Annotated in this window: 43 protein-coding genes and 3 pseudogenes; 34 read left to right on the plus strand and 12 right to left on the minus strand. The window is 58.8% G+C overall.

Annotation, left to right across the window (positions count from 1 at the left end; all coding sequences use genetic code 11):
* The first annotated feature begins 807 nt into the window (after nucleotides 1-807).
* Entirely contained in the window at nucleotides 808-1,536 is a 729-nt protein-coding gene (locus tag ACVIGB_RS01325; protein ID WP_456717452.1) for a metallophosphoesterase family protein, read from the plus strand.
* A 2,035-nt stretch (nucleotides 1,537-3,571) separates the two neighbouring features.
* Entirely contained in the window at nucleotides 3,572-3,778 is a 207-nt protein-coding gene (locus ACVIGB_RS01330; protein WP_456717451.1) for a hypothetical protein, read from the plus strand.
* An 83-nt stretch (nucleotides 3,779-3,861) separates the two neighbouring features.
* Here ACVIGB_RS01330 and ACVIGB_RS01335 read toward each other — a convergent pair whose 3' ends face one another.
* The 6 genes and pseudogenes from ACVIGB_RS01335 to ACVIGB_RS01360 all read right to left on the minus strand — a co-directional run bounded on the left by ACVIGB_RS01335 (nucleotide 3,862) and on the right by ACVIGB_RS01360 (nucleotide 11,967).
* The gene (locus ACVIGB_RS01335) at nucleotides 3,862-6,582 is read right to left on the minus strand and encodes an EAL domain-containing protein (protein WP_456717450.1); all 2,721 of its coding nucleotides are present in this window, start codon (nucleotides 6,580-6,582) and stop codon (nucleotides 3,862-3,864) included.
* Between the two features lie 409 nt (nucleotides 6,583-6,991).
* Nucleotides 6,992-7,153, minus strand: coding sequence for a Flp family type IVb pilin (locus tag ACVIGB_RS01340; RefSeq protein WP_456717449.1), 162 nt, complete (start codon nucleotides 7,151-7,153; stop codon nucleotides 6,992-6,994).
* 192 nt (nucleotides 7,154-7,345) lie between these two features.
* Nucleotides 7,346-7,566 (minus strand): annotated as a pseudogene (locus ACVIGB_RS01345) (transposase); the annotation flags it as partial.
* Nucleotides 7,567-7,881: 315 nt separating this feature from the next.
* Nucleotides 7,882-8,190 (minus strand): annotated as a pseudogene (locus ACVIGB_RS01350) (transposase); the annotation flags it as partial.
* A 505-nt stretch (nucleotides 8,191-8,695) separates the two neighbouring features.
* Nucleotides 8,696-9,172 carry an Lrp/AsnC family transcriptional regulator gene (locus ACVIGB_RS01355; protein ID WP_456717448.1) on the minus strand — a complete coding sequence of 159 codons (477 nt, stop codon included), beginning with the start codon at nucleotides 9,170-9,172 and terminating at the stop codon, nucleotides 8,696-8,698.
* A 1,571-nt stretch (nucleotides 9,173-10,743) separates the two neighbouring features.
* On the minus strand, nucleotides 10,744-11,967 hold the full coding sequence (locus ACVIGB_RS01360; protein WP_456717447.1) for an acyl-CoA dehydrogenase family protein: 1,224 nt from the start codon (nucleotides 11,965-11,967) through the stop codon (nucleotides 10,744-10,746).
* 504 nt (nucleotides 11,968-12,471) lie between these two features.
* On the opposite strand from ACVIGB_RS01360, the gene ACVIGB_RS01365 reads away from it, so the two are divergent.
* The 8 genes and pseudogenes from ACVIGB_RS01365 to ACVIGB_RS01400 form a co-directional block, all read left to right on the plus strand.
* Nucleotides 12,472-13,893: an LLM class flavin-dependent oxidoreductase gene (locus tag ACVIGB_RS01365; RefSeq protein WP_456717446.1), complete on the plus strand. Its 1,422-nt coding sequence runs from the start codon at nucleotides 12,472-12,474 to the stop codon at nucleotides 13,891-13,893.
* 7 nt (nucleotides 13,894-13,900) lie between these two features.
* Nucleotides 13,901-14,671, plus strand: a complete 771-nt coding sequence (locus ACVIGB_RS01370; protein ID WP_456717445.1) for an ABC transporter ATP-binding protein — start codon at nucleotides 13,901-13,903, stop codon at nucleotides 14,669-14,671.
* A gap of 7 nt (nucleotides 14,672-14,678) precedes the next feature.
* Entirely contained in the window at nucleotides 14,679-15,560 is an 882-nt protein-coding gene (locus tag ACVIGB_RS01375; protein WP_456717444.1) for a branched-chain amino acid ABC transporter permease, read from the plus strand.
* Nucleotides 15,561-15,563: 3 nt separating this feature from the next.
* Nucleotides 15,564-16,631 (plus strand): branched-chain amino acid ABC transporter permease, encoded by a 1,068-nt coding sequence (locus ACVIGB_RS01380; RefSeq protein ID WP_456717443.1) that lies wholly within the window; start codon nucleotides 15,564-15,566, stop codon nucleotides 16,629-16,631.
* A gap of 108 nt (nucleotides 16,632-16,739) precedes the next feature.
* A complete protein-coding gene (locus tag ACVIGB_RS01385) occupies nucleotides 16,740-18,056 on the plus strand; it encodes an ABC transporter substrate-binding protein (protein ID WP_456717442.1) in 1,317 nt (438 codons plus the stop codon).
* A 21-nt stretch (nucleotides 18,057-18,077) separates the two neighbouring features.
* Nucleotides 18,078-18,866 carry an ABC transporter ATP-binding protein gene (locus tag ACVIGB_RS01390; protein ID WP_456717441.1) on the plus strand — a complete coding sequence of 263 codons (789 nt, stop codon included), beginning with the start codon at nucleotides 18,078-18,080 and terminating at the stop codon, nucleotides 18,864-18,866.
* A 16-nt stretch (nucleotides 18,867-18,882) separates the two neighbouring features.
* Nucleotides 18,883-19,968: a dimethylsulfone monooxygenase SfnG gene (gene sfnG, locus ACVIGB_RS01395; RefSeq protein WP_456717440.1), complete on the plus strand. Its 1,086-nt coding sequence runs from the start codon at nucleotides 18,883-18,885 to the stop codon at nucleotides 19,966-19,968.
* A gap of 544 nt (nucleotides 19,969-20,512) precedes the next feature.
* Nucleotides 20,513-21,047 (plus strand): annotated as a pseudogene (locus ACVIGB_RS01400) (ATPase, T2SS/T4P/T4SS family); the annotation flags it as partial.
* On the opposite strand, the gene ACVIGB_RS01405 reads toward ACVIGB_RS01400, so the two are convergent.
* A complete protein-coding gene (locus ACVIGB_RS01405) occupies nucleotides 20,997-21,362 on the minus strand; it encodes a LysR family transcriptional regulator (protein ID WP_456749073.1) in 366 nt (121 codons plus the stop codon). The pseudogene ACVIGB_RS01400 and the gene ACVIGB_RS01405 overlap by 51 nt on opposite strands.
* Before the next feature lie 458 nt (nucleotides 21,363-21,820).
* Here ACVIGB_RS01405 and ACVIGB_RS01410 point away from each other — a divergent pair, with 458 nt between their 5' ends.
* From ACVIGB_RS01410 to ACVIGB_RS01445, 8 genes are all read left to right on the plus strand, one after another.
* The gene (locus tag ACVIGB_RS01410; protein WP_456717439.1) at nucleotides 21,821-23,206 is read left to right on the plus strand and encodes an extracellular solute-binding protein; all 1,386 of its coding nucleotides are present in this window, start codon (nucleotides 21,821-21,823) and stop codon (nucleotides 23,204-23,206) included.
* A gap of 86 nt (nucleotides 23,207-23,292) precedes the next feature.
* Entirely contained in the window at nucleotides 23,293-24,228 is a 936-nt protein-coding gene (locus ACVIGB_RS01415) for a carbohydrate ABC transporter permease (RefSeq protein WP_456749074.1), read from the plus strand.
* A 12-nt stretch (nucleotides 24,229-24,240) separates the two neighbouring features.
* Complete coding sequence (locus ACVIGB_RS01420; protein WP_456717437.1) at nucleotides 24,241-25,101, plus strand: carbohydrate ABC transporter permease; 861 nt, start codon at nucleotides 24,241-24,243, stop codon at nucleotides 25,099-25,101.
* 14 nt (nucleotides 25,102-25,115) lie between these two features.
* Nucleotides 25,116-26,036 (plus strand): ribokinase, encoded by a 921-nt coding sequence (locus ACVIGB_RS01425; protein ID WP_456717436.1) that lies wholly within the window; start codon nucleotides 25,116-25,118, stop codon nucleotides 26,034-26,036.
* Nucleotides 26,036-26,806, plus strand: a complete 771-nt coding sequence (locus ACVIGB_RS01430) for an SDR family NAD(P)-dependent oxidoreductase (RefSeq protein ID WP_456717435.1) — start codon at nucleotides 26,036-26,038, stop codon at nucleotides 26,804-26,806. The genes ACVIGB_RS01425 and ACVIGB_RS01430 overlap by 1 nt, the downstream gene beginning before the upstream one ends.
* Nucleotides 26,799-27,626, plus strand: coding sequence for an HAD-IIA family hydrolase (locus ACVIGB_RS01435; RefSeq protein WP_456717434.1), 828 nt, complete (start codon nucleotides 26,799-26,801; stop codon nucleotides 27,624-27,626). The genes ACVIGB_RS01430 and ACVIGB_RS01435 overlap by 8 nt, the downstream gene beginning before the upstream one ends.
* Nucleotides 27,626-28,738 carry an ABC transporter ATP-binding protein gene (locus tag ACVIGB_RS01440; RefSeq protein ID WP_456717433.1) on the plus strand — a complete coding sequence of 371 codons (1,113 nt, stop codon included), beginning with the start codon at nucleotides 27,626-27,628 and terminating at the stop codon, nucleotides 28,736-28,738. Before ACVIGB_RS01435 ends, ACVIGB_RS01440 begins: the two co-directional genes overlap by 1 nt.
* A 58-nt stretch (nucleotides 28,739-28,796) precedes the next feature.
* Nucleotides 28,797-30,551, plus strand: a complete 1,755-nt coding sequence (locus tag ACVIGB_RS01445; protein WP_456717432.1) for a phosphoenolpyruvate hydrolase family protein — start codon at nucleotides 28,797-28,799, stop codon at nucleotides 30,549-30,551.
* Nucleotides 30,552-30,562: 11 nt separating this feature from the next.
* Here the strand turns inward: ACVIGB_RS01445 and ACVIGB_RS01450 are convergent, their stop codons facing one another.
* Nucleotides 30,563-31,117, minus strand: a complete 555-nt coding sequence (locus ACVIGB_RS01450) for a hypothetical protein (protein WP_456717431.1) — start codon at nucleotides 31,115-31,117, stop codon at nucleotides 30,563-30,565.
* A gap of 242 nt (nucleotides 31,118-31,359) precedes the next feature.
* On the opposite strand from ACVIGB_RS01450, the gene ACVIGB_RS01455 reads away from it, so the two are divergent.
* From ACVIGB_RS01455 to ACVIGB_RS01505, 11 genes are all read left to right on the plus strand, one after another.
* The gene (locus ACVIGB_RS01455; RefSeq protein WP_456749075.1) at nucleotides 31,360-32,544 is read left to right on the plus strand and encodes a Tm-1-like ATP-binding domain-containing protein; all 1,185 of its coding nucleotides are present in this window, start codon (nucleotides 31,360-31,362) and stop codon (nucleotides 32,542-32,544) included.
* Entirely contained in the window at nucleotides 32,537-33,361 is an 825-nt protein-coding gene (locus ACVIGB_RS01460) for a phosphoenolpyruvate hydrolase family protein (protein WP_456718241.1), read from the plus strand. Before ACVIGB_RS01455 ends, ACVIGB_RS01460 begins: the two co-directional genes overlap by 8 nt.
* A gap of 29 nt (nucleotides 33,362-33,390) precedes the next feature.
* Nucleotides 33,391-35,160: an FAD-dependent oxidoreductase gene (locus ACVIGB_RS01465; protein ID WP_456717430.1), complete on the plus strand. Its 1,770-nt coding sequence runs from the start codon at nucleotides 33,391-33,393 to the stop codon at nucleotides 35,158-35,160.
* 212 nt (nucleotides 35,161-35,372) lie between these two features.
* Nucleotides 35,373-37,004 carry an NADP-dependent glyceraldehyde-3-phosphate dehydrogenase gene (locus ACVIGB_RS01470; protein ID WP_456717429.1) on the plus strand — a complete coding sequence of 544 codons (1,632 nt, stop codon included), beginning with the start codon at nucleotides 35,373-35,375 and terminating at the stop codon, nucleotides 37,002-37,004.
* A gap of 14 nt (nucleotides 37,005-37,018) precedes the next feature.
* Nucleotides 37,019-38,431 (plus strand): pyruvate kinase, encoded by a 1,413-nt coding sequence (gene pyk, locus ACVIGB_RS01475; protein WP_456717428.1) that lies wholly within the window; start codon nucleotides 37,019-37,021, stop codon nucleotides 38,429-38,431.
* A 211-nt stretch (nucleotides 38,432-38,642) separates the two neighbouring features.
* A complete protein-coding gene (locus ACVIGB_RS01480; protein ID WP_456717427.1) occupies nucleotides 38,643-38,999 on the plus strand; it encodes a nuclear transport factor 2 family protein in 357 nt (118 codons plus the stop codon).
* 504 nt (nucleotides 39,000-39,503) lie between these two features.
* Entirely contained in the window at nucleotides 39,504-41,018 is a 1,515-nt protein-coding gene (locus ACVIGB_RS01485; RefSeq protein ID WP_456717426.1) for an amidase, read from the plus strand.
* A gap of 219 nt (nucleotides 41,019-41,237) precedes the next feature.
* A complete protein-coding gene (locus tag ACVIGB_RS01490; RefSeq protein ID WP_456717425.1) occupies nucleotides 41,238-42,413 on the plus strand; it encodes a sugar ABC transporter substrate-binding protein in 1,176 nt (391 codons plus the stop codon).
* Between the two features lie 67 nt (nucleotides 42,414-42,480).
* Nucleotides 42,481-43,443, plus strand: a complete 963-nt coding sequence (locus ACVIGB_RS01495) for an ABC transporter permease (protein WP_456717424.1) — start codon at nucleotides 42,481-42,483, stop codon at nucleotides 43,441-43,443.
* On the plus strand, nucleotides 43,440-44,981 hold the full coding sequence (locus tag ACVIGB_RS01500; protein ID WP_456717423.1) for a sugar ABC transporter ATP-binding protein: 1,542 nt from the start codon (nucleotides 43,440-43,442) through the stop codon (nucleotides 44,979-44,981). Before ACVIGB_RS01495 ends, ACVIGB_RS01500 begins: the two co-directional genes overlap by 4 nt.
* 40 nt (nucleotides 44,982-45,021) lie before the next feature.
* Entirely contained in the window at nucleotides 45,022-45,993 is a 972-nt protein-coding gene (locus ACVIGB_RS01505) for an ABC transporter permease (protein WP_456717422.1), read from the plus strand.
* Nucleotides 45,994-46,232: 239 nt separating this feature from the next.
* Here ACVIGB_RS01505 and ACVIGB_RS01510 read toward each other — a convergent pair whose 3' ends face one another.
* Together ACVIGB_RS01510 and ACVIGB_RS01515 are read right to left on the minus strand one after the other, a co-directional pair.
* Nucleotides 46,233-47,732 (minus strand): phosphomannomutase/phosphoglucomutase, encoded by a 1,500-nt coding sequence (locus ACVIGB_RS01510; protein WP_456717421.1) that lies wholly within the window; start codon nucleotides 47,730-47,732, stop codon nucleotides 46,233-46,235.
* A 102-nt stretch (nucleotides 47,733-47,834) separates the two neighbouring features.
* Nucleotides 47,835-48,500: a helix-turn-helix transcriptional regulator gene (locus ACVIGB_RS01515; RefSeq protein ID WP_456717420.1), complete on the minus strand. Its 666-nt coding sequence runs from the start codon at nucleotides 48,498-48,500 to the stop codon at nucleotides 47,835-47,837.
* A 1,370-nt stretch (nucleotides 48,501-49,870) separates the two neighbouring features.
* On the opposite strand from ACVIGB_RS01515, the gene ACVIGB_RS01520 reads away from it, so the two are divergent.
* A complete protein-coding gene (locus tag ACVIGB_RS01520; protein WP_456717419.1) occupies nucleotides 49,871-51,004 on the plus strand; it encodes a glycosyltransferase in 1,134 nt (377 codons plus the stop codon).
* Nucleotides 51,005-51,053: 49 nt separating this feature from the next.
* Here ACVIGB_RS01520 and ACVIGB_RS01525 read toward each other — a convergent pair whose 3' ends face one another.
* The gene (locus ACVIGB_RS01525) at nucleotides 51,054-51,869 is read right to left on the minus strand and encodes a glycosyltransferase family 2 protein (protein ID WP_456717418.1); all 816 of its coding nucleotides are present in this window, start codon (nucleotides 51,867-51,869) and stop codon (nucleotides 51,054-51,056) included.
* Nucleotides 51,870-51,937: 68 nt separating this feature from the next.
* A complete protein-coding gene (locus ACVIGB_RS01530; protein WP_456717417.1) occupies nucleotides 51,938-53,350 on the minus strand; it encodes a mannose-1-phosphate guanylyltransferase/mannose-6-phosphate isomerase in 1,413 nt (470 codons plus the stop codon).
* Nucleotides 53,351-53,822: 472 nt separating this feature from the next.
* Between ACVIGB_RS01530 and ACVIGB_RS01535 the strand changes: the two genes are divergently transcribed.
* The 4 genes from ACVIGB_RS01535 to ACVIGB_RS01550 are packed head-to-tail and all read left to right on the plus strand — an operon-like array spanning nucleotide 53,823 to nucleotide 57,619.
* On the plus strand, nucleotides 53,823-54,512 hold the full coding sequence (locus ACVIGB_RS01535) for a class I SAM-dependent methyltransferase (protein ID WP_456717416.1): 690 nt from the start codon (nucleotides 53,823-53,825) through the stop codon (nucleotides 54,510-54,512).
* Nucleotides 54,513-54,516: 4 nt separating this feature from the next.
* Complete coding sequence (locus tag ACVIGB_RS01540; protein ID WP_456717415.1) at nucleotides 54,517-55,296, plus strand: ABC transporter permease; 780 nt, start codon at nucleotides 54,517-54,519, stop codon at nucleotides 55,294-55,296.
* The gene (locus ACVIGB_RS01545) at nucleotides 55,293-56,174 is read left to right on the plus strand and encodes an FkbM family methyltransferase (RefSeq protein ID WP_456717414.1); all 882 of its coding nucleotides are present in this window, start codon (nucleotides 55,293-55,295) and stop codon (nucleotides 56,172-56,174) included. Before ACVIGB_RS01540 ends, ACVIGB_RS01545 begins: the two co-directional genes overlap by 4 nt.
* Nucleotides 56,171-57,619, plus strand: a complete 1,449-nt coding sequence (locus ACVIGB_RS01550) for an ABC transporter ATP-binding protein (protein ID WP_456717413.1) — start codon at nucleotides 56,171-56,173, stop codon at nucleotides 57,617-57,619. Before ACVIGB_RS01545 ends, ACVIGB_RS01550 begins: the two co-directional genes overlap by 4 nt.
* Nucleotides 57,620-57,671: the final 52 nt, after the last annotated feature.

Here is a 57,671-nt window from a genome sequence, read left to right on the forward strand (position 1 = left end):
CGAATACGCGTGTGCCACATTCCCCGTGCAGAAAGTTGTCGTCAGGGGTTTGATCAGCAGGTCTTCGATACAGCAACTACTTTTTCTCCACTCTACGCCGGCCTCCTACGACAACTGAATACTTGTTGAACTAACCTGCTTCGTGCCTTCTCTACTCATCCCCCGTCGCCGTCCTGCCTTACCGGATGATTTCCGCGACGCGCCAATGCTGCGAAAGCCAGAATCATAAGGCACGCCGCAGAGAGAGGTTGACAATTTCCGCCGGGAGCAAAGCGAAAGAATGCTCGCTCTGGAACTGACAACGGTACAACATATTCTTTGTTCATAACGAACAGATCTGGTGCCGGGAAGACACACCCTACTGAGCCGGAGCGCTTTTCGTAAAATTTGTGCTGTCTTTGCACGACCAATGCTGCCGAATCTGCGTAACCCTCTTGCAGTCAGAGAAAGCTGTCGGTCGCGGGTAAATCTGTGCGAAGCGAGTGCTGATTGGGACTTCAAAAATAAGCTGCCGCTTCATTTAGCATTTTGTCAGGGCGGCGAGGAGGTTTCCAGCATGCGGTGAAACGCATGTGGCGTTTCGAGGCCGATCAGCAAGAATCAAGGCCTGGTGGATCATAGGTGCGCTTCGCCGCCGAGCGTTTGGTGAGGCGTCAAAGAATATCGGACTGACTGCGAGGACGCAGGTCGCGTTCGCGTCTTGGGGAAAATACAGGTGGAGCAATACCGGTTCGGCTCGAACGTCAATTCGTTATGCCAACCGCCTCGCACTCTCCGCGGCAGCGGGGTCGGAAGTGCGAGAGAGCGATGGTAGGCGATGGTTCTGTTACATTAGCCGACGATGTCAGGGTTTATGTCGTGGGCGACATCCACGGTCGTTCGGATTTGCTCGATAGGATTGCCGATCTCATCAGACAGGATCTTGCCGAGCGCCCTGTCGCCGAAGCGCTCACGGTGACGTTAGGCGATTACGTGGACCGGGGTCCGGATTCGCGGGGCGTCCTCGAGCGGCTTGCGCGAAACGTGTTTCCCACCCCGTACATCCCGCTCAAAGGCAATCATGAGGAAATGCTGCAGCTGTTCCTGATGGACCCGGAGATCGGTGCCGACTGGAGACGCTGGGGTGGGCTGGAGACGATTCAGTCCTATGGCGTAGCAGTCGGCACGCTCATGGTCGGAAAGGGAATCGAGCGGGTGTCTTACGCCTTTCGTGCCGCATTCCCCGATGAGCATAGTGCGTTTCTCGCATCATTGAAGCTTTCGATCTCGGTCGGCAGATATTTTCTATGCCACGCTGGCGTGCGGCCGGGCATCCCACTCGAATGGCAGCGACCTACCGATTTGCTCTGGATCCGCGACGAGTTCCTCAACAGCAACGCGGACTTTGGTAAGATTGTCATTCACGGGCACAATCCTGTCACTCAGCCCGAGATACGTGCCAACCGAATTAACATAGATACGGGTGCTTTTGCGAGCGGTCGCTTGAGCTGCCTTGTGTTGGAGCGTGACGCTCGGAGGTGCCTGCAGGCGAGCTAGGTAGGAGCGATAGGGCCGGGCTCTCTAGGTAACAGGCGATGGTCGAGATAAACGGTCAGATTCAATGCCGTGACGTCTGACGCAAGGCGACCAAGTCGAGACCGCCCAGGGCTCGGCTTGGTGCCGGGTTAGGACTGGTGAGTCCTTGGACCGGCGTATGCTTGGCACTGTCGATCCGGCGGCCGAAATCGGCTCTGCGAAAGTCGGATCACCGAGCATGGTGTGACCCCCTTCTCGGCCACGCGAGGACCGTTTGGCATTTCGATTCTTAGTGAATTGATCCAGAGCCCAGATCCGAACGCGCCAAATAGAACTCATACGCTGCGCGATCCCAGCGCGCGCCGCACCATATGCCGCAAAAATGGACTTTACCCGGGGTGTGGTGGCTCCCTGTTCATGGCAGTCGATATGAACTCTTGCGCGCGAACGGTCAGAAATAATCGGCGCCCGCCGAGACCAGAGATCAAAAAGGTCTCGCAGCGAAGCCGCCTTCCGAACCTCGCTCAGAAATTCTTCTCTCCAGCAAGATCGATGATGTTCACATGCAAACCGAAGGCGTCGCTCGGCCACTTTCGGCGCATGAGAAGGTACTATTAGGGAACGTTGACAGGCGGCATAGGAGCGGTCGGGAGCACCCCGTGCGGCTGACGATGAACAGACGAGACGGCGGCGATTGCAATCGCCAACGCGATGACTCCGCGCATGATGATGCTCTGCTTGGAATGCACGCTCAATGGAGATCGCGAGGCGTTCGTATACAACGGATCACAAGCCCTTTCGGCGCGTTCATTGCCCGCCCCACGCCATGCGCCCTGCGCGAGGAGGTGAAGGACGGCCCTTCGGGGTCGGCAATCAGATGCTGGTCTAATCACCGGGGCGATGCTTCGGTTTCGTGGGGGGACACATTTTTCGACCCATCAATCAGTCGTGCTGTTTCGCGGCAACGCGCACAGGATCCGTATCGAGGAATTGCGTCGGCTGGTCAAAGGAGCGTCTAGATCCGAGAGCCTCTCTTTGGGTACGTTCAAGCGGTGACATTTCAGGGCGTTCAGACAGCATTGTGCGGGGTCCGTGTTGTCGGTGGTGCTCTGAATGCGCATGTGCTCCCAGTGCACATGACTACTTTCGCCTGTCCGGGGATTGCGCCGCTCGGGCGTAACCCAGACGCTGGTGCGCTTCGACGTCCAAGGCTTGATTCGCATGATGAGCGGCGTGTTGCAGATCGATCAACGCCAATCCCTCCAAGAAAATGGATACAGCTCCAACAAGCTGGTTTCAAGCGCTTATGCCTCGTTCAGTCGGCAATCTCGGTGGAAGAGGCAATGAACTGCCAAGCCGAGGTGACACGTTGAGGTAGGCAACAAGTTTGTCCGTCCGCTGCGTACTGTGTTCGTCGGAGCGCAACCCCCCGAATCAAGGTATCTCATTACGGATCATGGCAGACAGTAACAGCAGCCGCCCTGAGGTATCGGAGACAGCCGAACAGCGCGAATTGAGGCGCTGCAAGCAGGAAATTGTCCGCCTCAAAGCTCTGGTTGTACTGCTCTCCGAAATCGCCTTACGCAACACAATCGAACGGGTTAAGCGTGGGCGGAGTGCGCTGGGCAAGAGCGCCGAGCCGTAACGAGGGGAAAATGAAACCATCTCCTTGTCTCTGTGTTATGGCCAGACAAGACGGTAGCGCTCTCTATGGAGTGAGGGCCCTCGGGGCGGCGAATCCGTCTCTCGTATCTCTGGGCCCAATGGTCTCGCGCCAATCGCAACGCTGATTGGCACTTCTTCGCCGACGCCCGTATCTCTCATGCGGTCAACTGTGAAAAATTGGACGTCACCCGCGAACTATCAAAGGCAAGTCACAAACCTTAAAAAAGCCCCCAAGCTCCTTGTCTAGCCTGCGCGGCCTCGCGCGCCAATTTTGAAAGTCAGAGCAGCAATGTTACCCTGAGGCAAGATCGCGCTCTTTGTCGACGGCGCCAACCGCCACGCAACCGCCAAGGCGCTCAGCCCCGAGCACAGATGGACCGCGGTTTCCACCATGACGAACCAGCCGCCAATGGTCGCGGACGACCTTCGGCGGCAAGTGGACGAGTTTATCGGCCTGGCAAAGTTGAAGCTGAAGCTTGGTCGCGTCAATCGGAACGTCCTAGCCTCGCGTCAGGCCGCGATTCGGCCGGTGCAGATTACGAATGAAGATAAGTTGTTCATGCTGATCGCGAGTCTTCAATCACCGTCGTCGGGCTGACGATATGTCGGACGGTCGCGTGGTCCATGGAACGATAGCCGCGGTTGACGTACAGATGCAAACCAGTATTGCAAATGACCTTGTCAGCTGGCTATCGCCCGGCTCGAGTGACGTCTCGGGAGGCCGCTTCTCAGAGTGAGAATCGTTGATGCGATCTCGGTGGCTGGGACCGGGCGGCTGAATAGGAATCCCTGCACTTCGTCGCAGCCTTCCGCCTTCATCTGGTTCAACTGCTCCATCGTCTCAACCCCCTCTGCCGTCGTCGTCATACCGAGGCTTTTTGCCAGGCTTGTAATGGCTCTTACGATTATTTTCGATCCAGGTGTCGCCGCTGTGTCACGGACGAATGTCTGGTCAATCTTGAGCTTGTCAAAGGGAAAGCTGCGCAGATAGCTCAACGACGAATAGCCGGTCCCAAAATCGTCTAAAGCGATGCGCAACCCTTGCGCCTTCAGCTTGTGCAGTGTTGCAATCGTCTCGACGCTGTTCGAAAGCAGAACAGTTTCGGTGATCTCGAGTTCAAGTCGGCGGGGAGACAGCCGTGATGCAGCTAGTGCGCCTGCGATGCGCGTAGCAAAGTTCGGGTCACGAAATTGAACTCCGGACACATTGACAGCCACTTTGATCTCGTCCGGCCACATGACCGCCTGCTCGCAGACGCGATTCAAGACCCATGCACCGAGTTGCGTAATGAGACCAATGTCTTCTGCGATGGGAATGAATTGGTCGGGGGGCACCAGCCCCCGTTCCGGATGACGCCAGCGCAACAATGCTTCGAAGCCGCTGATCCGGTCCTTCCGCAAGTCATAAATCGGTTGATAGAACAGAGTGAACTCGTCCTTGTCCATGGCCTCGCGCAGATCGAGTTCGAGTGCCCGGCGGCTCTGCAGACTTGCGTCCATCGCCGGCTCAAAAAACCGCCATGTTCCCCTGCCGTCTGTCTTGGATCGGTACAACGCCATATCGGCGTTTTTCAGCAGCTTTTCGCTTGTTGTGCCGTCACTTGGCGCGAGCGAAATTCCGACGCTGCAGCCGACCATAAGACGATGCCCGTTTAGTTCATAAGGAGCTCCAATGCATTCGACGACGCGGCGTGCGAGACATTCCGCGTCTTCAGCGTTGCTGATATCAGATTGTATGATCGCAAACTCGTCGCCGCCCAAACGGGCAACGGTATCGACTTCGCGGACGCACGCGCTCAATCGCTCGGCGACCGCACAGAGCAGCCTATCACCGATCGGGTGGCCCAAGGTGTCGTTGATCTGTTTGAAATTATCCAAATCCAGGCAGAACACCGCAAAGCCAGAGCCCCGGCCGGCTTCCGCAACGGCCTGTTCAATGCGCTCGGTGAACAATGAGCGATTTGGCAGTCGGGTCAAAGCATCATGGCGCGCCATGAAGATAATTTGGGATTGCGCTCTCTGTTGTTCCGTCACGTCTTCGCAACTGCTGAGCCAGCCGCCATCCGACGTGGAACGATGCGCGATCGAGATGACGCGTCCGTCGCTGAGGCGCTGGAGATAGTTGCCGGTGTCGTGGCGAGCCAAAAATGTTACCCACTCCCCCAGCAGATCGGCCACCGTCTGGCCACCATGATTTCCAGCCGCAACGCTCAGACCGAGCACGTCCTCGAAAGTGATGCCCTGGAATACGAGCTCGAGCGAAAGACCATAGATCTCGCAGAAGCGCCGGTTCACGACTTGCAGCCGTGCATCACGGTCGTAGAGGCAGAGCCCCTGAGACATGTGCGTCAGCGCCGCGTCCAGTCTCAGGTTTGTCGCTTCCAACTCGGCTTCCTGCTGCTTCAAGCCGGTGATATCGCTATAGACGAGGATGACGCCCCCCTCCTGAGTCGGACTGCGGCTGACGCGCAACCAGCGTCCATCGGGGAGGCGGGTTTCGCTCGGCGCCGCTTCGGCGTCGTCAACGGCCTCTTGGCGAGTGATTGCCGCTGCGGTTGACCCGTGGCACGGCTCCCGCTCGATTTGCGCAACACTCGAATCAACGAGCCGCGAGGAGCAGCGGATGAATTCGCTCGCTCGGGAATTGGCCAATGCGATCTGTCCGTTCGCGTCCAACAGCACGACACCTTCTTGAGAGTTTTCGAGCGCGTCGGAAAGCCGCGCCTGCGCGGACCGTCGTTGCGCCACCTCTCGGTCAACCATCTCCCTGATGTTGTCCCGCATCTTCCTCATGGCCGCGAGCAGCGAACCCAACTCATCACTGCCGCCTGTGGGAATGTCCGTGTTCAAGTCGCCATCGGCAATGCTCCTCGCCGCCTTGGACGCAACGGCTACAGGCCCGATGATTCGGCGCGCCAATAGCCATGAAAAGAGCCCGGACAGAAGCAGCGCAATGGTCAGCCCTGCTATATTAAGTTGCAGATCCCGTTTGATCGTAGCAAGCGCTCGCTGACGGAATAGAAAGCCATCTTCCGCCGTATAGTTCACCAGCAGTTCAATCTGCTGATTTACGGCGTCGGAAAGTTTGTCGACATCGTCGATGTCCCGAGTGCCAGTTTCATCGTCCCGACCGTCATCAGCAGAGGCTTGAAGCGGGCGGCGATGAAGCGCGAGCCAGGCGTTTGCTGCCTCTTTGACCTTGGCGGCGGCCTGCGCAGCTTGCGCCGATTGCGACCGTTCAGCCGCTATGGTCACATCCTCCGCAAGTGTCTTCGCCAGCTTGCCGAGTTGATCATCATCGCGGACACGGGCCGCCGGGTCTCTTGTGACGCGTAGTCGTGAAGACGCTACGCGCATCGCAGCAAAATCGGCACCGGCTGCGCGCGCGTAGTTAATCGACATCAGAGACTGATCGAAGGTTCGGGTAACGAGGTCCCCTGCGTGCCGGATACCAAGGACTGAATACCCTCCAAGGCTCGCTGCAATCGCGGTCATTGCGAGACAAAATAACAAGATCGCGATTCGGATCGAGCCTCGAGGCGGGACAAGGCGCCCAAACCAAGTGGCCACGGACCGAATGGCCGCCGGGGCGACTTTCGATTGACGGGCAAACCTGCAGACGAAAAGAGTCATCCAAAGTCTTTCGCTAAGACATAAGAACTTCGGAGTAGCTGCATCGAGACGGTTCCGTTCACTCCTCGCCGCACTGCTTCTCAAGTGCCACGAAGTTCGGCCGGCCGCAGCTTGCCCCGACTGGGCTCGTTCTTGCATGTGGGGCGGGAAAGCGGAGAGCAGCAGAGGCGGTGTCTGGCTATTTCAAAGAGCCGCTGATCGTAGCAAATTTCGCGCTGAGCTTAACGCCGAGCCCATTCACGGCCGCGATGATCGCCACTGAAATACCTGCCGCTATCAGCCCATATTCTATGGCCGTCGCTCCAGACTCATCGCGTAGAAAGCGTACTAGCGTTTTCATCGTGCGTGCCCTTCCAAGGTTGGCGTTCAGGAGTTTGCGGGCAATTTGTTAAAATCGGCAGAATCTGATTCGAGATTGCGTCCGTTGTGAGCGCGAACATTTTGTACGAAACGCACCAATATACGCGCGCTCTGCAAGAATCACGGTGAACGTCTCAATGGACAGAGACGTCGCCGCAATGGTTTGGCCTCAGAAATGGTGCAGCTGGTCGTAGTTGCCCGTGGCAAGGCACTCCTCCATCGGCTGAACGCTCTTGCGATCGCCAGGACCGATCAATCCCGCAACATACAGAGGGCACATCCGCCGTCGGTTTTATGACCCAACCGATCCAGGAACGGCTTCAGCCAGCGTTCGAGTTCGTCTTCCCATTCCGCCATGGTCAGCCCTCCAAGAGCCGACCACCCATGAGTCATTGAAATATTGATTCGGGAATCCTATAAAGCACGGCAAAACCGACATTCTGCCAATGTAGTGGCTTCTGGAATGGGCCTTTGTTCGTCAAGTCCCTCTGAACAAATCTCATCGCCAGGATCATGCTACTGTCCGTGGTCAGCACAAAGACCGCCACATCATGCCATCAGATCCAGAGCCGGCAGGTCAATCTAGGACGCGTGATCTGCCGCAGCATTCACAGCACTACTCCCGACCTTGCCAAGCCCTCGTCCCGGCGACGGGACCTCTGTAGAAGCGATGCCGTTTTCGACCGCTCCCCAAACTTGCTCTACCTCCTATGCGGTCGCCGCGGGCTGACTCCAGCGGAACTCGGTCGCGTCCACCCACATGCGATGCAACACAACGCCCAACTTGCGAGCAAGGGCCACTTTGGCGCGCTTCATGCCCCGCCGTCGCGCAACCTTGAGTGCCCAGCGCTTCAGGCTCGAGAAGCGTGTCGCACGCGTCAGCATGATATGCGCCGCTTCAAAGAGCGCGGTCCGCACCATGGCGTCGCCGACCTTGCTGACGCCTCCGTCTCGGTCGGTCTCACCCGACCTGGCTAGGCTCGCGAAGGCCGGCCCATTACGGCATCTAGTAAAGCGGCGCCAGCACAGGGGAACGAGGAGTCCGCAGCACTCGCCCATCATTGAAGCGGGAGACGAGATACGGCCATTGTAGACGATGCATTTAAGAGATGCATTTAAGAAAGGAGTCCAATGGTGGACCGATTGTCGATCGCAGCGGCGGCCGTCTCCCTGTTCGGCGGATTTGGCGCTACGCGCTACCGCGCTTCCGACTTAGTCCCACTACGGCCCGTCGCGCGGCTGACGCTCGGGGGAATGCCGGCGTCTCCACATCAGATCGCAAGCCCGCGCGCCAGAGTCGGCGGCACGGTTGCGGCGCACATCAAGAGCGGCGCCCTCCCGTCGAAGTAAACGTGCCTGGATCTCACGCCGCGCAGCGGCTTGCGTGGTCGAAGCGCGCTTGAGGTTGTCGCCGAGTCCTGTCGACTTGGCGGTACTGGTTGTGTGAAGGCCGTGCGCTCCACCACTGGAGCCGTTTAAATTTGCTGGGCGATTCGCGGGGCTGAGACAGATCAGAGCCTCGTCAATCCCCAGCCGGGGCTTCAACCGGCACGGCAAAGCCCGCCTTTACACGATCCATTATGACCATTGTCTTGAAGGCCTTGATATTCCTGTTCTCACAGAAGAAGTGACGGGTGAACTCCTCATATTCTTCCATCGTACGAGCGGTGACGTATAGGACAAAATCAGCATCGCCGGTGACGTAGAATCCACTAACGACGTCGGCTGACGATTTAATGGCCTTCTTAAACCGATCAATTACATACGCATTTTCCTTTTCCAAGGTCACTAACGTGAGCACTTGAATAGGCCTTCCGACCGCCTTAGGCGAAACGATCGAGACATCGGCCTCGATGAGGCCTTGCGACCGGAGCCTCTTCAGTCGTCGTTGACAGGCAGTAGCGGAAAGTCCGGCCATTTCACCAATTTGCTCGGAAGTTAGCCGGTTGTTCTTTTGCACAATCTCGAGGATGCGGGCGTCTATTCGGTCGTATCGCATTGGTTCCCCACCCCTTGAGGTGACTTTCGCCGCAAAATGCTCGTGTGATGCAGAGACTACAAGTGTATGACCGCGATCAGCGCGCCTAGCGACCCTCGCGCCAGCCCCGCCTCGTGATCCGCTCGCCCATACCTTGGCGCGACCGGTTCATGCGCTCTTATTCTGCCCGCGATCAGATTACCTCTGCCATCTTGGTTGGAAGTAACAGTTGGCGCGAGCGTGGGGGCGGCGGATCCCGAGTAACTGATTGGTTGCTTTATGAATAGGCACCGCGGAGAATAAATGCACTTTCCCGAATATCGAGGGGCGCGCGAGACGAAAATGTTCGGCGCCGGCCCTACGAAGGCGATTGGCCGAGGATGCCAACCAGCTCAGTAGGGCGTCCGTGCCGGTGTAGTTACATCTTGCTGCCGTCTTCTAGTTTTGGAGATTTTCATTCTTATGCTGCCGTAATCGACACGTTAGATCTTTCATTCACGGCGGCCGACGGTCGCACTGCAATTGATTGCTGCTGCAATTAAGGGCGGGCGCTTAGCTATCATTCGTCCGGCAAAACGATTTGCCAAGTGATGGGCGGCGTTCATGTTCGCTCAGAGTGCAGCCCGACCCGGCGTCCTGGTGAGCAGCCCGGATGACCGCTTTAGGCTGTTGCGCGTTGGTGTGATCAGAGCGCGATCGTGCGAAAACACTCTCGCCAGACGAAGCAACAAGAGGGCGCCTCGATCGGTTGCTAACGCATTCGCTTGCTCGATTCGAATCAGCGCTCGCATCGGCTCGCCAATCCGAAGCGCTTTGGCAGCGCGGGGAGGCGGTCTGCCCTCGTCCGCGCAATCAAATGCAATGGAGGGACGCGATAGTTGGCCCTGTCTGCGGGCCGCCGATCCAGGTCGCCCGGGCGCAATGGTCAGTTTGACACTGTCGATCTGGCGCCGAACCTCGGTTGCAGCGCAACTGGCCCGTCGCAACAATTGAGCCGACAGGTCCCGCAATCGGGACAGGTCAGCGCTAGCGTGGAGGGGTTCTGAATCAGTTCAATCTGAATGGGCTGCATGCTCGTGCCGCTCCGTCAGTGCCGATCATTTAAGCCGGCCGACGTAGTCGATCTCGCCACCACGGGGATGCCATGAGCAGCGACAAACGTTTGCTTGTGTCCTGTCAAGCGGCCGATCGACCACCACTGTGAGCCAGACGGCGCTCTCAAATCCTGCATGTGACGATCGTCTTCCGGTGCATTTCAACGCCAGTTATCGAATACCGCCGCAGTCAAGCGACGAAAAGAAACAGGTGAGGCGAACCCGGCGTGCGGCAAATGCAAGGGTTGCGCGTGATCCCGGCGAGCAAATTGTCGCCACGTCCCTTCTCCGACATCGTGGTCTTGCCGAACGGCGCCGCGCCGGTACGCGCTGGCAGGCAGTGGCGGACGAGTCCTCATTCCAATCTTGCGCCAGATCGATAGCGCGGCTGCTGCGCAACGTCGGCCCGTGAGGGCCCGAGCGGAACCGGCACGCCATCGAGGCTCCTTGCCCGGGTGCATCTCGGGCGCTGCATGACGTTGCCGACAACACGGCGTGCTAGGGGCTATGTTGTCGTGCCGCACGGACGCCGGCACTCCATGCATATGGAAGTGCCTCGCCATTCAGCTCATGTGCGCCGATTGCGCGGAGCTTGAAGATCAGGGGATTGTGGGAAGCGATAGTCCGTGCGTTGCGCCAGTGCCGGTCGATCGCGAGTTTCTCCGAGCTGAGAGAGGCGCCGCCTACCTCGAAAAGCGCTGTCACGGCATCGAGAACTAGCTTGATGACGACCACCTGAGCCTGAGCCGCTGCAAGCTCGGAAGCATCGAGTTGCTGAGGGTCTTGGTGGCGACCGTCGAGGGTCCGCGCGAGCTCGTCGACCGCAGCGAGGACAGTCGCCCGCGCGCCGAATGCCGCGCTGAAAAGCTGCCCGATGACCTGCTGTACGAGGGGATCATTCCGCGGCAGGTCGGCGACAGCATGGGTAAAAGTGCGGGTTCGTGCCTTGATCCATTCGGTCGTATCGGTGGCGGCACGTTTCGCGATTCCGGCAAGGGTCGCGAGCAGGATCAATTGAACGTGGGCGGTTCCGAAGACGCGGCCTTCCGTTCCATATCCGGGGCCGAGAATGCGGTCCGGAGCGACCGCTACATCCTTGAATTTGGCCGTGCCGCTGGCTGTTAGTTTTTGGCCGAAGCCATCCCAGTCGTCCTGAACATCGACGCCAGGCTGGTTGCTGTCGACAAGAACCGTAACGCGTCGGCCGTCTTGATCGGCCGCGACAACCAAGTGATCGGCATAAAGGGTGCCAGTCGTGTAATATTTTGTACCATTGAGCCGAAGCTCGGTTCCCTGCGACGCCACGACGGTCTGGTAGCGATCGACAGCGCCCACGCCTGGTTCGGTCACTGCGACGCCGATCACCGCGCCGTTTGCGATGGCGCCGAGCCACCGCGCCTTGACCGCCTCATCGTTGTTCAATCGCAAGTCCTCGACAAAGTTGAGGTGGGCCCTCAGAGCCTGCGGCAGGTTGGAATCGGCGGCCGCAAGCTCGATAAGCAGGTCGAACGTCTGACGCAGTGTGGCGCCGAGCCCGCCGAATTCGACCGGTACACGCAAGGCGCCGAAGCCTGCCTCTTTCAATAGCCTGATCTCATCGAATGGCAGCGTGCGGTTTCGCTCGCGCGCCACCGCACCCGCGGCGATCTTCTCGAAGACCGGACCAAATCGCGCTTGCAGCTCGTCATCCCTTTTCGTGGGGTTCGCAACGTGAATGGTCATCGGTCCGCTCGTCTTGAGATCAATCGTGTTGCGTCGAAGAATAGTCTGCTTTCCGCTGAGAGCCAGACTGAATTTGCGTTGGATCGAAGACGAATGTTCGGAGCAGCGTATCGTACGAAGAAAAATCTGCCTGCCATATGTGTCTGAATGTGTGGCCTTGCCACGCACTCTTGGATGAAGGAAGTCGAGATGAAGGTAACGATGATCAATTCGAGAGGAAATATTCTCCGAAGCGACCCGCGATGCAGCGGACCGTATCGCGATGCGAATGCTTCGAGGCGGTTCGTTGTCGTGGCCCAGATCGAGAGCGCTATTGAACTCGGCACGATAAGGACGAACGGGAAGGCGTCGAGAGAGATTTTCTCATCTCGCAATTGGCTGCGGCAAAAAATGCGCATTGAAAAATGCCGATAAACGCAATGGACCATCGATCGTCTGTTGTGGCCAGATATCCTTCGAAGGAAACAAGGGTATCGCAGCGCGCGAGACAACGGAGAGGTGTGAATGGCCCGGCACATTCGGTTCAACGCGTTCGACATGAATTGTGTCGGCCATCAATCTCCCGGTGTCTGGGCGCACCCCCGGGATCGCTCCTACAAGTACAAGGACCTCGACTATTGGCAGGATCTTGGACGAACGCTGGAACGCGGAATTTTCGACGGCATCTTCATCGCCGATGTCATCGGCTATTATGACGTTTACAAGAACTCCCTGTTCCATGCGCTCGAGCAGGCGGCGCAAGTCCCGGTCAACGATCCCCTGCAGCTGGTGGCGCCGATTGCACTCGCAACCGAGCATCTCGGCATCGGCATCACCGCGTCGACGTCATTCGAGCATCCCTACACGTTCGCCCGCAGGCTCTCCACCGCGGATCACCACAGCAAGGGGCGCGTCGGCTGGAACATCGTGACATCGTATCTGGAGAGTGGAGCGAAGAATATCGGCCAGGGCGGATTACGCCGTCATGACAACCGGTATGAAGTGGCGACCGAGTATGTCGAGGTACTCTACAAGCTGCTCGAGGGAAGCTGGGAGGAGGGCGCCGTCTTGCGCGATGCCGGGAAGCGGATCTTCACTGATCCGTCGAAGGTTCACGAGATCGGCCACAAAGGAAAATACTTCGACGTGCCGGGCTATCATCTCTGCGAGCCGTCGCCGCAGCGGACGCCGGTACTCTACCAAGCGGGCGCGTCCGGGCCGGGCAAGGCGTTTGCAGCCCAGCATGCCGAATGCGTCTTCGTCGCCGCGCCGATCAAGCAGGTTCTGAAATCCTACGTAGCCGAGGTGCGGCGGCAGGCGGCCGAAGCCGGCCGCGATCCAAGCATGATCCTGACCTACAATCTGGTCACGGTGATTGTCGACGAAACCGACGCAAAGGCGGTGGCCAAGTTCAAGGAGTACCAGCAATACGCCTCCTATGACGGTGCGCTGGTGTTCATGTCCGGCTGGAGCGGCATCGATTTCGGACAATATGCGCCGACCGATCTAGTCAAGAAGGTCGAGACCAATGCGATCGTGTCCGTGGTCGATCATCTCGCGAGCGGCAGCAAGTCCTGGACCATTGAGGAGCTGGCGCGCTGGGGCGGCATTGGCGGCCTCGGGCCGGTGTTTGTCGGCTCGCCGTCGACAATTGCCGACATCCTGCAGGAATGGGTCGAGGAGACCGACGTCGACGGCTTCAACCTCGCCTATGCGGTGACGCCTGAGACCTTCGAGGACGTGGTCAATCTGCTGGTGCCGGAGCTACAGAAGCGCGGCGTCTATCCGACAGGCTATCGTCCGGGGACGCTGCGCGAGAAGCTGTTCGGCGAGGGGCCATATCTGCCGTCGAGCCATCCTGCCGCGGCCTATCGTGATATCGAGGCGGTCAAGCGGAGCGCCGCCCAGGCGGCCGGTGTGGCCGGGCGACAGCCGGTCGAGGCCTGAGGCGCGAATGTCGGGACCGATCCTGCAACTCCGCGACGTGTCCCTGTCGTTTCAGGGCATCAAGGCGCTCAACGCGCTGAGCTTCGAGGTCGCGCGTGGCGAGATCTGCGCGCTGATCGGTCCGAACGGGGCCGGCAAGAGCTCGCTGCTCAACATCATCAACGGGGTGTATCGGGCCGACAGCGGCAGCGTCACGTTCAATGGCGAGCAGTTCATCCGGATCCGCCCGGCGCATGCGGCGCATCTGGGCGTCGGCCGGACTTTCCAGCATAACGAGCTGTTCCGGCATCTCAGCGTTCTCGACAATGTGCTGGCCGGACTGATCAGGCATTCCCGAACGACGCTCCTCGAGCACGCCTTTGGCGTTGGCCGGGATCGGCGCGAGACCCGCGAGTTCAAGCGCCAGGCGGACGAGATCATCGCGTTCCTAGACCTGACCAGGCATCGCGACACAGTGGTGGCAACGTTTCCCTATGGCGTTCAGAAACGGGTCGATCTCGCGCGCGCTCTGGTCGGCCGCCCGAGCCTGCTGCTGCTCGACGAGCCGATGGCTGGGATGAACCAGGATGAGAAGCACGTGATGAGCCGCCTGATCCTGGAGACCAATGCAAGCCTCGGCACCACCATCGTGCTCATCGAGCACGACATGAGTGTCGTGATGGGGCTCTCGCATCACGTGGTCGTGCTCGACTACGGCCGGAAGGTTGGGGACGGCTCTCCGGAAGAGGTGCGCAAGAATCCGGACGTGATCTCGGCCTATCTGGGCACGGCGCATTGAGGTCGAGATGAGCTTCTTCATCGAAACGCTGGTCGGCGGCCTGCTCGCGGGCGTCATGTACTCGCTGGTCGCAATCGGCTTCGTGCTGGTCTTCAAGGCCTCCGGCGTTTTCAACTTCGCGCAGGGGTCGATGGTATTGTGCGCGGCACTCACTTTTGTGACGCTGCGCGACAAGGGAATTGACTTCTGGCTGGCGGCGCTGATCACGCTGGCGGTGATGGTTCTGATCGCGATCGCCGTCGAGCGCGTCGTGTTGCGGCCGCTGGTCAATCGCCCGCAGATCACCCTGTTCATGGCCACGCTCGGAGTGTCCTTCGTGATAGAGGGCCTCGCGCAGATCGCGATGGGTGCGAGCGTGCACGAGCTCGATCTCGGCATCGTTGATACACCGATCGAGATCGGCGGGGTTCAGGTCAGCCAGTTCGACCTCATCGCAGCAGGCACCGCCGGGATTCTCGTGGTCGCGCTCTCGATCTTCTTCAACAAGACCCGTGTCGGGATCGCGCTGCGAGCGATCGCCGATGATCCGCAGGCTGCACTCTCGATCGGGATCCGGTTGCAAACGCTGTGGCAGATCGTTTGGGGTGTTGCCGGCTTCGTGTCGCTGGTTGCGGGTCTGCTGTGGGGCGCACGCCAGGGCGTGCAGTTCGCGCTGACTCTCGTGGTGCTGAAGGCGCTGCCGGTGCTCATCATCGGTGGATTTACCTCGATCACGGGCGCGATCGTCGGCGGCCTGGTCGTGGGCGCCGGCGACAGCCTGGCGGAAATCTATCTCGGAAGCCTGTTGGGAGGCAGTGTCTCGACCTGGTTTTCCTATGTGTTGGCGGTCGCCTTTCTCCTGATCCGGCCGGCTGGTCTGTTCGGCGAAGCGCCGATCGAAAGGATTTGACGCATGTCGACGATTGGCACGGAAGCCATCGAAGGGTTCAACCCGTCGCACGAGACCGCGCAGAGCGCGCGCGACCGGCTGCGCGCAGGCTCGGTTGTGGTGTTGCTCGCCGCACTCGCGGGCATTCCGCTGGTGGCGAACGATTACTGGCTCAACGCCGTCCTGATCCCGTTCCTGATCATGTCGCTCACGGCGCTGGGGTTGAACCTGCTGATGGGCTATGCGGGACAGGCCTCGCTCGGCAGTGGCGGGTTCATGTCGGTCGGCGCGTATGCGACCTACAATCTGCTGCTGCGACTGCCGGAGCTGCCGCTGCCGGTCAGCCTGCTGCTCGGGGGTATCATTTCCGGGCTTGTGGGGGTCGTCGCGGGGCTTCCGAGCCTGCGGATCAAGGGCTTCTACCTCGTCGCATCGACGCTGGCGACCCAGTTCCTGCTCGAATGGCTGTTCAATCAATATGGCTGGTTCTCGAACTACTCGACCTCGAGCTCGATCTCGGCGCCGCGGCTCGCGTTCCTCGGCCATGATCTCTCGAGCCCGACCGGTCGCTATCTCCTGACACTCACCACCGTCGTGGTCGTGACGGCCGTTGCGGCGCGGCTGGCTCGCAGCCAGACCGGCCGGGCCTGGATGGCGATCCGCGACATGGACACCGCAGCCTCGGTGATTGGCGTGCCCGTATCCGCCGGGAAGCTGAAGGCGTTCTTCGTGAGCTCGCTGGTGATCGGGATTGCCGGAGCGCTCTGGGCCTTTGCCTATCTGGGCACGGTAGATGCGCGCAGCTTCAATCTGGATCGGTCGTTCCAGGTGATGTTTGCGATCATCATCGGTGGCATGGGCAGCATCCGTGGCAATTTTCTCGGTGCCGCCTTCATGATCTTCGTGCCGATCTTGCTCGATCATTTCGGTGGTGCGGTGTTCGGTGGCGCGGTCGATCCCGGACAGCTCGAAAACTTCCAGAAGGCGCTGTTCGGTGCGCTGATCGTCTGGTTTTTGATCAAGGAGCCGCGAGGCCTCGCAGCTTTGCTGCCGCGGGCGTGGGCGCAGCTGGCATCGAGGATCAACCGTTAGCAAGGAACGAGAATCGTCACCCGTGGGCGTGACCACGCGTATGGTCAAACATGAATTCTGCAATGAAATGGAGGTAAGCAGATGTCTTTGTGGAAACAGAAGCAAATCATGAGCAAGGCGATTGGGCTGGCCGCGCTCGCCCTGGCGGCGGCCGCCAGCGCCTCGGCGGAGGAAGCAAGAACGCAATACTTCCCGCTCGCGACCTTCCGGGTCGGGGCCTATGCGTCGAGCGGCATTCCGGTCTGGGCGGGCGAGATCGACTATTTTCGCTACATCAACGAGGTGGAAGGCGGCATCAACGGAATCAAGCTCGTCTGGGACGAGTGCGAGACCAATTGGGAGGTCGAGAAGGGCGTCGAATGCTATGAACGCGTCAAAGCGGGCAAGAATGGATCGCCGGTACCGATCTTTCTGCCGCACGGTGATCCAATCTCGAAGGCGTTGACCGAGAAATCGGTGGCCGACAAAATTCCGCTGGTCACGATTGCTTATGGCCGCACGGAGGCTATCGACGGGCGCGTCTTCCCCTACAGTTTTCCCGTCGTCTTCAGCTTCTGGAGCGAGGCCTCTTCAGCGGTCAACTTCATTGCGGAGAAGGTCGGCGGCAAGGACAAGCTGAAGGGCCTCAAGATCGCGACCGTTTATCACGATTCACCCTACGGCAAGGAAACTCAGGTCCCGCTCGCCCATCTTGCCAAGACCTACGGTTTCGAAGACATCCAGATTCCGGTGCCGCATCCCGGCAACGAACAGTCGGCGCAATGGGCCAAGATCCGCCAGCTCAAGCCCGACTGGGTGTTCCTGCGCGGCTGGGGTGTGATGACGCCGGTCGCAATCAAGACCGCCGCCAAAGTAGGCTTCCCTGTCGATCATATCATTGGCGGCATCTGGTCGGGCTCCGAGGAGGACGTCCGCCCGGCTGGCGCGGTTGGCAAGGGCTACCTGGCGATCACGCCGTTCCCTGCGGGTGCCAATTTCGAGATCCATCAGAAGCTCAAGAAGTACATCCTCGACAAGGGGCTGAGCGATCTCAAGGATCCCAAAAGCTTCGGCTCGGTCTACTACAATTCCGGCGTCGACGAGGCGATCATCGCGGTCGAGGCGATCCGGACGGCGCAGGCGCATTTTGGCGTGCGGCCAATCAATGGCGAGGAGGCGCAGTGGGGCCTCGAGCATCTCGACCTATCCGAGAAGCGTCTTTCGGAAATCGGCGCCACGGGCCTGCAGCAGCCGCTGAAGCTCTCGGCCAAGGACCACGAGGGTGGTGGTGCCGGCAAGGTACTGCAGTGGGACGGCGAGAAGTGGAACGTGGTGTCGAACGGCTGGGTGAAGTCCGACCGAGACCTGTTGCTGCCGCTGATCTATGAGCGCGCCGCCGCCTACGCCAGGGAAAAGGGCATCACGCCGCGCGACGCGACCAACTGATCTGCCACCCGAGGGATCGCCATGACCACCTCTCCATTCCTCGACGTCGATAACATCGAGGTCCTCTACGGTCAGGCGATCCTGGCCCTGCGCGGCGTGTCGCTCAGGGTCAAACAGGGCTCAATCGTTGCTCTTCTAGGCGCCAATGGCGCCGGGAAAACCACAACCCTCAAAGCAATCTCCAATCTGCTTGGATCCGAGCGCGGCCATTTGAGCCGTGGCGCGATCACGTGGCGCGGCGAGGTGACCAGCGAGCTTGATCCGGCCGATCTCGTCGCCAGGGGCGTAGTCCAGGTTCTCGAAGGCCGTCATGTCTTTCCCCAACTCACAGTCGAGGAGAACCTGCTCAGTGGAGGGTTTCTGCGTCGGCCTAGCCGTCGCGCGCTCGCCGACGATCTCGACCGCGTCTACACCTGGTTTCCACGGCTTAGGCAACGTCGCAGCGCGCGTTGTGGCCTGACCTCGGGCGGCGAGCAGCAGATGGTCGCAATCGGGCGCGCGCTGATGACGCATCCTACTCTCGTGCTGCTTGACGAACCCTCGATGGGGCTTGCCCCGATCATCGTGGAGGAGATCTTCCACATTATCGGCGATCTTAATAGGACCGAGGGGGTCAGCTTTCTGCTGGCCGAGCAGAACACTCATCTCGTCCTTCAGTTTGCCGATCACGGTTACGTTCTCGAAAACGGTAGGGTCGCCGCGTCGGGCACGGCGGCCGAACTCGCCGGACGGGACGACGTCGCGGAATTTTATCTCGGCGCCACGACGGCCGGAGCGGCGGCGGCGCCCCTTCAAACCCCGGTCGTCTGAGCAGGAGCACCACGCCATGGCCATTCGTTTCGGATATTGGATGCCACTCGGCAGCGGCGGCTTCGTCATCAGCAACGTTCCGCAGCGCACCGATTGGACGCTCGACTACAATGCCTCCCTCGCGCGCGAGGCCGAAGAGCTCGGTTTCGAATATGGCCTGGCGCCGGCACGCTTTATCGCCAGCCATGGCTGGGAGCTGCAGCAGGAGGCCATCACCTGCACAGCAGTGCTCTCGGCCCAGACCAAGCGGCTGAAGCTCATCAGCGCGATTCACACCGGCTTCTGGCATCCGGCGATGATCGCCAAGGTTGGTGCTACGATCGACGTCTATTCCAAGGGGCGGTTTGCCATCAATATCCTGACCGGTTGGTTCAAGGACGAGTTTCGCGCCTTTGGCGAGCCCTGGCTTGAACATGACGAACGTTACCGCCGCTCGGAAGAGTTCATCCAGGTGCTCAAGGGCCTCTGGACACAGGACCGTTTCACCTTCAAGGGCGATTTCTACAGCATCAACGATGCCTGGTTGAAACCGAGGCCGATCTCGCAGCCCTATCCGGAGATTTTCCAGGGCGGTAATTCCAAGGCAGCACGCCGGATGGCCGCCAAACATTCGGACTGGTATTTTCTCAATGGCACCACGGTGGAGGGCGCCAAGCAGCAGATCGACGAGGTCCGGGCGCTCGCCAAGGCAGAAGGGCGCACCGTCAAGTTCGGGCTCAACGGCTTCATCATCCAGCGGCCGACCGAGCGGGAAGCGCTCGAGCAGCTCGAGGCGATCGTCGCAGGCGCCGACCCCGAGATCGTTCAGGCCTTCGCCGAGCAGGTGCAGCAGGCCGGCGCATCGACTGCGGACAAGATCGGGATGTGGGCGGATTCGAGCCATGCCAATCTGGTCCAACCCAACGACGGCTTCAAGACTCGCTTGTTCGGTCCTCCGGAGCTGATTGCGGAGCGCATCAGTGCCTATGAGGCCATCGGCGTGGACATGATCCTTTGCGCCTTCCTGAATTTTACCGACGAGTTGCCGGCGTTCGGCCGTGAAGTCATTCCGCTCTTGAACACGACGAAAGCCCACTGGGCCCACGAGCCAGAACCTGCTTGAACAGGCGTCATCGAGTGGCGGAAAAGGAATGAGCTCCGGCAAAGCGCATTAGGCTAGCCATCAGCAGATGCGCATCGTTACTTCCGTGGCTTACTCGACACATGAGAAACGACGCCAGGTGAGCTCGACCGCTAACTAGCGGGTAGCCTTTATCGACTCACGCCAACAGGTTTATGGATGCACGGTCTAACTAAGCACGTTTCTCGTTCGCTGATTGGGTGAACTGAATCGCGCATTCAGCAAGTTGTCCAACCGAGGATCGCCGTTGGAGCGCTTCGCAGGCCAGCCGAGCAGCCGCTGGGGTCATCTGATGCGGCTAGGCGGGCAAGCTCGAGAGGTTCGATCAGCACGCGTTCGATACGGCAAGTATTTTTGCTCTGCTCTACGGCGGCCCCCTACGACAGCTGAATACTTGTTGAACTAACCCGCTTCCTGCCTTTTCTATCCATCCATGTCGCCGACCGCTTGCTGCGATCGGCGTTCGACGGGGACGATCGTGGCGGGCACTTTAATCCATTCGGAAAGATTCTCGCGTGGCGCACGCATGCTGCGCACCGCGCTCGGCCCGGCAATAGCGGCGTTCCCTGAAGACCCGTCCATCGTCGAAGTGATGCTCAATCCAGACGGACGGCCGGCTGTCCGGCGGCCTGGAGGATAGCGGACGTACCATGTCCGCGCCCGATGGCGAGCGGATCGTGCGGCTGGTCGCGCACCATGTCGGCGCCGAGGTCCATGCCGGCAGCCCTTGCGTCTCAGCCGAGCTTCCCGAGACGGGCGAGAGGTTCGAGGGACTGCTCCCGCCTGTCGTTGCGGCTCCTGCCTTTGCGATCCGCAAGCCTGCGGTAGCGGTGTTCACGCTCGATATTTACGTCGCCGCCGGGACGATGACCGCTGGTCAAGCGACGGCGCTTCGAGCTGCAGTTGCTTCGCGCAAGAACATCCTGGTCGCCGGCGGCACCTCGACCGGTAAGACCACTCTCACCAACGCCCTGCTCGCTGAAATCGCCGGCTCCGCCGATCGCGTAGTTCTAATCGAGGACACGCGCGAGCTGCAGTGTCGAGCGCCCAATCTGGTTGCCGGCTGAAAATGAGGCGTGGACGCCGATGCTCAATCGACCGCTCTCGCCGCGCCAGCGGCTCCGGAGGTGACCGGTCATTGCCTCAGTATCATCCACGATGCGCTGGTCGTCATTGAGAAATTCCTGACCTTCGATCGTCGGTCGCGTGCCGCCCTTGGTGCGCTCGAAGATAGCTCCGCCCAACTTTTGTTCGAGATTGCGCAGGCGGCGACTCAGCGTCGACTGCTTAACTCTGAGGGTCTCTGCCGCTTGGCGGAGGCTTCGGTGCTGGGATGCGACGATCGCCCAGCGTAGACCTCGAAATTCCACCGGCACGGTCGAAGCGCAACCTCCTCTAAATGCTGCGATTCTAAATCGTAGTTGGGACCAATCGCGAAGCCAGCTTGGTTAGTGGAATTGCTTCCCGAAATAATCGGAAGCAATGTTTCAATCGAAATGGGTAGAACCGCTGCGCGAGACGGCCTCTGGCCAGTCGACTGCCAAATGCTGTTCAGCGACAGCGCGCGAACAAGCGAAGGATGGTCTTGAATCATCGGGGCGGACGCCTTCCGTTCATCCAACTTCAAAATTTAAAGCTGGTGTGTGTCTCCCTTTGCCCAATCGGCAGCTCCTTTCTGGAGAGGCCGATCTTTCGAGGTTACTCAATCTTACCCAACTTTGAGAGTGAAAGGGAGGCTCGGACGAAACAATGATGGCTAGCCTTCCCCCTACTGCGGCCCTGGAAAAGGAGGGGCACGTGGATTTCCGGGCCAAAGAGCCCAGAGGAGGGACTGATGCCAAGGAAGCTCGCCGCTTTTCGCGGCTATTCGATTAATCTCGCCAGACGCGCTCTCATCTGCTCCACGCTCTTATCCGGGACGGCCTTTGCTTTCGAGCAAGCCAAAGCAGACGACATCAACTGGCGGCAGTTCGAAGGCACGTCGATCGTCTGGGCATACGACATCCATCCGTATGCTGACGCCGTTGCGGCCCAGCTGCCCGAATTCGAAAAGCTGACGGGCATCAAGGTGACATCGGAGCTTTATCCCGATGATGCGTACTGGAATAAGCTCACGATCCAACTGAGCACGAAGTCGTCGAGTTGGGATGTTGTGGGGACGGGGATCCAGCCCGCTTGGGATCTTGCCCCGGGGCAGTTGCTTGAGCCGCTCGATCGCTATCTGAATGATCCAAAACTCACGGCGTCGAGCTACGACTACAAGGATTTTTTCCCTGCACTGCGGAATGCACTCACCTGGAAAGTGAAGGAGGGGCAGATCGAGTCGGGAGCCGGGCAAGTGTGGGCTATCCCGCACGGCTTTGAGAACATTCAGCTGTTCTACCGGAAGGATATACTGGACAAATACGGCATCAGGGTCCCGACCACGCCGCCTGAGATGTCCGTCGCCTGCGAAACGCTCAAGGCTGCGGATCCGGCGATCACGCCACTCGGCGTGCGCGGCGTACGCTTCTGGAGCAGCATCCACACGGCCGCAATCTCGATCGCCAAGTCCTATGGGGTCCATGATTTCATCTTCAAGGACGGCAAGTTGGAAACAGGTCTGGACTCGCCCGAGTCAATCGCCTTCCACAAAGACTATGTGGACATGATCAAGAAGTGTGCCGCTCCATCCTTCGCCAACGACAACTGGTACCAGGTGGTCGATGGCATAAACTCCGGGCGCACGGCGATGGCGATCGATTCCAACATGTTTGGCTTCTGGAACGACGTGGCCGGTAAGCCCGCTTCGGGTAAGATCGCCTTCGCACCCCCGTTGCACGCTCCGAACAGCAAGAACTTCGAATCGAACATTTGGATTTGGTCTTTGGCGATGAATGCTGCCTCCCAGAAGAAGGGGGCTGCCTGGCTGTTCATCCAGTGGGCAACGTCAAAGCAGGTCGAGCTGAACGGTGCGGTCGCCGGCAAGCTTGTCAACTCTCCCCGCGCCTCCACCTGGAGCGACAAGGCTTGGCTGGAATATGCGGCAAAGCCAGAATTCAATAACTTCGTCGATACGTTCAACAGCGTGCAGGACAGAGCTGCGCTCGCTTTTACGCCCCGGGTCGGATTCGCCGAAGCAATGAACGCGTGGGCTGTGGCGATGCAGAAGATGGTCAACGGCGCGGACGTGAAAACGACGCTGACTGACCTCGCCTCGGGTATCCGTTCGTCCATGTGAAGCGGAAAATGGGCGGCAACCTCAGTTGCCGCTCCCTCGCATCGTAGAGTTACAATGAGATGGACTTTCGAGGATTCAACGGAATCGTGACGCTACAGTCGACGGTCACCCAGCTTGCTGCGCCCAAGGACGAGCCGGTGAAGAGCGCCGACGGGCGGCGCTTTGACTGGTGGAGCATTGCCGCGGTCGCGCCGGCTATCATCATCCTGCTCGGTTTTCTTTTCCTGTTCTTCTACGGAGTCTATCAGTCGTTGACAGACCTCAGGTTTGGACGACCGCTGGTTCACTTCATAGGTCTCAATAACTATGCCGCACTGATCAAGACCGGGGATCTCTGGACTAGCGTGCGCGCGACGCTCGCTTACGCGGGATTGGCGGTGTTGGCAGAAGCTCTATTCGGACTGGCGCTTGCCAAGCTATTCGCCACGGACGTCTTCCTTGCGCGTTTGATGCGGCCCGTCATTCTCCTGCCGCTGGTCCTTCCGCCGATGAGCGTCGCGCTCATGTGGACGACAATGATGGATCCACAAAACGGGATTCTGAATTATTTACTGTCACTTGTCGGGATCAGCCGGTTTGCGTGGATTTCAGATCCAACAACGGCGATGTTCTCCCTAGTTCTGATCGACGTGTGGACCTACACGCCTTTCTTCGCGCTGATCATTTTCGCCGGCCTCCAGGGCATCAATGATGAAGTGAGGGAGGCCGCGCGGGTCAACGGAGCGAAAGGCTGGGCCACCTTCTGGTACATCGAGCTACCGCTCGTCGCCCCATATATTCTAATTGCCGCGGTATTTCGATTGATCGAATCCCTGAATCAATTCGACATCATTTTCGGGACCACGCAAGGAGGGCCCGGCGACAGCACTGCCGTCCTTTCGGTCCGCGCCTACATTACGGCCTTCCAAAATCTTGCCTTTGGTCGTGGTGCCACGCTCATGGTGATCAATTGGTTGATCGTGCTGATTGGAACGCTCGCCATGGTCAAACTGTGGCGCTTCGTCCGCCAGCGTGTGAGCTGATCGAGGCCGCAAATGCGCTTAAGACGAGCAACCACGACCAACCTGACACTCAATCTCTTCGTCGCTATTTGCGCGCTGATCCTGACATTTCCCCTTGTCTGGATCCTGATGATGTCGCTCAAACAGCAGTCCGAGGTCATGACTTGGCCCCCGACGTTCATCTTCCAGCCAACGCTAGAGAACTTTCGCGTTCTGTTTGATGTCGCTCAGGCTGGCGCGACCAGTTACGGCACTATCAAGGTGGATTTCCTGACGCCGATTACGAACAGCGTGATCATTGCGCTCGGCTCCGTGATCATCTCTGTGCTCGTCGGAGTGCCCGCCGGCTACGTGCTGGCGAGGCGAGACATACCTCTGAAGGAGGACATCGCCTTCTTCATCCTGGGCTTCCGCTTTGCTCCGGCTCTGCTGGTCGTTATCCCGCTCTTCAGCGTCTTCCAAGCAATTGGGCTATACGACACCTATTTCGGCATGATCTGGGTCTACCAGGTCGTCACCCTGCCGATGATCGTCTGGTTGAGCCGCTCCTATATCGAAGATATCCCGAAGGACATCGAGGAAGCCGCTGCTATGGACGGCGCGAAACCGTTCCGGGTCGTGCTGCACATTGTGCTGCCGTTATTGAAGCCCGGCCTCATTGGCGCCTCGTTGCTCATCTTCCTGCTTGCCTGGCACAACTTCGCCCTCGGGCTGATCTTAAGCTCGACCAGGGCGCCGGTGACAGTCGCTCTTCTCAAGCTGCTCAATCCGGGTGTGCAGTTCTACCCTGTGATGGCCGCCGGACTCGTGGTGACGATGATCATTCCCGTCATTCTGATCGTCCTTGGCCAGCGCCATCTGGAACGTGGTCTTACCTTCGGTGCAGTGAAATGAGTCCCAGACCATTGATGTTCTTTGGAACGACCAATCTCGACCTCTGCTTCAACGTCGAGCGACTTCCGACGCCGGGCGAAAGTCTGATGGGAGCCTTGAGTCGCAACCCCGGCGGCAAGGGCGCCAACCAGGCCGTTGCCGCCGCCCGGCTCGGGCTGCGGCCACACTTCTACACGCGGCTCGGGGACGATGATGCGGGCCAATCGCTGTTGCAGTCGCTTCGGGAAGCCGGCGTTTGCGCTGATGCGATCGAGAGTTGCCCAGGCGAGGTATCGGGCTCAGCTCTAGTTCTGGTCGGTGACGATGGCTCCAACATGATCGTCATAGATCCGGGTGCCAATCTGAACGTCACGCCGAGCATGATCGACAGAGCTGCCGAATTCATTGAGCGCGACGCCATCGTTGTCGCCGAGATGGGCATGCCGATTCCGGCCCTCAATCGCCTCTTCGAGATGAAACACGACCGAGAATTCGATCTCATCTTTAATCCTGCACCCGTAAGGGCCGGACTTTCATCGATGGCGTGGAAAAATGTCGATTTCGTCACGCCGAACCAGACGGAAGCGTTCGAGCTAACCGGAGTCGAGGTCCATGACTTTGACAGTGCCGCTCATGCAGCGGGGAAGCTCCTGGACCTCGGACCAGGAGCCGCGTTGATCACCCTCGGGGCGCTGGGTGCCTATTACGCCGATGCCAGAACATCTTTCGCGGTGCGAGCATTTCCTGTGAAGGTCGTTGATACGACCGCCGCGGGCGATGCCTTTAACGGAGCCTTTGCGGCGTCACTCGCCCAGCGGCTGCCTTTGCGAGAAGCCGTCAAGAAGGCTCTGGCAGTAGCCGCATTGTGCGTGACACGACGAGGCGCCCAAAGTTCGATGCCGAACAGCGAGGCCGTCGACGAGTTCCTGAAATCCCAACCGATCTTGGAGTTGTAATGACCGAACAGTTCTCAGTTGCCGACAGAACCGTGCTCGTCACCGGAGCGGGTGGCGGCATCGGCTCCGCCATTGCCAATGCGTTTCGCCAAGGCGGCGCAAACGTCCTGGCGACCGACGCCAACCTGGAGAACCTCCGAGACATTTTGACGAGGTTACCTTACGGGAACGGCATATTGCCAATGGCGATGGATGTGGCACGCGAGGAAGACGTTGCCAGGGTTCTCGACGAGATTGCCAGGCGGTTTGGCAGGCTAGACGTGTTGATCAACAACGCCGGTATAAAATCGGCCCAGTCGCTTCTCAACGGCAATGTTGACAAGATCGAGCGTACCATACAGATCAACTCGGTCGCCGTGCTGCGCTGCTCGAAACTGGCCATCGAGCGTTTCATGAAGAGCAAAGGCGGCCGCATCGTCAATGTTGGCTCCTCACTGTCCTCGCAAGGCGCCGTTTTCAACTACCAGGCCGGCGGAGCCGACTATTGCTTGTCGAAGGCGATCGTCCACGACGTAACCAAGCTGCTCGCCTACGAATGCGCTCCTCTCAACATCAACGTCAACGCAATCGCGCCCGGCATCATCGATACACCCATGCACGGGCGACCGCGGGAGGAGACCGAAGCACGCCATAGCGGCCGGATTCCCTTGGGAAGGGTCGGGTTACCCGAAGATATCGCGGGGCTTGCGGTCTTCCTTGCAAGTCCCGCAGCCTCCTACATGACCGGTCAGATCGTTCATGTGAACGGCGGGATGCTCATGAATGGCTAGTGCAGACTCTTACCTCAGCTGGCCACCAATTGAGGGCATCATCTCGGATCTGGATGGGGTGGTCTATCGCGGGAACGCAGCGATCTCAGATGCGATAGAAGCATTCGTCCGGTGGCAGGCGGGCGGCTTGCGATTTTGTTTCGTGACAAACAATTCGACGCACACGCCGGAGGACGTCGTCCGCAAACTGGAAGGATTCGGTCTTGCGGTTACACCCGGGGAAGTAGTTACAAGCGCTGTCACGGCCGCGGAGCTAATCCGTGCGAAATACCCAAAAATGACACGCGTCTATGTCATCGGTGCGCCCTCCCTTGTGAAAGCAATGGTTGGCGCAGGACTCGAGGTCACCGAGCGAGCACCCGAAGCCGTCGTGATGGGGCTCGATCGCGAGATCACACACGAGAAGATGCGGATCGCGGTTGACGCGATCTTGAATGGAGCCGCCTTTATCGGCACCAACCCTGATCTTCTGCTGCCGACGACGACCGGGTTCGAACCGGGAGCTGGTGCAACAATCGCAGCTATTGCTGCCGCCACGCAAGTGAAACCATTGATCGTCGGTAAGCCCGAACCGCATATGATCGAAGCGGCACTTTCTCGGCTCGGTACAGCTCGCGATTCAACTATTCTGATCGGCGATCAAATCCCGACCGATATTCAGGCCGGAAAGAGGGCAGGTCTACCGACCGTGCTTGTCACGACCGGTGTGCCGGCCAGGGAGGACTCGTCGTTGATATCGCCCGATTTCGTGGTGTCGAGCTTGGGCGAGATCGATATGACCGCGACTTTCTCGGAACGGTCACGACAGAGGAGGGTATAATGGCCGATGTTCGCCTGCAAGGCGTGAGGAAGGTGTATGGAACGATCGAAGTCCTGCGCAATATTGACCTGACTATCGATCACGGCGAATTCGTTGTCTTCGTCGGTCCATCCGGGTCGGGCAAGTCCACGTTGTTGCGCATGATAGGGGGGCTGGAGCCCATCAGCTGCGGGCGGCTCCTAATCGATAATGAGCTCGTCAACGATGTCGACGCGGCGCACCGCAACCTCGGCATGGTATTCCAAAGCTACGCTCTCTATCCGCATATGACCGTGAGAGAGAACCTTGCCTTCCCGCTGCGTATGGCCAAGGCTCCGAGAGCCGAGATCGCCACCAGGATAAGGGAGACTGCATCGCTCTTGCAGATCGATCATCTGCTGGACCGTAAGCCTCGGCAACTCTCAGGGGGACAACGGCAGCGCGTCGCGATCGGGCGCGCAATCATGCGCGAACCAAAGGTGTTCCTATTCGATGAGCCCCTCTCCAACCTGGACACGGAATTGCGGGTACAGATGAGGGTTCAGATTGCCAAGCTGCACAAGCAGCTCGGCAACACAATGATCTATGTTACGCACGACCAGGTCGAGGCGATGACCATGGCGGACAAGATCGTCGTGCTCAAGGACGGAAATATCGAGCAAATCGGCAGCCCGCGCGATCTCTACCACAATCCGGCCTCGCGCTTTGTGGCGGGGTTCATTGGCTCCCCCAAAATGAACTTCCTGGGTGGCGAGGTCGAGGCGGCGCACGAGGGAGGTGTGGACGTGCGACTTCAGGTCGGCACCACCGTCTCCATCCCGGTGCAACCGGACAAAGGAATGATTGGCAAGCCGATCACGCTCGGAATCCGGCCCGATGATTTCTCCGCGTCCGCTCCGACGCAGCAGGAGATCGCCATCGAGCTCGAGGTCGATTTCGTCGAGCATCTCGGCAGCGTCACCTACATCTACGGCAACGCCGGAAACGAAACAGTGGTCGCCAAGGCGCCAAAACCCGAACCGCTCAAAAGGGCGGGGAAGCTTCGTCTTGCTGCGTCGCCCGAGAATTGCCACTTGTTCATGAGCAACGGCAGGGCGCTTCGGCGGTTGCACGTGCCGGCGAATTGGAGCTAGTCTTTCGCTTAAGCCGGGCCATGACTTGGGCTCGAGTTTTGGATAGCGGACGGATGAGGTGAAGGAAGCCGGTATCAGGCAGTTCTTCCGAAATTCCCGCTCTTTTGTACTTGGGGCGGGAATCGGTTCAGGCATGACCGCACGAGCGGCCGAACGCGCAGGCGCAGATTTCGTACTTGCGCTCAATGCGGGCCGTTTTCGTGCGATGGGCGGCTCCTCTCCGGCATCCATTCTTCCAATCCGCAATTGCAACGAGTTCGTGGCCAGCTTTGGACGGACCGAAATCCTGCCTAGCACGAAACTGCCCGTATTCTTCGGTGCCTGCACGTTCGATCCGCAGCTCGATCTTGATCGCTGGCTCGATCGGATCATCAGATGGGGGTTTGCCGGAGTCACCAACTTTCCGTCCGTCATACACATCGATGATTACCGGAGGTCATTGCTCGAGAAGTGCGGCCTTGGTTACGCCCGAGAGACCGAGCTTCTGGTGAAGGCCGCAAAACGCGGCCTGATGACCATCGCCTATACGCGCACCCAAGCCGAAGCGAGGCGCATGGTTGAAGCGGGTGCCGAGGCGATCTGCATCAACTTCAATCTGAACCGCGGGGTGGAAGTCGCTTCCGACCCGTCGATCAGCCTGTCGGAGCTTGCTGCACGCACCAGTGCCGTTGCGCGCGTTGCTCAATCCATCGACAAGAGTGTCATCTGCCTGCTTGGCGGTGGACCGATCACAAAGCCCGACGAATTGTTGGATATCTGCCGGGAGACGGGTATCCAAGGTTTCATCGGAGGCTCTTCGCTGGACCGCGTGCCGTTGGAGATGTCCGTCCTTGAGGTGACCTCGGGCTTCAAAACCATCCACTTGTTAAGGGAGAAGGTCGATCTGCTTGAACGGCAGCTCCAGTTGAGTGGATTCAGGCACGGGGTCATTGCGCAGGCGTCTTCGATGAAGCGCGTCCTCGAGACGACAAAACGCTTGGCCGCCAACCCCAATCCAGTGCTTGTCTGGGGCGAAGCCGGCTCGGGGAAACGAAGAATAGCAGGCCTCGTACACGCCTTTAGCGATCGCAAGCACGCCAAGGCGCCGCTGTTTCAGTGCCGGCCGGGCCCGTCGATCGAAACGCTCGGAGCGCTGTTTGGCGCCGAGCGGGATGAGACCAGGAGACGCCAATTGTCCCTCCTGGAAACGTCAAGTGAGGGTGCGGTCTTGCTGCTGCACGTGGACCAGCTTTCTCGCGAGGGGCAGGAGCGTCTTGCCGACTATCTCGAGACCGGCGGTTTCACGCCATTGAACGGCGTCGCGGTTGTCCGCTCCACGGCGAGGATCATCGCGACCGCCACCGTCGCCCGGGGGGCCGGCCTTGAAACGGTGTTATGTCCCCGGTTGCTCGCCCTGTTTGCGGGGCTCGATATCGCGTTGCCCGCCTTGCCAGATCGGCTCGAGGATCTTCCGCAGCTCATTCAACACTTCACGGTCGAGGCAAAGGGAGATTCGAGGGCTCAGACGCTTACAATTGAGAATTCTGCATTCCTGGCGCTTGCAGGCCATGACTGGCCCGGCAACTTGCGGGAATTGCGCCAGATCGTAAACCAGCTCGTCACCCTGCGGCAAACCCACATCACGGCTGATGTGCTAACACCGCTTCTGGATGCGCAGTCACACGCCAAGCCCTCGGCTTCGCTGTCCGAGCGCGAATGGATCATTGAAGGCCTAAAAAGAAACCGGCTTCACCGTGGCAAGACAGCCCGCTCTCTCGGTCTTTCAAGAAAAACCCTGTACAACAAGATCAAGAAGCTGCGGATCCTCGAATAGCGCTGCGCTTCTCACGTTGGAAGCGGCCGCTTGGAAGCGGTTGCGTCCAGGAGCGCGAACTTCGGTACCGACGCTCCCTGCAGCCCAAGGCTTACCAGCCCCATGTCGGTACCGATCGTCAGAGCGAGAGCCTCCGAGGGTAAATAGACCACGCCGTCCAATTGTGAACCCAGCCGCCGCTCCGCCGCCGTGACGTCAGACTCGTTAGCGGCAGCGAACAAGGCCTTGAATCCAAGGCTTGCGAACCATTCCATGCGCCGAAGTTCGAGCTCCTGACCGGTCTCAACTGGCACGCCCGCGCTCGACCGTTCAAGTATCGACGCAGGTGGAAAGTTTATAATCCCGGTGATCTCAGCATCTTTCAACAACTCGGCGAAATCCTCCCAGCACGCGAAGGGATCGATCATGACGATCGCCGCATAGGCAGGAACGGGCGTCCTCTTCTTGAGGGTACGCAAATCCCGCAACAAGCAGTCGTTCCAGTCGATGACAGGCAGGGTCGCCATGACGAGCATAACATCCGCCGGCAGGCTGCGCAGAGACGGGGCATAGATCTGCAGGGACATCCCTCCGCGGGTAGCCAAGAGGTCTGCGGCAAGTTTGCCGATAACTGTCGCTCTCACAGGTTCTACCCAATCTTACCCATTTGTACGTTTCGCCGATCTTATACCCGAGTTCGGCCCGGTCTAGACCCACCTCCTGTCAAGAATGGCCCGGGAGGACAATCGTGTCTCACCATTGCGCGGACGACCAGAGGTCGGTCCGGGATGGTCACCTATCCGAGTTGGCAACTGCGGCGTTGGGCGCGGTGGCGATCGTGGCTACGATGGACACCAAGGGCAAGGAAGCTTCGTTCGTCTCGGATACCATCAGGGCACAGGGCAGAACAACCGTCCTGATCGATATCGGCACGTCGAAGAACGAGAATTTGCCGCGGCCAGCTGACGGCGTGGGAGCTCGCTCGGCCTCGCCTGCCGATCTCCTGAAAGAGATAGCCGCGACCACGCGTAAACGAGTTGCCGGGCTCCTGGCCTCCGGCGAGATCAGTGCGATCGTCGCGATCGCAGGAGGGAAGGGCAGCGCGGTTTTCGGCGAGATCGTGTCTGATTTGCCCTACGGCTTCCCGAAGCTACTGGTCACGAGTGCGCGGCCGGCGCTCCTCGCCGAACTCGCGACCCACCATGACATCATACTCTATCCAACCCTGGTCGATCTCTTCGGCATCAACGCCTTCACGGCAAGAGTGCTGGAGAATGCAGGGCGAGCTATTTCCGCCATGCACTATGAGCCCAGCAAGCATAAACGCGAAAGAAAGATTGTTGCGATCACGGCCTTCGGCGTGACCACGCCGGCTGCAAATCAGTGCGTATTGCGACTTGCCGATGCTGGCCTGGACGCGATCGTCTTTCCGGCCAATGGGGCAGGTGGCCGGAAAATGGAGCAGCTGATCGCCGCGGGCGAATTCGATGCCGTGCTCGACCTGACCACGACGGAGCTGGCCGATGAACTGGTAGGAGGTACGGCCAGCGCAGGTCCCGATCGACTAAAGGCGGCTTCGCGCCAACAGATCCCGCAAGTCATCGCGCCGGGCGCGGTTGATATGGTCAATTTCGGATCGCCGTCCAGCGTTCCAGATCAATTCCGAGGCCGCCGGCTCTATTCCCACACGCCTTACACGACGCTGATGCGCACGACCTCTGCCGAGAACGCGACTATCGGCAGGCTTACGACCGAGCGGCTGTCGCAGGCCAAGGGGCCTGCCATCGTGCTTTGGCCAGCCAAAGGCGTGTCGGATTACGACCGAGAGGGCGGCGTTTTTTGGGATGTGGACGCCGACAAGGCGTGGCTTGAGGCAATCAAGGGCAATCTCCAACGAGAGATCACGGTCCGCGAACTGGACTGTCACATCAACGATCCCGAATTCGCCGAGGCCGCCGTGACGTGGATACTCGAACAGTTGGGGCAAGGAGGTTCATCTCGTGCGGATGTTTGATCGAGCCGAAATTCTCTCGAAGATCGCGGGCCAGGTTGCGGAACGAAAAGCAGTGCTTGCCGCGGCGAGTAGCTGTGGGCTGGTCGCAAAATGCGCTGCGCTCGGAGGCGCCGATATGCTGGTGGTCTACAGCACTGGTCTATCGCGGCTCATGGGGCTCCCCACCAGCCGCATCGGCGATTCCAACGCCCGTACGCTGGAGCTCGCTGCGGAAATCCGCAACGTCGCATCCTCTGTGCCGGTGATTGGCGGCGTCGAAGCCTGGGATCCCCTCCGGCTCGATCTTGATGCTCTTCTGGACAAGTTCTCCGCTGCCGGCTTCTCAGGCGTGATCAACTACCCGACCATCTCCACCATGGGAGAAAAATGGCGTGACCGCCGCGGCCGTGTAGGGCTCGGCTTCGAGCGCGAGATCGAGATGATTGCGACTGCTTGCAAGAAGAACATCTTCTCGCTCGCCTATGTCGCGAGCCCTGAAGACGCCAAAGCCATGGCAAACAGCGGAGCGGACTGCATTGTCCCTCATGTCGGCGCTACCCGCGGCGGGCTCGTGGGCCACGAGGAAGGACAGTCGATCCAGGAGGCGATCAGGCGCATCAACGAGATCAACGCGGCAGCCAAGGCGGTCCGATCAGACATCATTCTTCTGTGCCACGGCGGCGCAATCTCAGAGCCACAGGATACGTTTGAGGTCTACCGCTCGACCGAATGCGTCGGCTTCGTTGGAGCCTCCTCCATCGAACGCATCCCAATCGAACGTGCAGTGAAAGCGGCGGCAGAGCAATTTAAAGCCGTTCCTCTGCCGCAGCAAAACTGATGTTCATCGCAATTGAGAATGAGGCTGGAATGAACAAGCCAATCGATCAATCAGGCACACAGAACACGATGGCGCTCTCCCGAGCGGGCAGATCGGCGGATGATCGGGAAACCGATGTCCTCGTGATCGGCAGCGGCGCAGCCGGTCTGTCGGCGGCCCTCTATGCGGCGAAGGCTGGACTTCGAGTGATCGTCTGCGAAAAATCTCCGCGACTTGGCGGAACGACAGCCCTCTCAAACGGCATGATCTGGATTCCCTGCTCGCCCCAGGCACGGTCCGCAAAGATCGACGATTCGCTTGCCAAGGCCCGGACCTATCTTCAGCATGAACTGGGCAAATACTACCGGGAAGACTTCATTGGAGCTTATCTGGAGGACGGTCCAACCGCGCTTGCTTCGCTCGAGAACGGGACCGAGGTCAAGTTCACACTGGCCTCGGCGCCCGATTATCACTCGAACCAAATCGGCGGCGTAGACAAGGGCCGGGCACTCAGCCCTGCCCCCTACGATGCGCGCCTTCTCGGCAAAGACTTCAATCTCATCGGGGATCCCATTCGTGTTGTACTCGGAGGGATGATGATCTCGTCTGGCGAGGTCCGAAGCTTCCTGAATCCGTTTCAATCGTTTTCGTCCCTCAAGCACGTCTTGCGCCGCGTGAGCCGCTACGCGCGGGATCGCTTGAGCTATAGGCGCGGCACGGAATTCAGCGGAGGCAACGCGTTGATCGCACGCCTGCTCGTGAGCTTGCGGAAGCTCGAGGTCGAAATATGGCCGGCGTCTCCTCTCCTTGAGCTCATCAAGGAAGATGGACGCGTCGCGGGGGCAGTCGTCAAACACGTTCATTCCGAGGTTCGCGTTCGCGCTTCCCATGGTGTGATACTCGCAACGGGTGGCTTCGCGCGCAACCCGCAGCTGAGAGCCGAGCTGAGCGGCCCACATCAGCATGACCACACACTGGCACATCCCGATGTTACCGGCGATGGCATTGGGCTTGCAACGAAGGTCGGAGCCGCAGTCGATAAGGATGTCGCGTCCGCAGGGTTCTGGACACCAGTATCGATCCTTGAGACCCGCGGCACCTCACAAGTTGTCCCGTACGGCTGGCTCGATCGGGGGCGTCCCGGCGTCATCGCGGTCGCGCCGAACGGGCGGCGATTCGTAAATGAGTCAAACTCCTACCATGACATTTGCCTGGCAATGTTCGCAAACGGATACCCCGCAGACAAGCGGTTCTATTTCGTCTGTGATTACGACTTCGTTCGCCTCAGAGGCATGGGACATCTGTTGCCGTGGCCATGGACGCTGAGCATTCGGAAATACGCGCGGCTCGGATATATCAAGGTGGGCCGAACAATCCCAGAGCTTGCCACAGAAATCGGACTCGACCCAGCGGAGCTCGAGAGAACGATCGAGGAGCACAACGCCCACGCCGCCGCGGGAAGCGATCCGCTCTTCAAGCGTGGTGAGTCGGCCTTCAACCGAACGCTTGGGGATCCATCGGTTGGAGCGAAGAACCCAAATCTCGGACCGATCCGAAAGGGCCCCTTCATCGCGCTGCCGATCGTTCCGGCAACGCTTGGCACTGCGTCGGGCCTCGCAACCGATAGCTGCGGCAGAGTCCTGGACGCACAGCGTAAGCCGATTCCGGGTCTCTACGCCTGCGGCAATGACATGACTTCGCCAATGCGCGGAATCTACCCCGGGGCAGGGATCACAATCGGTCCCGCGATCGTCTTCAGCTACCGTGCCGTGGCGGATATCCTCGCCGCCTCCAACACCGAGAAACGAGTGGCTTCCTAAAGGGAGCATTGAGATTGCCGTCGTGCGATCGCGGAAATTTGCTGATGCGAGCCGTTCCGTTCGAGCGGGGCGGCGACGTGCCGGAGAGGGCTATGGTGTGAGCCGGACAGTGTTGTTGCCAGGCCGTCAGAAAAGGGGAAGGCCGCCGCCCGCACCGTGATCTACGCGATTTCGTTGTCTCTTCGCCTACCAATCTTTGTTGTGAATCAGTGATGATGATGAGCCGCGATAATCTCCGTTTGCTCTTTCCGACTGCCGATGACGCGGCTTTGCACGAGGCCGCCATTCCGCCCATTGAACAGCGGAGTGTCCTGGTCAACGGCGAAATGCGGGACTGGACAGGGCCGGTCAAGAACGTTCTGTCTCCCGTGATGGTCCGCGGAAGTGATGGCGGGCTGAGGCAGATGCGGATCGGCAGCCATCCGTCCGGCGACGTCGCAGCAGCGATTGCCGCACTCGACGCCGCGGTCGCTGCATGCGACAGCGGGCGCGGCGCGTGGCCCACCATGCGTGTTTCTGAGCGCATCCTGGCGATGCAAAGATTTCTCGCCGGAATGTGTGCACGCCGCGCCGAAGTCACGCGGCTTATCATGTGGGAGATCGGCAAAACGCTTGCGGATTCGGAAAAGGAATTTGACCGCACAGTCGACTACGTACGGCAAACAATCGACGCGTTGCGCAATCTCGACAATGCCAACTCGCGGTTTGAAATCGTTGAAGGAGTGATTGCCCTGATACGCCGAACGCCACTTGGCGTTGTCCTCTGCATGGGGCCATACAACTATCCTCTGAACGAAACTTTCGCGACGCTCATTCCGGCCTTGATTATGGGCAATTGCGTCGTCTTCAAGCCGCCCCGACACGGCGTTCTCTTGTTCGAACCGCTGCTGGAGGTCTTCCGGACCGCGTTCCCGCCTGGAGTAGTCAACTTCGCCTACGGTGAAGGCGCCGAAATCGTCCCGACACTTCTTGAGACCGGCAAAATCAATGTCCTTACGCTAATCGGCGCGAGCCGAGTGGCCGACCATCTTAAAAAACTCCACCCCAAAACCAACCGCCTGCGCTCCATTCTCGGTCTCGACGCAAAGAACGCAGCGATCGTTATGCCTGATGCTGATATCGCACTCGCAGCAAAGGAATGTCTACTAGGCGCGCTCTCGTTCAATGGACAGCGCTGCACGGCTCTGAAGATGCTGCTCGTGCACCGTGATGTCGCCGATTCGTTCATATCGGCGCTACTGGCGGAGCTTGCCCAACTAAAAATTGGCATGCCCTGGGCACCAGACGTGACCCTGACGCCCTTGCCAAGTGTGGAGAAAGTAAACCAGATGACCGCGCTTCTGGATGACGCCGTAACGAAGGGCGCCCGTATTCTCAACGCCGGCGGGGGTACGACCGTAGGCACTCTATTCTATCCCGCAGTCGTCTATCCCGTCGGGCCGTCCATGCGGCTCTTTCGGGAGGAGCAGTTCGGCCCGCTCATCCCCATCTTGGATTTCGAGGACGTCGACCTCGCGCTTGATTACGTGGCGACCTCTGAACATGGCCAGCAGGTGAGCTTGTTCGCCCGCGACCCCGACGTGATCGGTCGCATGTCGGATGCCCTGGTCAATCAGGTTTGCCGCGTCAACTTGAACTGTCAATGTCAGCGTGGCCCGGACGTGTTTCCCTTCACGGGCAGGAAGGATGCAGCCGAAGGCACCCTGTCGGTCACAGATGCGCTACGTTCGTTTTCCATTCGATCCATGGTGGCCGCGAAGTATACGAGCCCATCGCGCAAGATTCTGAATACCATCGTCGAGGAACGCCATTCAAATTTCATTCACACTGGTTTCATCCTCTAACTGGGGGATCCAAGATGCGTCGTTCTCGTTTTGCCAAGATTGTAGCCACGGTGGGGCCCGCGACCGCCGCACCCGAGATGATCCGCTCTCTCTATCTTTCAGGTGTGGACACGTTCCGGCTCAATTTCAGTCACGGATCGCATGATGACCATGCGAGGGTTTTTGCCTCGATCCGGAGGCTTGAACGGGAGGTCGGCACGCCAATCGGCGTGCTGCAGGATCTGCAAGGACCGAAGCTTCGCATCGGCTTATTAGATGGCGGCAAGCTGATGCTGAATGCGGGCGAAACGGTTCGCTTTTCGCTCGACGGCGGAGGGGATGGAAAACAAACCATTCCCCTGCCTCATCCCGAAATCTTCGCAGCCGTCCATCCCGGCCAGGACGTCCTCATCGATGACGGCCGAGTGCGTCTGAGCGTTGCTTTTCCTGGCGACAAAGAGATCGTCGCGAGAGTTGTCGTGGGCGGCGTGATCCGTGACCACAAGGGAGTAAACCTCCCAGGTGCGCTGCTTGATATATCCCCCTTGACGCATAAGGATCGCGCCGACATCGCCTTCGGCCGCGAACTTGGCGTCGACTGGGTCGCTCTGTCGTTCGTTCAAAGGCCGGCGGACCTCCTCGAAGCACGTTTCCAGATCGGTGAAGCTGCAGGTCTTATCGCCAAGATCGAAACGCCCAGGGCGCTCGAAGGTATCGACGATATTATTGCCCTGTCGGACGGCATTATGGTCGCGCGTGGCGATCTTGGTGTCGAGATCCCGCTCGAGGAGGTGCCTCCGCGACAAAAGGAACTCGTTCGCGCCTGTCGGCTTGCCGCCAAGCCCGTGATCGTCGCAACGCAAATGCTGGATTCGATGACGGCTATGCCGACGCCGACGCGCGCAGAAGCGTCCGATGTCGCGACCGCCATCTACGATGGCGCCGACGCCGTCATGCTCTCTGCTGAATCGGCGAGCGGAGCCTATCCCATCGAGGCGGTTGTCATGATGGACAGAATCATCAAGAGCGCCGAGCGGCATCATCTCTATCGGTCGCTTGTCGACGCATCGCAGGTCGGTGAGGAAATCACGCCTCCTCACGCGGTTGCGGCCGCGGGGGCGGATCTGGCGGCCGCGATTGATGCGAGAGCGATCATCGGGTTCACCGCAAGCGGGACCACCGCCGCTCGTATCGCGCGTAGAAGGCCGCTGGTTCCGATTCTCGCTCTTACGCCAAACGAGAGGGTCGCGGGGCGCATGAGTTTGCTGTGGGGGGTACACAGCATCGTTGCAGCCGATCCCTCCAACTCCGACGCCGTCACACAAATAGCGGCGGCGATGGCGCGCAAGGAAGGCTACGCCGAGCCGGGTGATTTGGCGATCGTAATCTCCGGGGTGCCATTTGGACTGAGGGGCGCGACCAACAATCTCCGTGTTGCAGCTTGCTGAGGTCACATAATGCGAATCCGCTGGCAGGCCGGCTTGTCTGCTTCCTCCCTAGACTAAGCCGCTGTTGGAGAAATCCAGCAGCGGCGATCTTTTGAGGCGGCGATCTCAATGATCGATCGCCAGGAAGTTTCAAGCGCGACTCATCTCGTGTCTTTCCAACAGATGTCTTCGCCATGTCGGGTGGGTGTCTAATTTGACTATAGACGATGTGATGCCGAACTTGCGCGCGTTCCTGGTGCTCTGGGCGCAAGCCTTCAACGCGCACGACGTCGAGAAGCTGGCGGCCTTATACGCACTTGATGCCTCGCTCTACGGTACATCGAGCTCGAAGCTCTATTCGGGTGCTGAAGAGATTCGCACCTATTTCCGCGGTACGCATACAGTGGAAGTTGAGGCCTGGCGTTCTGCGAGATTGGCAGCCAACCTCGTTCTGGTGGTGGGCAATTATGTGTTTTCCCAATCTTTCACGGATCAGAGTGTGGCGATACCAGCTCGTTTCACCTTCGTGCTGAGCCACAAAGACGGTGCGTGGCAGATCTTGCATCACCATTCGTCCCGCAGCCCCTGATTACTCGATCTGAGGACTTTGCCAGTGCCGAGGATGTGTTGGAACAACACCTCCAAGCCGCTTTGCGCCATCGCATCGCCTAAGTAAACCTCCCGGCACCAAGTTCGACGCTGCATCGAGAGGCCACCGCAATCCGCGGCTCTTCCGCGAGTGTGGCCGGCTACCTGTTGCAGTGATCTTGGTCCGGATCGCGGCTAATCCGACACCTCTGGGATGTAAGCGCGCGAGCCGTATCTCGTCGCCAGCTGTTCGCCGTGTTAGTACACAAATGATCTGTCCGCCCAGTAGGACTGACAGTGAGCGCGCTGAATGCGCAATATTCCCGCATAAATTGCTTCTTTTTTCGGCGATTTTTGTAGGATGAATTACTCAAAATTACCCAGTTTTGAGCGTTGGCCCGATGACTCGGCCGCACCAAGCATATTTCCTTGAAATGTTAGTGACGAGCCACCGCAGAGCGGCCTCACACATACGAAATAGCCCGACCTCGAGGAGGAAAGCCCAGTGTCAATCGTCCCGCCCACACCAGCACAGTTGCGAGATGTCGCAGGGCAATGCGGTCTTTCACTTTCCGATGAAGACCTTGCCTCCTTTCGCGGCCTTATCAAGGGGGCGCTTGAAGCATACAACTATATCGACGCCGTTCCCGACGAGTTACCCGCGGTGAAGTATCCTCGTACGCCGGGCTATCAGCCGAGCGCCGAGGAGAACACGCACAACGCCTGGTATCGAAAGACGAGCGTGCTTGGGGCGCCGAGCGGGAAGCTCAAGGGAAAGACTGTCGCGCTGAAAGACAACATCATGCTCGCGGGGGTGCCGATGATGAACGGCTCTGCGACGCTCGAAGGATTTGTCCCGGATATCGATGCGACCATTGTCACCCGCATGCTGGACGCGGGTGCCGAAATTGCAGGCAAGGTGCATTGTGAATGCTTTTGCACATCCGGCGGCAGCCATACTGGTGCGCTCGGACCCGTGCACAATCCTCACAAGATGGGCTACTCCGCGGGCGGCTCGTCTTCGGGCTCCGGCGTTGTCGTTGCCCTTGGCGAAGTCGATATGGCGATCGGCGGCGACCAGGGCGGCTCAATACGCATGCCAGCGTCCTTTTGCGGAATCTACGGCATGAAGCCGACCTGGGGCCTAGTCCCCTATACCGGAATCATGCCCAATGAAATGACCTTGGATCACACCGGCCCCATGACCGCAACGGTCGCCGACAACGCATTGTTGCTGGAAGTGATCGCTGGAGACGACGGTTACGATCCGCGCATCAAGGCGCCGAAAGTCGAAGACTACACCAAAGCGCTTGGCCAAAGTATTGATGGATTGAAGATCGGCGTTCTGAAGGAGGGTTTTGAGCAACCCGGAGCGGAAGCCGCGGTCAACACAAGCGTTCGTGAAGCGGCCAAGCGCTTTAAAGATCTCGGCGCCTCGGTAGAGGTGGTTTCAGTGCCGATGCACCTCCAGGGAGCCGCAATCTGGACGCCGATCGGCACCGAGGGCGCGACACAGACCATGATGTTCGGCGACGGCTATGGTACCAGCCGATCAGACCTCTTTTCACTGTCACTCATGGACTTCCATCGCGGCTGGCGCCGGAAAGCGAATTCCCTGTCCGAGCAGGCGAAGCTGTTCCTGTTGCTCGGCACTTACATCAACAACAATTATGGGCCGCGATTTTACGGAAAGGCAGTCAACGTCTCTCGCCGCCTGAGGGCGGCATACGACAACACGCTTAGGGATTACGATCTCCTTCTGATGCCAACGACACCCATGAAGGCGACCCAGCTGCCTCCACTGGATGTAAGCCGGGAGGACTATATCGCGCGCGCGACTGAGATGTTCACCAATACCGCTCCGTTCAACTTCACGCACCATCCCGCTATGTCGCTGCCCTGCGGAACAGTGGATGGCCTGCCAGTGGGTTTGATGCTCGTTGGTCGTCACTTCGAGGAGGCGACCATCTATCGGGCTGCGCATGCTTTCGAGCAGATTGGCGACTGGAAAAAAATGTAGAAGTGACGGGACGAGTCACGCCGAAGCCGTTCCGCCATGGCCAACACCGCAACCGTTGATGTGACGATCGAAGTCGCACCTGCGAGCACGCGCTTAAGCGCGATAACTAGTCAATCTACTCGAGCCAGTCGCGATATCGGGAGATGACGGCAGGTGCAGGCGGACTGCGGACTCTTTTAGAGACGATCGATGTCTGAAGCGAGTAGAGGAGGGAAACTAATGCGCAACTTGTCTACCTACTTTTTTGCAACGGCCGCCCTGTTGGCGTCGTTTACAGTCGCAAGGGCCGAGGATGTCCTGTCCGAGGTCTCCACGCTGGAGAACGAGTATTTCAACAACTGGTCGCAAGGTGCCGAGCAGGCTGCAAAAGCGCTCGGCTTGAACTATCGCATTCTTTCAGGAAAGGGTGATGCCGCTAAGCAAATCGAAATCTACGAGGCTCAGTTCGCGGCCGGCGTCAAAATCACATTTGGCGAGAATCTCGTCGCAGCAAACATCAAACCGATCGTCGAGATGGCGAAAAAGGCAGGGGCAGTGCACGTTGCTGTCTGGGAATCTCTGCCCGGCTTTCATCCTTTGGATGCGGGGACCGACAACTATGCCTTCGCAACGTTCTTCACGCCGGACGACGTCGACAACAGCTACAGAATAGCAAAGCTGCTTTTTGACAAGATCGGCGGAAAAGGCAACGTCGTTCACATTACAGGCTTCCCCGGGGTCGATGCCGACCTCGCTAGAACAGCCGGTTTCGAAAAGGCCCTCACTGAATACCCCAACATCAAGGTCGTCGCCCGCCAGCCAGGAAAATGGAATCAGGTCGACTCGCGTAAGGTCATGGAAGACCTGCTGGTGGCGCACTCCAAAATCGACGCGGTTTTCGGTCAGAACGACTCGATTGCCCTGGGAGCCATGCAAGCCGTCGAAGACGCCGGCATGCACCTCCCGATCACAGGGCTTGACGGCAACCGCGAAACCCTGAAGCTGGTCAAGGAGGGCCGAATTCTTGCTACGATGGGCTTTACGCCACAGTGGCAGGCCGGCTTCGCACTTGTGCGGGCATACGACGTCTCCAAGGGGTTCAAGCCGAGTCCGTGCGAACGCATGATGTACACGGGGGCGACGCTGATTACGGCAGCGAATGTCGACAAATATCAGGAGTTTCTTGCAGGCGAAAAGCTGCCCTTTGACTGGAAGAAAATGTCGCGCGCGCTCCATCCCAATGATTGGGACCCTCAAAACTACGTCTGGCCGATCGACGTGAAGACCTATTGGGGAAGCCGTATGCCGTCCGGTTACAACCTTCCGAAGACCTATCAAGAAGCCTTCGACGCTGGTTGTGTGGGGAAGCTGATGGCGGAGTATAAGGACCACTACAAGCAGCGGATCCCGGAGTAAATGTGTCTGGATGCCTCCCTCCTTGAGGGAGGCATCCTTTGAAGAAAATGCTCAATCGGATCGCAAAATGTTGCAAGCATGGCAGGTCGGGCGTGGAGATGGCGAGCTATCGCGGCGCATCGTAACCATTTCGGTGTTTGCTGTTGCATGCGCAGCGATCGGCCTCGCAGCCCCTTCGTTCTTGACCGTGGGAAACCTGAGGGCAATTGAGCTATCCAGTTCTGTCCTCCTGGTTGCATCGGTCGGTGCGACCTTCGTGATTTTGATGGGCTCCATTGATCTGTCGATCGGAGCGATCGCGAGCTTCTGCGGGATGCTGGTCGCGCGGATGGCGCCGGACTTCGGTTTCTGGTCGATTCCTATCGTTTGTCTTGTCGGCCTGTCATGTGGTGTGATCAACGGGCTTGTCTACGTCTACCTCAGGATCCCCTCCATCCTGGTGACGCTTGCAACCGCAACGACTCTCTCGGGCGCCGTCCTCTTTATCTCTGATGGCCGTTCGCTGACGGTATCTGATGCCGCCGTGATCGACATCGCCCAGGGCGCATGGCTCCATGTGATCCCCAATGCGGTCTTGGTTTCCCTCATAATCTACCTCGCTGCAGTCCTCCTCGGCCTACGCACTCGTTTTGGCCGCATGACTCTTGCTCTCGGAAGCGATGAGCAAACAGCTGCCCTCGTCGGGGTCAAAGTAAATACCGTCAAAATACAGGCGTTCGCATTGTCGGGCCTTCTAGGAGGGTTTGCCGGAGCGCTGTTGGCCGCGCGTCTTGGGTCGGCCACGGCGACAATGGGCAGCTTCATGACCCTTGATACCATTACTGCGGTGGTTGTCGGCGGTACAGCCATCACCGGAGGATTCGGCAATGTGCGCCTGACGATCCTTGGGGTGCTTTTCACAACGACTCTTTCGAACGGTTTGAACACCCTCGCGTTGGCGCCTCATCTGCAAGCGATCATCCAGGGTGTCGTCATCCTGCTCGCTGTTCTCCTGAACACGAAGCGCGTGAACGCGGAGGACGTGAGATGAGGGAGGTCCGAAATCCGATTTTCAGGATGCGGAGCGGCTCCAAGAGCTTCAACGGCAATCTGGTCGTCGAAGGAGTTGATCTGGAGATATTTCCGAACGAGATCGTCGGCATCGCAGGCGAAAATGGGGCGGGGAAATCCACAACCCTCAAAATGATTGCCGGCATCCACCCCCCGAGCGGGGGCGAGATGGAGCTGTTTGGCAAGCGGTTCAAGCCGCTCCGTTATACCCAGGCCGTCGAGGCTGGGATTTCTATGGTCTTCCAGGAGCAGGCGCTTATCCCAAGCTTGGCGGTCTACGAAAATATCTTTCTGTCGCTGGAAACCAATTTTACTAACGGGCTGGCTATCGTCGATAGAAGTGCGATGATCGTTTTCAGCGAAAGGCATCTGAAGGACCTTGGTCTCGATCACATCGACCCGCGCCGACTCACGAGCGACTACGCTTTTCACGACCGGCAGATGATCGAGATCGCCAAAGCTTTCGCGTTGGCTGAGTATTTTCACATCGATCACCCGATCATCCTTCTTGACGAGCCGACGGCGGCGATCGGCGCGCGCGAAGTCAGGCTTCTCTTCGACTCGATCCGTCGATTCCGCGCGCGAGCGTCCTTCGTCCTGATCACTCACCGACTTTCCGAATATATCGAGCTATGTGACCGCATCTATGTCTTCAAAGACGGTCGGAACGTCGGTGAGTTTGCCGGAGAACGGATTTCCGAGCAGAACCTTCACATGGCGATGGTGGGACGAATTCGGAATGAGGAATACTTTAAGGAAAAGCGCCAATTGGACGTGGCCAACGCTCCTATTGTGATCTCGGCCAAAGGCCTTGGCGGCGACAGCGTCAAGAACGTCAGCTTCGACGTTCGCAAGGGCGAGATAGTCGGGATTGGCGGACTTGTGGGATGCGGTAAGGAGGCGGTTGGAAGGGCCGTTGTCGGATTTGATCCGTTTCCGCCAGCCGGCACCGTCGAGGTGAACGGCAAAGTCCTGCCTCTTCGGCGGCGTGGCAAGGCTGCGATCGCAAACGGCGTGGGATTCGTACCCAAGGAACGAAAGACCGAAGGCATCGTACCTTACATGTCAGTTGAAGCAAATATTTCCCTGGCTTCTCTGCCGCTGGTATCCCGGCTGACTGGCATCATATCGGCCGCGCGAGAACGGTCTTTGGCCGAGAAGCACGTCAATGGCTTGCGCATCCGATGCAGCGCACCGACGCAACTCTGCCAATTCCTCTCCGGGGGAAACCAACAGAAGGTGGTGTTGGCAAAATGGCTGGCGCGAGGCGTTCAGGCCCTCGTGCTCGACAACCCCACCCGTGGCGTCGATGTCGGCGCAAAAGAGGAAATCTATGGCGTCTTGCGGGATCTGACAGACCGGGGAGCGTCCATTCTTCTGATATCGGACGACCTGCTCGAACTCATCGGGTTATCAAACCGGATCCTCGTGATGCGCGATGGCGAAATCCAGTTCGAGCGGGACGCGCCTGCCAATGACAAACCGACGGAGCAGGAACTTGTCCGGCACATGGTCTGAGACAAAGACGCGTAGATCGAGATTGCGTCTCGAGGCTACAGTGGAGATCGCAAGGCAGTTTTGCAGCCGTCATCGCGCGATCATCAATCCAGGCGGTCCGGTGCTTCTGCTGTTGTTGATGATAATCGTCTTCACGGCCATTAATCCTCGCTTCCTGAGTTGGGTAAACCTTTTCAATCTGATGAGGCAATCGTCGATCCTTCTGATCGTGGCGACGGGCATCACCTTCGTTATCCTCATGGGATCAATCGATCTTTCCGTCGGCGCGATCGTGACATTCGTCGCGATCTCGTCGGCGGTTCTGATCCGGGATTTCGGGGTCGGCGCCGGTGCGATCGTCTTTGCGGCCGCGGCAATCGGGGCGCTTTGTGGTCTTCTCAACGCGATAGTGGTGCTGCGTCTGCGAATCCCGTCCTTTGTCGCCACACTCAGCACGATGACCGTTATTGGCGGCATTTCCACCTGGATCAGCGGCGGGGTGAATGTGTTTTTTCGTAGTCCGGATCTCACGTGGATTGCATCCGGGGCGATGATCGGACGGATTCCAAACTCCGGAATCCTAGCGCTCCTAATCTTCGCGGTGGCTTCTTTTGTCGGGGCGAGAAGCCATTTCGGGCGGTCTCTCTTTGCAATCGGCGGGGGAGGGGTAACTGCGCGGCTATCCGGCATTGATGTCCTTCGTACCAAAGCGATCGCCTTTATCGCATCCGGGGTGCTCTGCGGAATAGCGGGCTTGCTCCTTGTCGCACGAACGTCGACCGGAACCGCCCGGATGGGAGATGATCTGTTGCTTCAGGCAATCGCGGCTGTGGTTATGGGGGGAACGGCTCTTTCGGGTGGTTCGGGGGGTGTGCATCGAACATTGATTGGCGTGTTGGTGATCGCCGTACTTCAAAATGGTCTGAATATCGCAGGGGTGCATACATACATACAGATCATGGTAACGGGAGTTATCGTAATCTTGGCTGTGACGATCACGCTCGATCGATCACGGCTTGCCTTCATCAAGTAGAACAGGATCTATCGCGACGACGTTGAGCGAGCCGGCTTGGCGGCTCCTTTGTACAGGCTTGCACTGGGGTGTCATCTCTTGTAGAGGCGCGCGAGAGCATCTTGAATTGTGCCTATGGGCATCTCAAACGGCGACAACGGCTCCAAGTGCGTCGCGGACAGGCCGGTTCGTCACCTATAAAAAATGGATAGGGCTACTTTAACTAGACTGGGTGTCAATCCCCGACCGCCGATGGTCCCTCAGATCTGCTGGTTATACTCGCCGACTTCCGGATGCGTGCGCAGCACCGAATCCATCGCCTCGAACATGTCGCGCATGCGCTGCTCGCTGACCGGGCTTTCCACCACGACCACGAGCTCCGGCTTGTTCGAGGATGCTCGCACGAGGCCCCAGCTGCCGTCCTCCACCGTGACGCGCACGCCGTTGACGGTGACGAGATCGCGGATGTTCTGGCCCGCGACCTGCGCGCCGTTCTGCTGCAGCGTCTCGAAGTGCTTCACGACAGCGTCGACCACGCCGTACTTCGCCTCGTCGTCGCAATGCGGGGACATCGTCGGCGACGACCAGGTCTTCGGCAGCGCGTCCTTCAGGTCGGCCATCGACTTGCCGGGCGCACGGTCGAGCATCTCGCAGATCGCGATCGCCGACACCAGGCCGTCGTCATAGCCGCGGCCGAACGGCTTGTTGAAGAAGAAGTGGCCGGACTTCTCGAAGCCGGCGAGCGCGCCCGATTCGTTGGTGCGGCGCTTCATGTAGGAATGCCCGGTCTTCCAGTAGACCGTCTTCGCGCCCCGCTTCTGCAAGACGGGATCGGTCACGAACAGCCCGGTCGACTTCACGTCGACGACGAACTGCGCGTTGGCGTTGATCGCCGACATGTCGCGCGCCAGCATGACGCCGACCTTGTCGGCAAAGATCTCCTCGCCGGTGTTGTCGACCACGCCGCAGCGGTCGCCGTCGCCATCGAAGCCGAGACCGACATCGGCCTTGTGCGCCAGCACCGCATCGCGGATCGCGTGCAGCATCTCCATGTCTTCGGGATTCGGATTATATTTCGGGAAGGTGTGATCGAGCTCGGTGTCGAGCGGGATCACCTCGCAGCCGATCGCCTCCAGCACCTGCGGCGCGAACGCGCCCGCGGTGCCGTTGCCGCAGGCGGCCACCACCTTCAGCCTGCGCGTCAGCTTCGGCCGGTTGGTGAGGTCGGCGATGTAGCGCGCCGGATAATTCTCGTGGAACTGGTAGGAGCCGCCGGCCTTGTTGTCGAACGCGGCGTTGAGCACGATCTCCTTCAGCCGCGTCATCTCGTCGGGACCGAAAGTGAGCGGACGGTTGGCGCCCATCTTGACGCCGGTCCAGCCATTGTCGTTGTGCGAGGCGGTGACCATCGCGACGCAGGGCACGTCGAGATCGAACTGCGCGAAATAGGCCATCGGCGTCACCGCGAGCCCGATATCGTGCACCTTGCAGCCCGACGCCATCAGGCCCGAGATCAGCGCGTATTTGATCGATGCGGAATAGCCGCGGAAGTCGTGACCGGTGACGATCTCCTGTTTGACGCCGAGCTCCGCGATCAGCGCGCCGAGCCCCATGCCCAGCGCCTGCACGCCCATCAGGTTGATCTCCTTGTTGAACAGCCAGCGCGCGTCATATTCGCGAAACCCGGTCGGCTTCACCATCGGCTCGGATTCGAAGGCATAGGTGTTGGGGACCAGCGCGGATTTCGGCTTGGGAAACATCGAGACTATCTCGTCAACAGTCGGAAACGAAATGCGGCGGAGAGCTGAAATGCAATCGCTAGCAAAAGGCAGCCGGCAGCATCGGGACGAATTGGCGGAGAGTCACAGCAACCGGGACAATAGAGAGACCAGTTCGGCTTGTCGCCTTGTCCCCGTTCGCAGAAAGACCGCCTTGAGATGGTTGCGCGCCGTCCCTGACGAAATCTTCATATCGAGCGCGATTTCTTCCAGCGACTTTCCTTCCACCAAAAGCGACGAGACACGCGCCTGGGCGGGAGTCAATCCAAAGATTTCCATCACAGAAGTCTGTGAAATGCGAGGTATCTCATTCAAATCCGTGAGAATAAGAACAGCGCCCCCCTCGGTCAATGAATTCTCGCTTTCATCTTGCCACCGCTGCACGATGGCATCGATAACAATCGGCCGCCGTTGACTCCTGGTGACCATTGTTTGCAAGTTGGCGCGCCCCAGTTTGCCAGTCAAAAAGCGAATCTGAGTGATCAGCCGGTCCAATCTAACCCGCGACTGGGGATCCGCTGCGAATAGGCGCTTGCCTTTGACCGAGAGGTCATCATCGAAAATCTTCGAGGCATTGTCATTGACAGCTACGACAAAGCCGTTCCGATCCATCAAAAGTGCAGCCTGCCCTAATAGATCAAGCACATCAATCATGCCGGGCCGTACCCCACGAGCGATGCGCAGTTCACTCGGGCAAAATACAATTTCCCTTGGACCGGCCCCCGTTCCTTCTTCACCCTTAAGCAGCATAGGGAATGATCAAAAGAATGTTTGCCACAACCAGCTCTAAAAACTGTTCGCCAGTCCCAACTTATGGCTGCGAGAGTTGCAGCTGGCCAGTCCCATTTGAGATATGTCTCAAAGAAATTCCGAGTGGTTTCAAATTGCGCGCGGACATAGCCGCACTCGAGACATCAAATCGTAAGCTGCTGGCTGCGTCCTCTCATTCAAGCGTCTCACGTAGCGCTCGGACATGGTGTCAAAACTGCCGATCCGATCTTCTTCACGGCGACAGAAGCACGCCGAGTTGTGATCAGTCGCGCGCATATCGGGCGAATTATCCCGCTTTAGCGCTGAACTTCGTCGTGAAGGTAGTTCGGTCAAAAGGCGCCCGTTCAAATCAGGACCGAGGCGTCTCACGCAGCACGCTTTGGCGCTCGCGGTGCGCAGCTCGGTCCCCAAGCAAACGCCGGAAGCGGTGAATCCGATTGCGATACGTGCATAGCGGCCAACGTTTCGCTGGCGCGTTTGGCATTCGGAAAGAGCATGCTCTCCGAAGCAAGTCAAACCAGTTTCCCGTCCGGCGTGCGTTTCCGTACGGGACGTACCAACAATTTGACTGACCGGCCGAAGATCTGAGCAAATCGCCACAGGCGAATCTGTTCAAAAGCGTCCGGGCGTCGCAAACTTGACGCCAATGCCCTTCATCGCGCCCTGCAGGCTGTCTCCCCGCCTAGTGTGATTTCGGTCCGTACGTTCGGCGTGCGAGCCGGTGTCTGCCGCAAGGCGAGGGCGGGTTCATCGCGCTAAAGCGAAATCGTTTCCTGTTGCTACGAGCGCCAGATCGCCGCCTGTCGTTCAGTCGAGCAGAACGCTGCCCTGCAGATGCCCCCCTGAGCCAAAGACTTGTCGCGGTTGACCTTCGAGTGGAGTGGCCGTGGGCGGCCTGAATCGCTGCGTGGCTCGCGAGCCGCATTTGGACCAGCGGCATCCGTCTCGGCCTCACCGAGAATGTCCGACAGAGCCACAGCAGTCTTTCCTGCTTCGTGGACGGTCGGCAGCTAGTTGCCTTCGATCGGCGCCAACGCTCCGGCACGCTCGTTCTTCCAAGGGATGCTCAATCGGCGATGCCAATTGGCGCCGGCCAGCACCATTTCTACTTTGCCTATCTCATTTGGGACTCGTTGTTCCGCCTTCGAGTTGGATATTGGTCGCTCATTCGTCGTTGCCGACGCGGCACGGGCATTTTTGATCTGCGACGTGGGCGTAACAAATGATACTTGGGGCGCCTCCAATCCAGTGACGCAAACTCGACAGCGCGCCTCGCAGGCCATTCTCCGCAGTCTCGTATGAGCGCGTCTCATAATTGGGGGGCAAAGTGTGAGTAAGCACGAAATCGAATGAGGATTCTTCATCTATATAAGACGCATCTTCCAGATACATATGGCGGAGTGCCGCAATTCATTGATCAGCTTGCGCGAGGTGTTGCTCAGCGCGGACATTCCGTAGACGTTCTTTTTCCAAGTCGCCAGAAGTCTTTGCATCCCACAAAGATTGCCAATTACACAACGCATCCGGTGCGGCTGCATCTTGAGCTGGCGTCAACAAGCATTTCGCTTTCTGTATTCAAGAAGTTTGCGCAACTGGCCGAGCATGCGGATATCATCCATTATCACTTTCCCTGGCCGCTCATGGACGTCGTTCATCTGAGCTCTCTCGCAGCCAAGCCATCGATGGTTACATATCATTCAGATGTTGTCCGTCAACGCGGCTGGCTTCCGCTTTACCGTCCATTGATGAAACGCTTTCTAAAAAGCGTCGACCGCATTGTTGCGACGTCACCGAATTATTGTGCGTCCAGCGAGATCTTGCAGAGATACGCATCAAAGACGTGCGCAATTCCCATCGGACTCGATCAGTCAACCTATCCGAAGCCATCTGTCGATATCCTTAGCAAATGGCGATTTCGCGTCGGCCATAAATTTTTGCTCTTTGTAGGAGGCCTGCGATACTACAAAGGCCTTCACATTCTCTTGGAGGCAGTAAACGGAACCGATATTCCTGTCGTCATTGTGGGAACGGGTCCCGTCGAACGTAACCTGCATAGGCAAGTCAAAAGACGCGGGCTATCGAGCGTCAAACTGCTCGGTGAGCTTCCAGATGAAGACAAAGCTGCCCTTTTAACGCTTTGCTCTGCTCTCGTGTTCCCATCTCACCTTCGAGCTGAGGCGTTCGGGATATCGCTGTTGGAGGGAGCTATGTTTGGGAAACCGATGATATCGGCAGAAATCGGCACTGGAACGACATTCATCAATGTCGATCAGCAAACGGGACTAGTCGTGCCGCCATCCGATGCAGATGCCTTAAGAAGGGCAATGAAATATCTGATTGAGCATCCAGCCATTGCAACGAAAATGGGACAAAATGCGCGCCGGAGATACGAGGAGTTGTTCACGGCTGATCTCATGGTGCAAAGATATCTTGATCTCTACGAAGAGATGCTTCGCGACTCGTCGGGACCAGAAAGACATTAAGAAACGTAGAGTCCGTTGAACACATGACCAACGCGCGGCTTGTAATCGCTTACCCGCGGCTGCCGAAAGTGGCTAGGAGTGCCTTCCACCAAATGGCATAGGGCTGCACGATCCACCACTTCATTGGCAAGCGACCATGGTGACGGCGGACAACACCAATCGCTTCAGCATAGTGAGCCGCGCGGTTGTTGCGTGTTTTTGTATCCGCGTGCAGCCGGTTCACTGCCAGGACACGAGGGACATGGATGAACGGACCGAAGCTCCGATAGAGCCGCCACCATAGATCATAATCGAGCGCAAAATGCAGGGTCGGATCGAGCCCGCCCACTGCCTCCCAGGCGGCTCGTCGGATTAGTGTGGCTGGCTGCGAGATGATGCAGCGCAGTCTTAAGCCCTTCTCGCTAAATGGCTGCACCCACACAGCGCTCGTATTGCCCTTTGAGGTCATGTTCAAAGCGTTTCCGTAGGCGGCTGGCGCAGCCGGATTGTTCTCCAGCGCGTTAACGAGTGCGCGCAAGCTGCCGGGCTCCAACTTGTCGTCGCTGTTCAACCAACTGATGTACGGGGCGGTGCCGAGTTTAGCACCTTCGTTGATCGCTGAACCCTGTCCACCGTCAGGACCACTACGCCAAAACGCCAGACGGTGGCTCCAACGTTTTAGAATGACAAGGGACGTGTCGGTCGAGCCGCCATCCATCACGATGATCTCGGTAGCAACATCCTGACGGGCGATGGATTGCAGTGCCTCTTCGAGGAAACGGCCCTGGTTAAACGAGGGGATTACCACGGTAACGAGAGGCTGTGCTCGCGCCACCGCAGCGTCGGGGTTGTGTTCTGGCGCGAGCGGGTCGCTTTTCGCGTTCATCTCCGAGGTTCCAGATAGTTGGGCGGGAGGGTCATCCAATTGAGCGGGCTATGTCGGAGTCGGCGGTCTCAAGCGCGCCTGTAATCGTCCTCCGTGCGGATGATGTCATCCTCCCCCAAGTAGCTGCCGGTCTGCACCTCGATCAGCTCCAGCGGAATTTTGCCGGGGTTCGCCATGCGATGGACGGCTCCGATCGGGACATAGATTGATTCATTCTCGTGGACGAGGGTCTCCGTCTCGTTGATGGTAACCAGCGCGATCCCCCGAACCACAACCCAATGCTCGGAGCGATGATGGTGCTTCTGTCTCGACAGGCGCCCGCCTGGCTTAACCACGATCCGTTTGACCTGATGTCGGTCGCCGATATCCAGTGACTGATATGAGCCCCAGGGGCGATCGACTCTGAGGTGGTCCTCAGCAAGCTTCGGCGCCGTTTTCCGTAGCGTGCTCATAAGGCGCTTCATGGCACCCGGCTGGCGGTTGCGGGACACGAGAACGGCGTCCTCGGTCGCCACGACCACAATGTCTTCGACCCCCTCGATCGCCACCAGCGCCTTTTCGCTAGCGACCGTGCAGTTTCGCGCGTCCTCGAAAATTGCCGCACCTCTTGTGACGTTGCCGTGCGGGTCTTTCGGCGACAACTCCCAGACAGCGCGCCACGAACCAACGTCCGACCAGCCACAATCGACCTCAACGACGGCTGCGCGCGAGGTTTTTTCCATGACAGCATAGTCTATGGAAATGGGCCGCGCGCACTCGAAGGATGTTCGATCGAGCGCTATGAAGCCGAGATCGGACGTTGCAATTCCGACTGCCGACGTAACGGCTGCAACGGTTTCACGATCGGAGAGAGCGTACTCGGCCAGGAGCGTGCCCGCCCGGAATAGAAAATTTCCGGAGTTCCACAGATACCCTTCTGCAATATATTTGGCCGCAAGGTCCGGGTTCGGCTTCTCAACGAACCTGGCGGCAGCCCTCACGTCGCCGGCGATCGTCTCACCCGGCTGGATATAGCCGCACTCCGTCGAGGGGCCATCTGGCAAAACACCAAAAGTGACGATGAACTCGTTGCGCGCTGCTTCAATTCCACTGCGGCAAGCAGCCTCAAAAGCGGAGGGATCTTGCACGATATGGTCGGCTGCAAGGGCCAGGACGACAGCCTCTTCATTTCGCGTTCGGGCGAATGCCGCGCCTGCAGCAATTGCCGGTCCGGAGTCGCGGCGCGTAGGCTCGAGCAGCACGTCGGCCTCAAGGCCAATTTCGGCAAGTTGCTCGCGTACGATGAAGCGGTAGGCTGCATTGGTGATGACAATTGGTTTGTCGAACAACGAAGCATCTGCCACCCGCTTCATCGCCTCCTGGAACGAGGATTGATCGCCGAAGAGGCGAAGGAACTGCTTCGGTCGACCATCGCGCGAAGCCGGCCATAGACGGGTTCCCGCGCCGCCGCACATAACCAGCGGCACAATCAATTTGCTCATCGCTCGTCTCTTTCTCTTTAATCACCACGTGTCGTACAACCCGAGAGTGGGGCGGCTCATAGTATCCAATCGAACGCCACCCGGGACGGATGACGCCGGCGCAGTGTTTGGTCGCCCCACAGGGAACTCGTCTCCGAAGCAGCACAGCTTCTTCGACCGGCATCACGACGCGTACCGGCGGCCTGCGCGGCTCGACGCCGGCCAGCTCACGTATGTCATGCATGCATCTTTCCGCCGAAGTGGTGCTCGTGGCCGATCCCGGCATTCAATACTTAGAATTGCGCGTCTGATTTACGCCCCTGCTCGACCCACAATCAACGTGGATGCAACGTTTAGCTGCAACGAAACGCGCGAACAGTCCCATTTGGGATATGGCTGAGTGGATTTTCTTTAGGTAGGTGAAGGGGAGTTTTCGAGACGCGATCGGCGGGCGCACTATTTGCCAGCTGCGATCATTACGCATGTGCGGACGATGTCCCTAGAATTCTTCACCCACGACCCATATCAGCGGCATAACCGGCGGCGGCAAGAGCATCTCGCGAGCTTGATGCTGCCGATCGCGGGACGCACAGTGCTGGAGCTCGGTGCCGGAATCGGCGATCACACGAGTTTCTTCGTTGATCGCGGCTGCAGCGTGACCGCAACAGATGCGCGAGAGGACAATCTCGTGCATCTACGTGCGCGGTTCCCTTCGATTGTTGCGCGTGTCGTGAACGTCGAAGAAGACCTTCCAGCGGACTTGGCCCCGCACGATATCGTCTACGCGTATGGTCTCTTGTACCACCTTTCTGATCCGGTATCGGCCTTGACGCGGATTGCGTCAGTGACCAGGGACTTGCTGCTCCTCGAAACCTGCGTCTCCTTTGGAACTGACGAGGCGATCAACAAGGTCGCTGAGGCTCGGAACGATCCGACGCAGGCCGCTAGCGGGCGAGGCTGCCGACCGACACGGTCTTTGATATTCAATTCTTTGGGACGACTGTTTCCGCATGTATACGTGCCGCGCACGCAGCCATGGCACGACGAGTTTCCGACCCATTGGCTTGAGCAAGCACCTAGCAATGCAACAAGCTTGTATCGAAGCATATTCGTGGCGTCTCGCGCGCCGTTAAAGAGCGAACTGCTTGCGGATCACCTGCTCGACATCCAGGCCAAGGAATAGCGACATGGCGCAGACCTTATGGCTTGGACTCATGCTGACCCGGAGGGACTTGTCCCAGCGCTACCGTGGCACGGTGTTGGGTCTCCTTTGGCCGTTTCTCTATGCCGGTCTCCTGCTGGCAATGTTTACGTTTGTATTCTCGCTCGTGCTGAAGGTTCGCTGGTCGCCAGGCGAGGGGGGGCGCCCGAATGAGGGCGCGTTGATGATCTTTGCAGGATTGGTGCCGTATCTGTTTATTGCAGAAGTCATGACGCGTTCTGCGTCATCAATCACCACTGCGCCGAACCTTGTGAAGCGGGTACGCTTCCCGCTGGCACTGCTTCCGACGGTGGTCGTGAACAGTGCGCTCGTTCTGGCAGCAATCAACGCGCTGATACTCATCACTGCCGTTGGCATTCTCTGGCAGGATGTACCAGTTACCGTTCTGATGTTGCCGCTGATATTCCTGCCATTGGCGGCATTTGGTCTCGGGGTGGCGTTCCTTTTGGGCACGCTTGGCGTGTTCTTTCGCGACCTATCGCAGCTTAGCCCGCTTTTGGCGCAACTGCTGATGTTTCTGGCGCCGGTCTGTTACCCCGCCTCGGCCGTCCCGGAGGCCTTCACGACGGTGGTCGAACTAAACCCAGTCACATGGTTTGTGACCCAGATCAGAAAGCTGGTCCTTGACGGTGAGGTGGTCGCGCTCGGCGACTGGGCAAGCCACTCGTTTTTTTGTGTCCTCTTTGCGTTTGCGACGTTCGCGTTCTTCCAGCGAACCAGGCGCTCATTCGCGGATCTGCTATGACGACCGCAACGCCTGATCCGCGACAGGACTATCTCACAGCGCTCGCTGAGCTGTTCAGTGCTTTCATTGAGAACTACATGGTCGTGGATGTCGGTGCGCACGGCACGGGAGAAGCTGACGTTTACGCACGAGCCCTTGCAGGGAAGGGGGCGTTAGTCATCGGTTTCGAACCCAATGCCGCCGAGTGCGCGCGCCTCAATGAGATCTGGTCGGGCGATCGCTGCTTTTTCCCATATGCCATTGGCAATGGCGCGCGAGCGACGTTCCATCGCTGTCGAGCACCTCTCACTTCATCCTTGATGCGACCGAATCCAGAGTTGCTGCCTCACTATGAAGGGCTGCCGGAGATGTGCGAGGTCACTGAAGAAAGCCCGATCGACACCGTTCGTTTGGACGAGATCGAGGAAGTTGGTACGGTCGATTTCCTGAAGATCGACATCCAGGGCGGGACGCTTCTAGCCTTACAGAATGCCGAGCAGCTGCTTTACAGGACGCTTGTTGTCCACGCCGAAACCGAGTTTGCACAAGTGTATCAAGACGAAGCGTTGTTCTCCGAATGCGAGATGTTTTTGCGGCGTCGGGGATTTATGTTCCATCACTTTCATAACCTCGATGGCCGGCGAATGATGCATGGCGGTCACGCCGTGGGGCGAGCACCTTCGCAGGCGCTTTGGGCAGACGCGGTCTTTGTCCCGTCGCTGCGACGGCTAGAGCGACTATCGAATCGCGAGTTGGTGCGCCTGGCCTGGACGATGGAAGCCGTTTACGGTGCTTCCGACATGGCGATGGCGTGCCTGAGGCGCTGTCGAGAGTCTGAGGCCGCTGGCATCGACCAGAGATTTGGGGCTTTGCTGGCTGCTCACGGGCTGCTGCAATGAATATCCGCGCAGACGTTACCGCGACGCAAGCAGGTAATTCTGACAGCCCGCCCATCGTGCAGGTGCGCTGCATCAGTAAGCGGTATGCGCTCCATCGCGGTCCCGGACACTTGCTGGCGAAGGCGCTGCTGGGGCCGCTGCTCAAGGAGCCGCCGAGCTACACAGCGCTGGAGGACGTAAGCTTCGACCTCATGCCCGGCGATGCGCTGGCCATTATTGGTCGCAATGGCGCGGGCAAGAGCACCCTGCTCCAGATTATCGCGGGCGTGCTTAAGCCGTCGGTCGGTTCGGTGGAGGCAAAGGGCCGTATCGCCGGCTTGCTCGAACTCGGCAGTGGTTTCAATCCTGAATTTTCCGGTCGTGAGAATGTATTCCTCAACGGCGCGATACTGGGTTTAACCGAGCGTCAGGTACGCGAACGAATTGAAGACATAATTGCGTTCGCCGAGATCGGCGAGTACATCGACCGGCCCGTGAAGACATACTCTAGCGGGATGTTCTTGCGCCTTGCGTTCAGCGTCGCAATACACGCAGAGCCAGAACTGCTGCTTGTCGACGAAGCACTTGCCGTTGGCGACGTGTTCTTTCAGCAGAAATGCTATTCGCGATTAAACGAGCTTCGCAAGCAGGGAATGACGGTCCTTCTCGTTACCCACTCGATGGCGGACGCCGCCGAGTTCTGTAATCGGGGCATCGTTCTTTCCCAAGGGCGCAAGGTATTCGAGGGGCGCGGAAAGGAAGCGGTGGAATACTACTTCCACCACGAATTCGGGACCCCAACCGGCGGACGGAGAGCCAAGACCGGTGTCGTTGAGGCGGGAGATGCATCCGTCGCTGGCCGCCCCACTCATCAGCCGAACCAAGAGTGGGATCCGTTCGAATCCAACCCTGACGCCACGCTCGACCTCAGCACTGTAAAGCAGTTTGGCGTGCCCTCGGTTAAGGCGCGAAGGGCCGTGATTACGGATCGCGACGGAAAAGCACGTCGCGTGTTTCAGCAAGGTGAGTGGCTACGGATGTACGTGGAATTTCACGTAGATCAACCGGTCCAAGTACCACTGGTTGGTGTTCAGTTGATCAACGCGAAAGGCATCCTCGTTCATGGCCGCAACTCGTTGCAATTCGATGCGGTCCCGCCCTCCGTCGAGCGTGGAGGGACGGCGCTACGGTGCATGCATGAGATCAGACTGGATATCGACGCCGGCGAGTATACGCTAGAGTCAGGGCTTGCCGATTTGCCAAAGGCAATATTCGACCGCCGCCAAGCGTGCGCGCCGTCGGAGATAGCGCCTCACATTCAGTTGCTATCGCATATCAGCAGAATTGTGGCGATCTCGGTGATCTATCGCCATCGGCGCAGTCCCTGTTTGTTTAGCCACTACGGTGTCGCCGATTTGCCCAGCGAGCAGCATCTATCCCTCGTGCCCGAGGCCTCGCGCCTCTGAAAGCCTGTCCTCGTCGCACAATGATCTCTTACTCACAAAACTTCGAAGATGT

This window comes from Bradyrhizobium sp. USDA 4341 (assembly GCF_054063755.1).

Coding starts and splice junctions, on each gene's coding strand:
- ACVIGB_RS01550 (WP_456717413.1), top strand. CDS start 56,171: ATGAATATCCGCGCAGACGTTACCGCGACGCAAGCAGGTAATTCTGAC.
- ACVIGB_RS01335 (WP_456717450.1), bottom strand. CDS start 6,582: ATGTCGATTAACTACGCGCGCGCAGCCGGTGCCGATTTTGCTGCGATG.
- ACVIGB_RS01545 (WP_456717414.1), top strand. CDS start 55,293: ATGACGACCGCAACGCCTGATCCGCGACAGGACTATCTCACAGCGCTC.
- ACVIGB_RS01355 (WP_456717448.1), bottom strand. CDS start 9,172: ATGCGATACGACCGAATAGACGCCCGCATCCTCGAGATTGTGCAAAAG.
- ACVIGB_RS01365 (WP_456717446.1), top strand. CDS start 12,472: ATGGCCCGGCACATTCGGTTCAACGCGTTCGACATGAATTGTGTCGGC.
- ACVIGB_RS01435 (WP_456717434.1), top strand. CDS start 26,799: ATGGCTAGTGCAGACTCTTACCTCAGCTGGCCACCAATTGAGGGCATC.
- ACVIGB_RS01390 (WP_456717441.1), top strand. CDS start 18,078: ATGACCACCTCTCCATTCCTCGACGTCGATAACATCGAGGTCCTCTAC.
- ACVIGB_RS01470 (WP_456717429.1), top strand. CDS start 35,373: ATGATGATGAGCCGCGATAATCTCCGTTTGCTCTTTCCGACTGCCGAT.
- ACVIGB_RS01490 (WP_456717425.1), top strand. CDS start 41,238: ATGCGCAACTTGTCTACCTACTTTTTTGCAACGGCCGCCCTGTTGGCG.
- ACVIGB_RS01460 (WP_456718241.1), top strand. CDS start 32,537: ATGTTTGATCGAGCCGAAATTCTCTCGAAGATCGCGGGCCAGGTTGCG.
- sfnG (WP_456717440.1), top strand. CDS start 18,883: ATGGCCATTCGTTTCGGATATTGGATGCCACTCGGCAGCGGCGGCTTC.
- ACVIGB_RS01440 (WP_456717433.1), top strand. CDS start 27,626: ATGGCCGATGTTCGCCTGCAAGGCGTGAGGAAGGTGTATGGAACGATC.
- ACVIGB_RS01425 (WP_456717436.1), top strand. CDS start 25,116: ATGTTCTTTGGAACGACCAATCTCGACCTCTGCTTCAACGTCGAGCGA.
- ACVIGB_RS01495 (WP_456717424.1), top strand. CDS start 42,481: ATGTTGCAAGCATGGCAGGTCGGGCGTGGAGATGGCGAGCTATCGCGG.
- ACVIGB_RS01325 (WP_456717452.1), top strand. CDS start 808: ATGGTAGGCGATGGTTCTGTTACATTAGCCGACGATGTCAGGGTTTAT.
- ACVIGB_RS01465 (WP_456717430.1), top strand. CDS start 33,391: ATGAACAAGCCAATCGATCAATCAGGCACACAGAACACGATGGCGCTC.
- ACVIGB_RS01380 (WP_456717443.1), top strand. CDS start 15,564: ATGTCGACGATTGGCACGGAAGCCATCGAAGGGTTCAACCCGTCGCAC.
- ACVIGB_RS01530 (WP_456717417.1), bottom strand. CDS start 53,350: ATGAGCAAATTGATTGTGCCGCTGGTTATGTGCGGCGGCGCGGGAACC.
- ACVIGB_RS01385 (WP_456717442.1), top strand. CDS start 16,740: ATGAGCAAGGCGATTGGGCTGGCCGCGCTCGCCCTGGCGGCGGCCGCC.
- ACVIGB_RS01510 (WP_456717421.1), bottom strand. CDS start 47,732: ATGTTTCCCAAGCCGAAATCCGCGCTGGTCCCCAACACCTATGCCTTC.
- pyk (WP_456717428.1), top strand. CDS start 37,019: ATGCGTCGTTCTCGTTTTGCCAAGATTGTAGCCACGGTGGGGCCCGCG.
- ACVIGB_RS01410 (WP_456717439.1), top strand. CDS start 21,821: ATGCCAAGGAAGCTCGCCGCTTTTCGCGGCTATTCGATTAATCTCGCC.
- ACVIGB_RS01540 (WP_456717415.1), top strand. CDS start 54,517: ATGGCGCAGACCTTATGGCTTGGACTCATGCTGACCCGGAGGGACTTG.
- ACVIGB_RS01360 (WP_456717447.1), bottom strand. CDS start 11,967: ATGACCATTCACGTTGCGAACCCCACGAAAAGGGATGACGAGCTGCAA.
- ACVIGB_RS01330 (WP_456717451.1), top strand. CDS start 3,572: ATGACGAACCAGCCGCCAATGGTCGCGGACGACCTTCGGCGGCAAGTG.
- ACVIGB_RS01420 (WP_456717437.1), top strand. CDS start 24,241: ATGCGCTTAAGACGAGCAACCACGACCAACCTGACACTCAATCTCTTC.
- ACVIGB_RS01515 (WP_456717420.1), bottom strand. CDS start 48,500: ATGCTGCTTAAGGGTGAAGAAGGAACGGGGGCCGGTCCAAGGGAAATT.
- ACVIGB_RS01500 (WP_456717423.1), top strand. CDS start 43,440: ATGAGGGAGGTCCGAAATCCGATTTTCAGGATGCGGAGCGGCTCCAAG.
- ACVIGB_RS01340 (WP_456717449.1), bottom strand. CDS start 7,153: ATGAAAACGCTAGTACGCTTTCTACGCGATGAGTCTGGAGCGACGGCC.
- ACVIGB_RS01430 (WP_456717435.1), top strand. CDS start 26,036: ATGACCGAACAGTTCTCAGTTGCCGACAGAACCGTGCTCGTCACCGGA.
- ACVIGB_RS01370 (WP_456717445.1), top strand. CDS start 13,901: ATGTCGGGACCGATCCTGCAACTCCGCGACGTGTCCCTGTCGTTTCAG.
- ACVIGB_RS01520 (WP_456717419.1), top strand. CDS start 49,871: ATGAGGATTCTTCATCTATATAAGACGCATCTTCCAGATACATATGGC.
- ACVIGB_RS01375 (WP_456717444.1), top strand. CDS start 14,679: ATGAGCTTCTTCATCGAAACGCTGGTCGGCGGCCTGCTCGCGGGCGTC.
- ACVIGB_RS01525 (WP_456717418.1), bottom strand. CDS start 51,869: ATGAACGCGAAAAGCGACCCGCTCGCGCCAGAACACAACCCCGACGCT.
- ACVIGB_RS01480 (WP_456717427.1), top strand. CDS start 38,643: ATGCCGAACTTGCGCGCGTTCCTGGTGCTCTGGGCGCAAGCCTTCAAC.
- ACVIGB_RS01450 (WP_456717431.1), bottom strand. CDS start 31,117: ATGTCCCTGCAGATCTATGCCCCGTCTCTGCGCAGCCTGCCGGCGGAT.
- ACVIGB_RS01535 (WP_456717416.1), top strand. CDS start 53,823: ATGTCCCTAGAATTCTTCACCCACGACCCATATCAGCGGCATAACCGG.